Genomic DNA, 57,671 nt, shown 5'->3' with positions numbered 1-57,671 from the left:
TGGGGGGCGGGGTGTTGGTTTTGTACCGGTCACATCCGTAGCGGCACAGTTCCGTCCAACCGTGGAGCAACGTGCCTCCGGATGGACTACTTGGTCTATGCTGACAGATCATGAGCATGGATATACTTTATCCGGGATGATGTTCGAGGCAAACGAGGAGAACGCCTCTATCCATGTGAAGACGACTAAGCGTTATCCGGAGCTCCAGACGTTCTCTTCTTTGAAACTGATTTATGAGCAGAATAAGAATACGGAGATGCGCTTGGTTTGCAACGCTTCCGCCGATACCCTACAAGAGATGCTTCCCGCCACATCGATCGTAACCCAATACGAGTTGGAAGGGATGTTCACCGAAGCGGATTTCACTTTTAAGAATACTCCGGAGTTCCGGGCATTAGGGGTCGCTATGGAGGATCATTCAGGTGTCGTGGTCGATAATTTCTCTCTTCGGGGAAACTCGGGTATGATATTGGAGCGATTGGATGTCTCCCGTTGCCAAGCATTGAATAAGATCCGTCCGTATGACTTGATTGTCTTGCAGTATGGGTTGAATGTCGTGAGCGATAGCGTGATGAATTATGGATGGTATAGTAGCCGGATGGTAAAGGTCATTAACCATATACAACTTTGTTTTCCGGAAGCTGATATATTGATGTTGGGGGTGTCGGACAGAAGCCGTCAAGACGATGGCGAATTCGAGACGATGCCAGCCGTGTTAGCCTTGCTGCATGCGCAAAGGCAAGCTGCTAAAAAGGCAGGGGTTCCTTTCTGGAATGTATTCGGTGCCATGGGAGGAGAGAATAGTATGGTCCGTTTCGTAGAATTAAACTGGGCTAGTAAGGATTATACGCATTTAAGCTTCAGGGGTGGACGGGAGATTGCCGATGCCTTGCTGAAAGCGTTATTATCAGAAAAAGATTTTTATGATGAAGCGGAGAAAGTGGTTAATTAGTCTGGTTGTTTTAGGAGTGATCATGGGCTTCTCTGTTCCGAAACCTAAAGCCGGAATAAACGGGGATGTATCTCTTGATAGTTTGGCGGTTCGGGATACTGTAGCGTTGCCTCCTTTATCTTATTCTATGAAAGTGGGAAAAGATACGTTGATCTTACCGGATTCTAGTAAGGCGTGGAATAATTTTTTCAATGAACTGGATTCGTTGCGTGCAGGGAAAGATACGGCTATCACGATCGTCCAGTTGGGGGATTCGCATATCCAAGCCGGACATTTAAGCGGTCGTGTCATGCGCCTTTTCCAACAGGCGTTCGGGAATGCCGGACGAGGCTGGATCGCTCCTTTTAAGTTGAGCAAGACCAACGAGCCGGATGATTATTTTATCAAATCCGTCGCTAAGGATTGGATTGCCGGACGTTGTATTCAGCATGTCCGGAAAACCCCGATAGGGATCGGTGGGATCGGGATTAAGTCTGTTTCCCCCTCGATTAATCTGGATGTCGTGATAACCCCGAATAATGGTGCCGGATACGAGTTTAATGAGGCGATCTTATATAGAGGGGAGAAGTCGATGCCCATGCTTCCTGCCGGGGCTTTGAAAGACTCGGTCCAAACATTCCGTGCGGATACCGTATGTGTTCCCGGTGTATTAGCCGACACTTTCCGGATCTCCTGCTTGACCGATACTCTACAATTGCAGAGTACGAGACGGAAAGAGGGCACGAATACATTGCGTCCGGCCTCATCCTTTACGAATTTATATTATGGCCTGACACTGAAGAATGGAGGCAGGGGTATCTTATACCATTCCATCGGAGTGAATGGGGCAATGTATGTGAATTATACGGACGAGGCTTATGTACGTCAGTTGGCTTTATTAAAACCGTCCTTATTAATCATCTCTATGGGAACCAACGAGACGTTTGGCAGACGTTTTAATACCGATGAGTTTTCCGGTCAGATAGAGGCTTTCTTGGCGTTAGTCAAGAAGGAGTTACCTAATACGGCAATCTTACTGACGACTCCTCCGGAATGTTATAGGAGAGTCCGGTCGGGTAAACAGCGAACGTATGTGCGTAATGATAATACCGAGCGGGCTGCCCGTGCTATCCGGAATGTAGCGAAGAAAGAAGAGGTCGCTTGCTGGGATTTATTCACTACGACAGGAGGGAAAAACTCGTGCCGCAAATGGCATAGTTCTCGTTTGATGGGACGGGATCGGATTCACTTTACGAAAGAAGGGTATCAAGAACAAGGAACGCTTTTGTTTAGGGCGTTCATGGAATCATATAATAACCGATAAGAATTTTATATGGAATATAATATACTTAGAGATTGGCTTAGTAATCATCAATTCACGTGGGAGAAACTGGGAGATATCCTGACGTATCATCATAATGCCCCGATCTTGTTTAGTAGCGGGTTGTTCTTCTTCTTGTTTATCGGTTTCCTGATGATTTATATGTCGCTAAGGAAACATACGTTGGCTCGTATTATTTATGTGACATTGTTTTCCCTTTATTTCTATTATAAAAGTAGTGGACTTTGGTTCGGGCTGCTGGTATTTACGGCTACTTCCGATTTCTTGATAGCGCAATGTATCTCGCATACGACATCGGTATTAAAACGTAAATTATTCGTTACGCTTAGTCTCTGCATAAACCTAGGTATGCTGGGGTATTTCAAGTATTTCAATTTCCTAGGCGAACTGTTTACTATGGCCGCCGGGGGAGAATGGCTTAAGATGAACATCTTCCTTCCGGTAGGAATCTCTTTCTTTACCTTCCAGAGTATAAGCTATGTGATAGATGTTTATCGGGGACGAATCCAACCTCTCGGCCGTTGGATCGATTATGTTTTCTATGTATCGTTCTTTCCTCAACTGGTTGCCGGGCCAATCGTTCGTGCCCGGGATTTTATCCCTCAAATGTATAAGAATCCTACGGTGACGCGATCTGAGTTTGGTGAGGGATTGTTCCTTATCTTATGTGGTCTTTTCAAGAAAACGGTTATCTCGGATTATATCAGTATGAATTTCGTGGATCGTATTTTTGACGCTCCGTTGCTTTATACGGGTGTGGAGAATTTATTGGGTGTCTATGGGTATGCGCTACAGATTTATTGTGACTTCTCGGGTTATTCGGATATGGCGATCGGTATCGCTCTGTTGTTGGGATTCCGCTTTAATATAAACTTCGACTCTCCCTATCAATCGGCTACGATTACCGAGTTTTGGCGTCGTTGGCATATCTCCCTTTCCTCTTGGTTAAAAGATTATCTGTATATATCCTTAGGGGGGAACCGGAAGGGGAAGATTCGTACCTATATGAATCTGATGATAACGATGTTGCTAGGCGGGTTATGGCATGGGGCTTCCATTAGTTTCATCTTATGGGGAGCCTTACATGGTATAGCTTTGGCTGCGCATAAGTTCATTATGGGGCATTTCAGTAGCTTTAAGGCCTTAGGATGCGAGATGAAACCTTGGCGACGGGTATTAGGTGTCCTGATTACTTTCCATGTGGTTTGTTTCGGATGGATCTTGTTCCGAGCTACCTCGATGAAAGCCGTGGGAGAGATGCTGAGCCAGATCTTCACGAATTTTCATCCGGAGGTGTTCATGCAATTCGTCTCAGGATATAAAGGGGTGTTCGCGTTGATGGTGATCGGTTATGTGCTGCATTTTATGCCTAAACGCTCTGAGGATGTCTTGAGGGAAATCGTGACTCGTTCCCCTTTATTGATACAGGCCGCTATATTGGCGATAGCGATTTTCATTGTTGTTCAGTTTAAGAGCGCGGGAGTGCAGCCGTTTATTTATTTCCAATTTTAAGAGTGACAAACACGTATATCGGCATAGCCTCACGCCAGTATAGGCACAACCCTACACCACTAGTGCCGTAAGGCTACACCGATACTGATTTCATAGGCAAAGTATCTTAGGTTCACTGGCGAAGTATCTTAGGATCGTCGGCCGATGCACCTAAGATATTTTTTTGACATCTTAGAGTGTTCCTATCATTTCCGGAAAAACATGTACATGAGTTTCTAGAAACACTCTGAGGGTTGTGAGCCGACGGGAAGTTTGATGATGATATTCTTCAAATCCGCCCCGGATACATTTTGGAATACGCTTAGCCCAAACTCCGGTATTACCGCAAGTACATGGTCGAATATATCCGCTTGAATTCCTTCATATTCGACCCATACCTTATTGGATGAGAAGCAATAAAGTTCGATGGGAATACCTGTATCAGTCGGTTGTAGATGCCTTACCATGCAGACTAATTCCTTACTTACTTCCGGGAGGCTTCTTAGGTAACGTACGAGATAAGCACGGAAGACTCCCAGATTTGTCTGTCTACGTCCGTTCACCCAAATGGAACTATCGATATGATGTTCTTCATTGTATTCATCTAATTCCTGTTCTTTTCCATCGATGTAATCCGTGATAAGAGAGATCTTACGAAATTTCTCTAGCATTTCCGGGGTACAAAAATGTACGCTGTTCATATCGATATTGATAGAGCGCTTGATACGGCGGCCCGGGGATTCGCTCATACCTCTCCAGTTTTGGAAAGCGTCGCTTACTAAGGCGTAAGGAGGGATGGTCGTGATGGTATTGTCAAAGTTTCTTACTTTCACGGCGTTCAATGTCACCTCGATAACCGTGCCGTCCGCACCATATTTGCTCATCGTGATCCAGTCTCCGGCCCGGAGCATATCATTGGCGGATAATTGGATGCCGGCAACGAAACCTAAGATCGTATCCTTAAAGACCAACATCAAGATAGCCGCAGACGCACCCAATCCGGCCAGTAAAGAAACCGGGGATTTATTGATAAGAATACTGATAATCAATATCACTCCAATAAAGAAAACCGTAACCTGCAAGATCTGTATGAAGCCTTTTAACGGCTTGTTCTTAAAGGAATCTTTTTTATTATAGATCTCGTGGATCAGATTTAAGGAAGCGTTTATAAACCTTAAAGAAACCGCTATGATATAAATCTGACAAAGTTTTTGGAGTACTATTAAAATCTTCGGTGTCTCTTCGGCTGAGAAGGCGAATGGTAACAATATATAAATCAATATGGCCGGGATCATATGCATCATCTTATTAATGATCTTACGATCCACGATTAAATCGTCCAGTTGATTTTTCGTCTTCCTCGCTAATCGTTTGAACATACCTAGGAAAATATACCGGCAACTATAATCGATCCCAACGGTGACGGCTATAATAAGTAATAAGATCACTATATTGTCTAGGTAACTGGAATTTTCGCTTATCAACCCCATTTGAACTAATAAATTATATACCCATTCTTGTATCTTGCTCATAAATACGATTTTAAACTTTAAGTAGACAATCCGGAGACGAAGATAGGAAAAATAATCCGAACACGTACTTTAGTCTGAATATTGATATACTTTCAATTCAAATTTAGGAATCATAGCGAAGAAATGGTCGAATATATCCGACTGGATCCGTTCATATTCTTTCCATATTTTATTCCGGGAGAAGAAATAAATCTGGACGGGAACACCATATTCCGTGGATTGAAGTTGGCTGATAATTAAATCCAAATCTTGATTTACGACAGGAAGACTTGTCAGATAACGCTCTACATATACACGGAATACTTGGGAGTTTGTAGGTACTACATCCTTATCCGGTTGGTAATCCGCTAATAAAGGAATTTCCTTGCGGAAGGTATCTAGCATCTCCGGCGTACAGAACTTGATCGTATTCAAATCGAGATAAATGGACTTCATAACCCTGCGTCCTCCAGACTCAACCATCCCGCGCCAGTTTTGGAAAGAACTATTCACTAGATTATAAGGCGGGATTGTCGAGATCGTATTATCGAAGTTCTGAACTTTCACGGTGTTTAGGGTTATTTCTTGAACAATACCGTTCGCATTGGCAGAAGGCATCGTGATCCAGTCGCCGGGGCGCAACATATCATTTGCCGAAAGCTGTATACCTGCCACGAAACCTAATATGCTATCTTTAAAGACCAACATAAGAATAGCTGCCGATGCACCTAATCCGGCGAAAAGGGTAGCCGGGGATTTATTGACGAGAATCGCTATAATGACAATGCCGCCAACGAAGAAAACAAGCACTTGTAATACTTGTATAAAACCTTTCATCGGCCTGTTTTTCATTTTCTCCTGTTGGTTAAACAAATCCAACATCATTAAGAGAAGACCGTTGAGCGCTAACAGCAGGGAAAATATGATATAGACTGCGCAAATCTTCTGGGAAATGAATAATAATTCCTTTCCTCGGATAAAAGCCATCGGGAGCAAAGCATATACTAAAATGCCGGGAATCGTATGTACGAGATAATGTACGACCTTACGTTTAATTAATAACGTATCCCATTTATAATGCGTATGCTTAACGATACTACGTACCCCTCCGACAAAAACAGCTTGGCATAAATAATCTAATCCGATAGCGACCGCCACTAGTAAGATGGCGATGATCGCCTCGTCAAATGTGTTCGCTATTTTCTCGTCTACACCCCATCCGGTGAGGACTTTGTTCATCCAACTACCTAAATTTATCATAATAATCGTTTTTTGATATAACACTACTCTTAAAAATAGGTTCAATCCTACGTTAAATTTGCCCTTTTGTTAAGATTGCTTGTAAATGTAAGCGTATTAATCCAATTGAAAAATGTATCTTTGTGAAATAATATAAACTTAAATGGATTCCATGAGATCTCTGTTGTCAATCTCAGATTTTCTACAGGTACGAGAGCATAAATTAAGTAATGATTTGACGGTATGGTTGAATGAGGACCATAGCCAACCTAAGATATTCGGAGCCGTAGTTGTAAAAGCCGGAGCTAAAGATTCCCCTAACACAGGTATCGCGCATTATTTCGAGCATATGATGTTTAAAGGAACGGATAAGATCGGGACAATCGATTATGAGTCCGAGAAAGTCTTGCTGGACATTATCGCCGAGAAATATGACGCTTTGGCGGATACCGAGGATCCCAAGATGCGTGCCCATTTGCAGCAAATCATTAACGACCTGAGCGTACGTGCCGCTGAGTATGTAATACCGAATGAGTTCGACCGGTTGATCTCTCGTTTCGGTGGTACGAAGTTGAATGCCGGGACTTCTTACGACTATACATTATATTTCAATACATTCTCTCCGCAATATATCTCCCAATGGGCCGAGATCAATAGTGAGCGTTTGGTAAATCCCGTATTTCGTCTTTTCCAGAGTGAGCTGGAGACGGTCTATGAGGAAAAGAACATGTATGGAGATACGATGGCTAGTGTCGCCATCGAGAAATTGACAGAGCGTTATTTCTATCCGCATCCGTATGCTTATCCGATTATCGGAAGTGCGGAGAACTTGAAGAATCCCCGTCTTTCGGAGATGCGCCGGTTCTTCGAGAAATACTATGTCGCTTCCAATATGGGATTGATCTTAAGCGGGGATTTCGATACGGAGGAGGTCTTGCCAATCTTGGAATCTACTTTTTCACGGATACGAAAAGGGAAGCCGCCTCACCGGGATATTGTTACATTACCGCCATTCAAGGGACGGGAGAAGGTGAGCGTACGTATTCCTATGCCTTTCGTGAAAATTATGGCATTGGGATTCCGGGGAGTTCCCGCGAATCATCCGGATCAAGTTGCGCTCAATATCGCCGTATCTTTATTGAATAACTCCAATGGTACGGGATTTTTGGATAAGCTGACGGTAGATCATAAGGTGATGGGTGCGATGGCGGTTAACCAAAGTATGAATGAGGCTGGAATATTAGGCTTGTTGGTATTTCCGAAGTTCTTTTTCCAGACCTATGCGGCAGCCGAGAAATTAGTATGGAAACAAATCAACCGCATTAAGGAGGGGGATTTTAGCGATGAGATGTTTCAAAGCTTGAAATTGGAGCAGAAACGTGAATATGCCTCCAAATTGGAAGACATAAACTCAAGGGCCGAGGTGATGATGCGTATTTTCTCTCAAGGGAAAAGCTGGCAGGATTATTTGGATGAGGTTACCCGTATCGATGCCTTGTCGAGAGAAGACGTGATTGAGGTCGCCAAGAAATATTTTACGGAGAATTATATGTACGTCACGAAGAAGACCGGACGCTATCCGAAAACGATCTTACCCAAGCCGGATTATTCACCGATTATACCGAAGAACTCCGATGCTTCCTCCGCTTATGTGGAACGTCTGGAAAAGATACCCGTACAAGAATTGAAACCGCATTTTCTCGATTTTGAGAAAGACGCCGAGGTCGTATCCTTGCGTCCGCTTGTCACGTTGTATAAGACTCATAATTCCGTAAATGATATATTCTCGCTGACACTATCTTATGGAGTGGGGCAGTTGGAGCTTCGTGATCTTGATAAATTGTCCGCTTATCTACCTTTCGTAGCGACGGAATCGATGTCTTTTGAGGTCTTTCGGGGTAAATTGCAGGAACTTGGTAGTACATTGACTTTTGATTCCACGGATTCTGAGTTTCTGGTGGTGGTGAATGGTTTTGATGGGCATTTTACCCAAACAATGGCTTTGGTCGGCGATTTCTTGCGGCACGCCAAGCCAGATGACAAGAAGTTACGGCAGATTGTGGACGAGGCGAAGGTAACGGAGAAATCGTTGTTCAATTCCAGCGAGAACGTAGCCGATATGCTGTTAGAGAAAGTCAAATTTGGGGAGCAATCCCGTTATTTGACTAAATTATCGTTCGCTGAAATCAAGAAACTAAAAGGAAAGATGTTGCTGGACACTTTCAGTAAGGTACGTTCGGTCGCTTGTAACCTGCATTATTGTGGTACATTGTCTATGGAGGAGGCCGCCCGGCAGATCAAGCAGCATTTACCCTTGGAGGAGGTAAGTATTCCATCGAACTCTCCCTATATCCGTGATCTTATGACGTATGATAAGCCGACTGTCTTTTTCATGGACATGGAGGATGTCACGCAAAGCATAATCTATGCCTATATGTATATCGATCCGTTGAAGGCTAAGGAAGATCGTCCTATTTCCCGGTTGTTTAGTGCTTATTTCGGAGGGGATATGTCATCCTTGATGTTTCAGGAGATCCGTGAGTTTCGTTCGTTCGCTTATCAAGTAAATGCCCGTTTGAAACATCCTCCTTTGAATCGATCGGAGAAGCCCGCTAGTTTCGTGATGAAATTGGCTACACAGACGGATAAGATGATCGATGCGATGGAAGTGTTGGAGAATTTGGTGCATGATATGCCGGAACGTCCGGAACGGGTGGAGTCGGTGAAGCAGACGATTCGTAATTGGGTGAATAATGAATATCCTACTAGTCGCTCCCTTTCCTTGAAGATCGCCGGTTTCCGGCGTGAAGGGTACGAGAGCGATCCGAACAAGGATTATCTGGAGGTTATCGATCGGATGACTATGGAGGATATCCTTCGTTTTTATAGGGAGAATATACAAGATCATTTAATGATATATGCGATAGTCGGTAATTCAAAGAGTATGGATATGGAGAAACTCTCTAAATTCGGACAGATCGTTAAGGTAACAAAGAAAGACATTTATAGGTAATGTATAGTAAGGAGGAACTGAAGAATCTCAAATTGGAGTTTTGGGAAAGCTTCGCCGCTTTTTGTGAGGTGCAACCCTATTTGCGGGGGCGTAAGAAAATTTGGACATTATATGATACGAAGGTAAAGGGCGTTGAGTTGAAATTCGACGCGAACCGCCAAGGGGCTTACGTTATTCTTGAGGTAAACCACCGTAGCGAGGATTTACGTCTGGAAATGTTTGAGCGCCTGACTTGGTATAAAGAGACGTTGGAACAGGATTTTCCCGAAGGCTTGATCTGGGATATTTGTTTTGTCCGTGAGAATGGCCGACAAGTGGCCCGTATCTATGTAGCAAAAGAAGGATTGGATTTGCATCGGAGAGCGCATTGGGGAGATTTTTTCACTTTTATGGCTAGCCAGATGTATTTGTTGGAACGAAATTTTATGGGTATAGCAGAATACTTAAGAGAATAATTACGAGATATGAATCTAAAGGTATTTATCGGAGCTTGCGTACTGTCCGGTCTGGTTGCTTGTAGCTCTGTTAAACAAGATGAGGCCGGTTTGTCCCGGCCCGGTGTGAGCCTTGAGCTAGCTCAATTCCGGAAGGAGCATTTCTCAAATGTCCGTTATAATCTTTTCTTCTCGATCCCGGAATCTCGTGACGAGGCGATCCGGGGAAAAGTGGAGCTATCCTTGCGATTAGACGAGAAACAGCCGCTTATTATTGATTTCCGCGGAGAACCGGAGCAAGTGACCTCCGTAACCTTGAACGGAGGAGATATTCCCTATGAAGTGAAAGATGAGCATATCGTGATTGCCTCAGATTGGGTAGCGGTGGGAGAGAACCGGGTAGCGATCACTTTTACTCCGGCGGATCAATCCTTGAATCGACGGGATGAGTTCCTGTATACGTTATTGGTTCCGGACCGGGCACGTACGGTATTCCCTTGTTTTGACCAGCCGGATATGAAGTCGTTTTTTACCTTGACCTTGGAAGTTCCTTCCACTTGGCAGGCTGTGGCGAATGGCGCTATCACACAAACGGATAGTACGAGCGTCTCCGGTCGGAATCGTATTTCTTTCAAGGAGACGGAACCGCTTAGTACCTACCTGTTCTCATTCGTGGCCGGTAAACTGACTCGGGAGGTTTATTCCCGGAACGGGCGGGATATCTCTATTTATCATCGGGAGACGGATCCGAAAAAGATCGCTCAATGCCCAGCCATCGCCGACGAGGTGTTCGATGCGTTGGAATGGCAGGAAGACTTTACTGGTATTCCTTATCCTTTCGCTAAATATGACGTGATTATCTTACCCGGTTTCCAATATGGGGGTATGGAACATACGGGTGCTACTTTATATACGGATCGCCGGATGTTTCTGGATGAGCATCCTACCTTAAATGAGCGATTGAGTCGGAGTTCCTTGATCGCACATGAAACCTCTCATATGTGGTTTGGCGATTATGTAACGATGAAATGGTTTGATGATGTATGGACAAAAGAGGTTTTCGCTAATTATTTTGCTTCCCGTATCGTAGAACCTTTATATCCGGACGTGAATCACCGGTTGAATTTTATTCGGGATTATATTCCCGCGTCTTATTCGGAAGACCGTACGTCAGGTGCGAATCCGATCAAGCAAGATTTGGATAATTTGCGGAACGCCGGTTTGGTATATGGTAATATCATCTATGATAAATCTCCCGTGGTTATGGAAATGTTGGTACGTGTTCTGGGAGAAGAGGCTTTCCAGCAGGGAATCCGTGAGTACTTGACTACTTATGCGTATGGGAACGCTACGTGGGAGGGCTTGATCCGTATCTTGAATAAATATACGGAAGAGGATCTGGCCGCTTGGAGTGAGGTGTGGGTGAATCAGAAGGGTATGCCGGAGATTACGGCTTCGGTTAAGGACGGCGAGTTGGTCGTAGAGCAGCGTGATCCGTTGGGCCGGGGTTTAAAATGGCCGCAAGAATTAACCTATCGGGTGATCTGTGGAACGGATTCGGAAGAAATCCCGGTTTCTCTCGAAGGAAACTCTGATTCCTTCCGAATGAAATTAAGTTTTCTTCCGAATGGAAATTGTGTCATTCTTCCGAATACAAATGGGCGTGGCTATGGCTTCTTTAAAATAACAGAGGGGGAGTCTTCCGGTCTATGGTCTGTGCTTCGCTTATCGGAAGATGAGGTGTTGAAGGGATCTTTGCTGATTACCCTTTATGAGAATCTTCGTTGGAAAACGATTTCTCCACAAGGGTTCCGTGATGAAATGTTAGCGTATTTACCGAATGAGTCTAATTCTTTATTGTTCTCGATGGCTTTAAGCTATTTAGGAGATTGCCAGCGGATATTCCCGTCGGATTCTCGTCCGTTGGAACAGGTCTTGTGGAAGATCGTGACAACGAATCCCGTATCCCAACATCGTTTGCAGGCGTTTCGTTTGTATCGTTCGATAGCGGATTCGGAGGAGGCGGTACAACGTCTGTATACGTTATGGCAGGAACGGAAAGCTCCGAAAGATTGCGCATTGAGCGAGAGTGATTATATTGGCTTGTCCTATATATTGGCGATACATTTGCCGGAAAAAGCGGATAAGATTATCGCTACGCAATTATCCCGCATACAGAATCCGGACCGGAAGAAGGAGTATCAATTTATCTCCCCATCCGTATCGCCCCGCAAGGCGGAACGTGACAGTGTCTTCGCGTCCTTGTTGATCGCCGGGAATCGTAGGGTGGAGCCATGGGCCTCTTCCGCTCTCGCTAATTTGAACCATCGCCTACGAGAACAAGAGTCGGTCGCTTATATCCGTCCGGCCTTGGAAGCGATGCCGGAAGTACAGCGGACTGGCGATATCTTTTTCCCCACCGCTTGGGTTCGCTCCTTGCTTTCCGCCCATACATCGAAGGAAGCTCGGGAAGAAGTTGATGCGTTTTTTACCGCGCATCCGGACTTCCCCTTGATGCTTTCCAATAAGATTAAGCAGCAAGCGAGTCATTTGTATTAAAGTAAATCATTATATTTGTCCTTGAGAACGAATTAATAAGAAAGGAGCATTTGTATGACGGCAATGGAACTAAAATGCCTAAAGATGGATTTGGTCGAAGAATTGTTAAGCATCGATGAGACAGAGATCAACTTGCTCTAACATCTACGACAAAGCAGAACGTGAATCTATAAGCTTGAAAGAGATAGAAGAGTTGCTTCGTAAGAACGGATTGAAGTAATATCGATATTGTGATAATATTTTGTCAGAAATATTTGTTCTTTCAATTATTATTGTAACTTTGCGACGTAAATAACAAAAGAAATGAAAATAACGACTACATTATATCACCATCATCATTACAGCGGGCAATAGTTCGGTGGGCTGAATGGTATGTATGTACTCATGATAAAAAGATAAAGGCTTGCCGTTTTGCGGTAAGCCTTTTTTTGTTGATATTTATAATATAAAAATAAGATATAGTTATGTTGAGAATTGCGGTACAATCGAAAGGCCGTCTGTACGACGAGACCATGATGTTGCTTGAAGAAGCAGGTATTAAACTAAACAGGGGCAAACGCATCCTGTTATTATCGGCAAAAGGTTTTCCGGTAGAGGTATTATTCCTTCGTGATGATGATATTCCTCAGTCTGTAGCTAACGGTGTGGCGGATATTGGTATTGTCGGAGAGAACGAGTACGTAGAGAAAGGGCAAGAGGCGAAATTGATCAAGCGTCTGGGCTTTAGTAAGTGCCGTCTATCCTTAGCGATCCCCAAAGATGAGGAATATAAGGGGGCTGAGTGGTTTGAGGGAAAAACGATCGCTACTTCCTATCCTGCGATCCTACGGTCTTTCTTGGAGGAGAGAGGCGTGAAGGCGGATATTCATGTAATCAGCGGCTCTGTGGAAATCGCCCCGGGCATTGGTTTGGCGGACGCTATCTTTGATATCGTAAGCTCCGGTAGTACTTTGGTAAGCAATCAATTGAGAGAAGTGGAGGTAGTCCTTCCTTGTGAGGCTTTATTGATCGCCAACAATAATCTGTCCAAAGAGAAACTGGAGATCTTGGATGAGCTTCTATTCCGCTTTGAAGCGATTCAAGTCGCCGAGGGCAAGAAGTACGTGTTGCTGAACGCTCCGAAAGAAAAGCTGGATGAGATTATCGAGGTGCTTCCCGGTATGAAGAGCCCGACCATAACGCCTTTGGCAAACGATGAATGGGTCTCTGTTCAATCCGTGATCGCCGAGAAGCATTTCTGGGAAATTATTGGTAAACTAAAATCATTGGGGGCTGAAGGTATCTTAGTGCTTCCGATCGAGAAAATGATTGTATAATATGGAGATTATAAAATATCCCGGACGTGAGGAATGGAGCTCACTAATCAAACGTCCCGCATTGGATGTAACCACCTTGTTCGATACGGTCCGTACGGTATTGGACGAGGTACGTGAGCAGGGTGACATCGCCGTAAAAGCGTATGAGGAAAAGTTTGATAAGGTGCTCCTTTCTTCCCTTCAAGTCTCGGAAGAGGAGATGCGGGAAGCGGATGCCTTGGTCGCTGAGGACTTGAAACAGGCGATCCGTACGGCAAAGGCGAATATCGAGAAGTTCCATGCCTCGCAGCGTTTCGAGGGAAAGAAAGTGGAGACTACCCCGGGAGTCACTTGTTGGCAGAAAGCGGTAGCGATTGAGAAAGTCGGTTTATATATTCCGGGCGGAACGGCGCCTTTGTTTTCCACGGTATTGATGTTGGCAGTGCCCGCACGTATCGCCGGCTGCAAGGAGATCGTATTATGTACGCCACCGAACCGGGAAGGGAAAGTACATCCCGCTATCCTGTTCGCCGCAGAGGTCGCAGGTGTAAGTAAGATATTCAAGGCTGGAGGAATCCAAGCGATAGCGGCGATGGCCTATGGGACGGAATCGGTCCCCAAGGTGTATAAGATCTTTGGCCCCGGTAATCAATACGTGACGGCGGCAAAGCAATTAGTAAGCCTGAAAGAGGTCGCCATTGATATGCCCGCCGGACCATCCGAGGTAGAGGTGATCGCGGACGAGACGGCGAATCCCGATTTTATCGCCGCCGATTTCCTCTCGCAGGCCGAGCATGGAGTGGATAGCCAAGCGATCCTCGTAACCGCTTCGGAAACGATCGTGGAACCCGTGGCCCGTGCCATCCAAGAGCAACTCGATCGTTTGCCTCGAAAGGAAATTACCGAGAAATCATTAGCGCACAGCCGTATCATCGTATTGAAAGATTCGCAGGAAGTCGTAGACTTCACGAACCAATACGCTCCCGAACACTTGATTATCCAGACGGCGGATTACACCGCTATCGCGGAGCGAATCGAGAACGCCGGCAGTGTCTTTATGGGTCCATATACTCCGGAAAGCGCAGGCGATTATGCTTCCGGCACGAATCATACCTTGCCGACCAACGGCTATGCCAAGGCATATAGCGGCGTGAACTTGGATAGTTTCATCAAGAAGATCACTTTCCAAGAGATCACTTCCGATGGTATCCGTGCCTTGGGTAGTACGATCCAAACCATGGCGGCCAACGAGCAGCTGGATGCTCACCGCAACGCAGTAACAATTAGATTGAACACGATATGAAAGACCTGAAAGATTTAGTAAGACCGAATGTCTGGAATTTGAAACCGTATTCATCCGCACGTGATGAGTTTCATGGGGATGCCTCCGTTTTTCTGGATGCGAATGAGAATCCGTGGAATATGCCGTATAACCGTTATCCCGATCCCTTGCAGTGGAAATTGAAGGATCGTCTGGCCGTGTTGAAAGGTGTGGACCGTAGCTCGATCTTCTTGGGCAATGGCAGTGACGAGGCCATCGATCTGGTGATCCGTGCTTTTTGCGAGCCGGGGTTGGATAGTGTAGTGACGATCTCGCCGTCGTATGGCATGTATGAGGTGGCAGCGAATGTAAATAACGTGGAATGCCGTAAGGTTTCTTTGGACGAAAACTTTGATTTGGATGCGGAAGCCGTATTGGAATCGGCGGACGAGTGGACAAAAGTGATCTTCCTATGTTCTCCGAATAACCCTAGTGGCAACAGTCTGGATCGTGGCTCGATCTATAAGATCTTGAAGAATTATGAAGGAATCGTGGTGATCGATGAGGCTTATATCGACTTCTCCGCTTATCCCTCTTTCTTGAAGGAATTATCCGGGTTCCCGAATCTGATCGTTCTTCAAACCTTGTCGAAAGCGTGGGGAGCGGCGGGTATTCGTTTGGGTATGGCATTCGCCTCTCCGGAGATTATCGGTGTCTTGAATAAGATCAAATATCCGTATAACGTCAACCAGCTTACACAGGAGAAAGCTTTGGAGCTCTTGAACGACGAGGCGACCATGAAGCACCAAGTGAACGAGATCCTCACGGAGCGTAACCGGCTGGAGAAGATCCTGTCCGAGCCTCCTTTCTCCTATCAAGTATATCCCTCAGACGCTAATTTCTTGTTGGTGAATGTCGGCAAGGCGGATGCCATGTATAATGGGCTCGTGAAGAAAGGGATCGTAGTGCGTAACCGTAGCAACGTGCAGAAATGCCGGGGTTGCCTTCGTATTACGATCGGTACGCCGAAAGAGAATGATAGCTTATTGAACGCGATGAAAAACATGAAATTATGAGCACGAGGAAAAGAGCGTTGTTTATCGACCGGGACGGCACGCTTGTAAAAGAGCCGCCCGTAGATTATCAATTGGATAGCTTGGAGAAACTAGAGTTTGTCCCGAAGGTGATGCGTAACCTCTATTTCATTCGCGAGCGGTTGGATTTCGAGTTCGTGATGGTCTCCAACCAAGACGGGCTGGGAACGCCCTCTTTCCCGGAGGAGACTTTCTGGCCTGCCCATAACTTGATGCTAAAGACGCTGGAAGGAGAGGGGATCGTATTCGACGATATCTTGATCGATCCTTCCTTTCCCGAGGATAATTCCCCGAATCGTAAGCCTCGTACGGGAATGCTCACGAAATATATGACCGGTGAATACGATCTGGAGAATAGTTTCGTGATCGGGGACCGCCTTACGGATATGGAGTTGGCCCATAATCTGGGCGCTAAAGGTATCTGGTTGCGCCCGGAGGAGGGAGCGGAGAGTGAGTTGGCGGCTTACGCTACCTCATTGTCTCCCGCCTATATCACGGATGATTGGGATAAGATCACCGAGTATCTGTTTGCCGGCGAGCGTCGTGCGGTCGTACGGCGTGCCACGAAGGAGACGGACATCTATGTGGACTGGAATCTGGATGGAACCGGAAAGACATCGATCTCTACCGGGCTTGGTTTCTTCGATCATATGTTGGATCAGATCGGTAAGCATTCCGGTACGGATCTGACGGTACGGGTAAAAGGCGACCTGGAGGTCGACGAGCATCATACGATAGAGGATACGGCGATTGCCCTTGGCGAGGCGATGCTGAAAGCGCTGGGTGATAAGCGAGGGATCGAGCGTTATGGCTATTGCCTTCCGATGGACGATTGCTTGTGTAGTGTGGCGCTGGATTTCGGTGGCCGTCCTTGGTTGGTTTGGGACGCTGAGTTCCACCGTGAGAAAGTAGGGGATATGCCTACGGAGATGTTCCTCCATTTCTTCAAGAGCTTGAGCGACGCTGCCCGCATGAATTTGAATATCCGTGCCGAGGGTACGAACGAGCATCATAAGATAGAAGGTATCTTCAAGGCTTTGGCCCGCTCGATCAAGATGGCGATCCGACGAGATATTTATCGGTTTGAGCTACCGAGTACGAAAGGGCTCTTGTAATCTGTAAAAAACACTACTGTATTTGTGCACGAATACAGTAGTGTTTTAGTCTGAATACTATTGTGTTTATTCACAAACACTATAGTGTTTTCGACTCAGATTCTATGACATCAGATAAACCGATAAAAGCCTATAGAGGATATTCCTCGAAAGCATATAGAACCGTGGAGAGATACCTTTCTCCTGTGTCCGGAAGCAACGCCACGATCGTTTTTCCCTCATTCTCCGGAAGTTTAGCTAGTTCCACGGCGGCGTATACAGCGGCGCCGGAAGATATTCCTACCAGCAACCCTTCTTTCCCTGCCAGTTCCCGGCTGGTACGGATAGCGTCATCGTTCGTTACTTGCAGGATCTTGTCAACTACCTCCCCGTTGTAGGTCTTGGGGATAAAGCCGGCTCCGATGCCCTGTATCTTGTGCGGGCCGGGCTTGCCTCCGGAAAGTACCGGTGAATCGCTAGGCTCTACCGCTACGATTTGTACGTTCGGGTTGTGAGCTTTCAATCCGGCACCGACACCGCTGACCGTGCCTCCGGTTCCTACGCCGGCTACAAACAGATCGACTTTACCATCCGTATCACGCCAGATCTCTTCGGCGGTCGTACGGATATGTACGGCCGGGTTAGCGGGATTCTCGAATTGTTGTAGGATGATGGAACCGGGAGTCGCGTCACGCAGTTCCTCCGCTTTGGCGATGGCTCCTTTCATGCCTTCCGCCCCGGGGGTGAGGACGAGTCGGGCACCTAACGCTTTCAATAAATTACGACGCTCTGCACTCATGGTATCCGGCATGGTCAGGATTAATTTGTAGCCTTTCGAGGCGGAGACAAAAGCAAGTCCGACTCCGGTATTACCGCTGGTCGGTTCGATAATGGTAGCGCCGGGTTTCAATAAGCCTTTAGCCTCGGCGTTCTCGATCATCGCCAAGGCGATGCGGTCTTTTACGCTACCAGCCGGGTTGAAATATTCCAGCTTGCCGATTACTTGGGCTTTAAGGCCCTTGCTCGCGTTGAAATTAGAGAACTCCAACAGGGGAGTGTTGCCGACAAGGTCGGTCAGTTGTCTTGCTATTCTTGCCATATACAAATGAATTTTGTTGTTTCTGGATTCTTTTATTTATATGACAAAGATAGTGGATGGATTGTTTACGGCATATACCATAAACCGGGTATTTTTTTACCTCCTTCTATGCGTCACGCACAAAAGGAGGTTACAATCATAATTATATACAAGTCTGAAAGGACTATCTTTAATGTCTGCCTCCTCCTAAGGCTTGGTAGAGGTTTACGGTGGCTTGAAGCTCGTCAAAACGATCCGTTACTTGGGAGAGCTGGGCGCTGAGCAGGGTTTGCTGTGCCGTGAGCACTTCCAGATAAGTGGTGTTTCCATGCGTCATCAGCAATTGGGTGCTACGGACGGCATCTTCAAGCGATTCGATTTGGTGTGTACGCAAGTCGATCTTTCCCTTTGCGGTCTGGGCTTGGGTAAGTGCGTCGTTCACCTCTTTTCCGGCGTTGAGCACGGTTTGTTGGAAAGTGAGCTTGGCCTCTTCTTGCTGCGCTTTCGCTATTTTCAATTGGGCGATATTCGCTCCTTTGTTAAATAGCGGTTGCGTGAGGGAGCCGACCGCCGATAGTAATAGTTTACCCGGATTTACGATGTAACTACCTGCGCTGTTTGTCCACCCCGCGCTGCCGCTAAGACGTAGCGAGGGATAAAAATTGGAGCGTGCGGAGGCTGTCCCGTAGAACGCTTGCGCCAATGCGTACTCGGCGCTACGTACATCCGGACGGTTCGAGAGCATCTGTACCGGGATACCGATAGCCAGATCCGGGGTTAAGGATTGGTCTTCCAACCTTCCTCGCTCAATATCCTGAGGTATCTCTCCCAATAAGACGGCAAGCGTATTCTCGGTCTCCCGGATGGTCTGTCCCAGATCTTTAACAGAGGTCTCGATGGAGTAGCAAGTAGCCTCGGTTTGCGATACGGCCGCCTCGGTAGTCATGCCGGCTGCCATTAATGCTTGGGTGGTACGAAGGCTTTCTAGCCATTTCACGGCGGTTTCTGTCGTGATCTCGTATTGCCGGTCCAGCATCAATAAGGTGTAATACAGGTTGGCGATATTGGCGATCAGTTGTGTTTGTACGGCTTGGCTATACGCTTGGCTTTGCGACAAGGCGGCTTTCGCTTGTCGTTTGGCGTTTGTCAGCCGGCCGAAGATATCGATCTCCCAACTGGCCGATACCGGGACGTTGTATGTCCACGACGCTTTCGCCTTATCAAAGCTACTTGTCGTGCCCTGTGGATCTAGGGAGAGCGACGGGAGGTAGGAGAGGCGGGAGGTCATTAACGCCGCCTCAGCTTCTTGTACCTTTAGATGGGCGATCCGCAGATCTGTATTATTGGCTAATCCCCGTTCGATCAAGGATTGCAAGGCCGGATCGGTGAACAGGTCCCGCCAACTGATATTCCCGATGGAGAAGGTATCTGCCGGGGCTATCTCCTCCCGATATAGATTCTCTGGGAGGGTGGCGACAGGCTCGTATTTCTTGTAAATGCCGCAGCTATTCAACGCTAGCGTCGCTACGGCAAAGAGTATGATGTTATTCTTCATATACATTATATATATATACAACTGGATAGATTATTTCTTGCTATCTAAATATTCTTTTCTTTCTTCGGCGGCCTCTTTTACCTCTTCTTGCACCTGCCAATCAAGGGAACGCTCGAATTGGATCGGGCGTAGTTTCTCTTGCAGGTATTGGAACGTGATGAATAAGCAAGGCACGATAAATAACAAAGCCAATGTACCGATCAACATACCGCCAACGGCACCGGTTCCCAACGAGCGGTTTCCATTAGCGCCTACGCCGTTGGAGACGATCAATGGCAGCAAACCGAATATCATCGTAAGAGCGGTCATCAAGATCGGGCGCAGACGAACCTTTGCCGCGCTAAGAGCGGCTGAAGTCAGGCTCATACCGGACAAGCGGCGCTGGGTAGCGTACTCCGTCAATAAGATGGCGGTCTTCGCCAACAATCCGATCAACATGATCAAACCGGTTTGCAGATAAATGTTATTCTCCAATCCCATGAACTTAGCGAACAAGAAACTACCCATCAAACCCATCGGTACGGAAAGAATCACGGCGAAAGGAACAAGGAAACTCTCGTACAAGGCACTTAGGATCAAATAAATCATCAAGATACAGATACCGAAGATGATAATGGTCGTATTACTCTGCTGGTTCTCCTCACGGGTGATACTACCGAAGTCGTAGCCATACCCTTTTGGGAGCGAAGTGGCCGCTGTCTCTTTTACCGCCTTGATAGCATCCCCGGAGCTATATCCATTGGCCGGTACGGCATTGACGGCGATCGAATTATACATGTTGAAACGGGCTAAAGATTCGGCACCGTATACCTTGGTCAAGGTGATAAACTGACTAAGCGGTGCCATCTCGCCGTTCGACATGCGTACGAACGTATTATTCAAGGAGGCCTCATCCAGACGATATTTAGGATCGGACTGTATCATCACCTTATACACCTTCGAGAAACGGTTGATATTCGACACATATTGCCCTCCGTAATAACCGGAAAGGGTTGATAGAACAGCATCCGGAGTGATTCCGGCCCGTTTGCATTTCGCTGCGTCCACATCCACGCGCCATTGCGGGTACTTGATATCGAAGGTAGAGTAAGCCGTAGCGATCTCGGGCCGTTCACGCAAGGCGGCGAGATATTGCTGGGTCGTGTTAAAGAAGGTCGTTAAGTCTCCACCGGCCTTGTCTTGCGTATGCATTTCCAATGCGTTACCCATACCATATCCGGGGATCATGGCCGGGGCGATGGCGAAAATCGTAGCGTCCTTGATATCTGCCGTACGGCCATATACCTGTCCGATCACGGCTTGTACGTTATCTTCCTTGTCCGGGCGCTCATCCCAATGTTTTAGTTTCAAGATGAACATACCGAAAGAGCTACCTTGTCCGGCCAGCAAACCATAACCGGAAACCTTGGAATAAGATTGAAGCTGTGGAATCTGGTTGATCCGTTGCTCGATATTCGTCATGATCTTGTTAGTCGTAGCCAAGGAGCTTCCGGAGGCCGTACTTACGTTGACAAAGACCGTACCTTGATCCTCATCGGGCACCAAGCTGGATTTTGTCGTGTTCATCAAGACGATAAGTAATACGATGGAGCATGCCAACAGCGACCAAGCCAGCCATCTCCGTTTGATAAAGAACAATACCCCATGCTTATATTTTGCGATCATCGAATCGAACGCGGCGTTGAACGCCTTACGGAAGCGGGCGGCGAAGTTATTCTTTTGGGTGCCGTCCTCGTTGATGTAAGGCTTCAATAAGATAGCGCAAAGCGCCGGGCTTAACGTTAATGCGTTAATGGTAGAGATACCTACGGCCTCTGCCATCGTCAAGCCGAACTGCGTATAAAACGTACCGGACGTACCGCTCATAAACGATACCGGGATAAACACGCCCATAAATACCAATGAAGTAGAGACGATGGCGGATGTCAATCCTTTCATCGCGTCCATACTAGCCATATAAGAGGACTTATATCCAACGTCGAACCGAGCTTGGACTGCCTCGACGACAACGATCGCGTCGTCCACCACCGTACCGATCACCAATACCAAAGCGAATAAAGTGATCAAGTTGATACTAAATCCGGCGACCGTCATAAAGGCGAACGTACCGATCAAGGAAACTACGATCGCTACCAACGGAATCAGCGTAGAACGGATATCCTGCAAGAAGACATATACCACAAGGATAACGAGGATAATGGCCTCTATCAAGGTTTTTACAACCTCATGGATCGAGGCGTACAAGAAATCATTCGTACTCATCAATTTTACGACCTCGATACCTTTCGGGAAGTCTTTCGAGGCTTCCTCAAGAAAAGCGTCGATCTTATTATTCACCTCCGTGGCATTCGATCCGGCTGTCTGGAAAACCATACAGGAGATACCCGGCTTACCGTTTGTTTGTCCGATATAGGCATAACTCTCCTTTCCTAACTCAATGTCCGCTATCTCTTTTAGCTTCAATACCTCTCCATCCTCGGTGGAGCGGATCACGATATCGCCGAATTCCTCCGGAGTAAGCAGGCGTCCGCTATATTTCATGGTGTACTGATACGTCTCGTCCGAGTTCTCGCCTAAAGAACCCGTGGCGGACTCAATATTTTGCTCGGCCAACACGGAGGTCACGTCCGAGGGGATCAATTTGTATTGGGCCATAACGTCGGGCTTCATCCAGATACGCATACTGTAATCGCCACCCATAACCATCAACTCGCCGACTCCGGAGATACGGAGTATCTCTGGTTTTAGGTTGATGCTGATGTAATTACTGAGGAAGTTCTCGTCATAAGAACCGTCCGGGCTATAGAGCGAGAAGATCTGTAACATACTGGTCTGGCGCTTGGAAGTCGTGACACCCACTTGGGTAACCTCGGCCGGCAATTGCCCGGTCGCTTTCGATACACGGTTCTGTACGTTTACGGCGGCCATGTCCGGATCGGTTCCTTGTTGGAAATAGATCGTGATCGTGGCGGTACCGGAGTTGGTAGCCGTGGAGGTCATGTAGGTCATATCTTCCACGCCGTTGATCGCCTCTTCCAAAGGGGCTACGACACTCTTCTGCATGGTCTCGGCATTCGCCCCGAAGTAAGTCGTACTGACCATAACGGTAGGAGGGGCGATATCCGGATATTGTTCTACGGGCAAGGTGAAAAGCCCGATGATACCCGCAACCATAATCGTGATGGAAATTACGGCGGACAGTACGGGGCGTTCTATAAATGTGCTAACTTTCATTGTTCTTAATTTTGTTTTACTTCAATCGGTGTTCCTTCACGCAATAAACCTACGCCTTCGGCTACGATCACGTCGCCGCTATTCAATCCGGCGTTTACGATATACTCTTGTCCTCCGTTCACACGGGTCACTTCTACGGGGGCGGATTGCGTCTTGCCGTCCACTACCTTGAAGACAAATACCCGGTCTTGGATCTCGAACGTGGCGGCTTGGGGAATTACGACGCAGTTATCGTATGTAACCGGAATGATCACATTCCCGGAGCCCCCGCTATTCAATAATTGCTCCTCGTTCGGGAATGCGGCACGCAAGCTGACTGTTCCGGTGTTTTGATCGATAATGCCGCTGATCGTCTCGATCTTTCCCGTTTGGGGATAAAGCGATTTATCGTTCAGTTGAAGCTCTATCTCGGGCATATTCTCCAAGGCTTTGTCTTTCGAGCCGTATTGACGGGTCAAGGCCAATAGCTGATTCTCGGTCATGGAGAAATACACATACATCTCGGAATTGTCCGATACCGTGGTGAGCGATTTGGGCAGGTTTGCGCTTACTAATGCGCCTACACGATAAGGCAGGGTTCCGATGACGCCGTTCGAGGGGCTTTTCACTTCCGTGTAAGAAAGGTTGTTACGGGCGTTTATCTCTTGTGCCTCCGCTTGGGCTAATTGGGCTTTTGCCGAGAGTAGAGTGTTGTAGGCGGTCTTTAGGTCGAACTCGGAAACTACTTTGTTTTTATACAATTCTTGTTTACTGTCGTAGGTCAGTTGCGCTGTCGCTACAGATGCCTTAGCGGCCTCTACGTTCGCAATGGCGGTGTTTAAGGCCGCTTGATAAGGGACTTGATCAATAATAAATAAGACTTGTCCTTTTTTTACGCTCTCGCCTTCCGTTACGCAGAGCTTTGTAATAAAGCCGGATACTTGCGGATAAATATCGATATCCTGTTTTCCTCGTATACTCGCCGAGTAATTATTGGATAAAGTTTTCTCCGAAGTGAATACGGTCATTGTCGCATACCCTGAACTTTGTTGGATTACAGGGCTTTGTTTACACCCAACAGCTACGATACACCATAAGGCGATCGCAGTCTTCATCAATCGATTTTGCTTTTTCATCTTAACTAATACCTATATTTTCGGATGCAAAGCTACTCGCTTATCGGCGAACCATTGTTTCCACAATGAGGCGATGATTGTTCATTTTGAGATGGAATGATCCGTTATATGCTAATGATCTCTTATATTCGCGGGCAAAATAGTAGACATATGAATCCATTTGAGATAGAGAGAGGAGAGTCGTTCATAATAGGCGATTCCGATTTGAGGGAGTTATTGGATCGTCCTTACAAGAGCGGATATGGCATGATCTTATTTTGCTATAAAGGAACGGCGAATATATCCGTCGATTTGAGCCGATGGGATATCCGGCGCAACACGGTGATCGTATTGATACCGGATACGATCCTGACGTTGAACGCGAGTAGCGAGGATTTCAAGGTACAATATATATCCTTTTCGAAGGTCTTGTTCGACGAGGCCGTATTCCGGCTGGATCCGCCCTTTTTCCGCTTCATAAAGGATAGCCCTTGCTATACGCATCCCGCCGATCAGGAGGAGACCATAAATGTGATCATCCGGCTGTTTTGGCTGATTTACATGGATCGGAATAACGTGTACCGTGATATGATCGTGAAAAACCAGTTGCAATGCTTCTTCCTTAATATGTATGATAAGACAAGGTACTCCTTCTCGAGCCGCCAGCAAAATGGGTGCAACCGTGGGGAGGAGTTGTTCCATAAGTTCATCAATTGCATCCATGCCCATTATCTCGACCAGAAAGAGGTCTCTTTCTATGCGAACGAGCTTTGTATCTCTCCCCGTTATCTCTCCACTATCACCCGGCAAGTGGCGGGCGAGTCGGCGAAGACCATTATAGACCGGCATATCATATTGGAGACAAAGGTGTTGTTGCGTACCACGGAAATGACCGTGCAGGAGATAACGAACCACTTGAACTTTCCCAGCCAATCCTATCTGGGACGGTATTTCAAGAAGCATACGGGGGAGTCACCCATAGAGTATCGAATGAAAAGGAAGTGATACCACTTACTGCAAGGCGGGTTGCAGTAAAATAGCCATGAGGTTTTGTCCTTATAAAGCTGTGGAAGCTTTTCCCGTTTGCCCTTGATCGAACGTATCCGTGATTAAGGTAAGAGCACCATCTCCCGTCACGTTGCAAGCCGTACCGAAGCTATCTTGCAAAGCGAATATCGTAAGCAATAATGCCGTTCCCGCCTCGTCGAAACCTAGGATAGCGATGATCAGGCCCAATGAGGCGAGCACCGTACCGCCCGGTACGCCGGGAGCGCCGATCGCGAAGAAACCAAGCAAGATGATAAATACGAACATCGTCGTGAAGTCCGGCATGCTGCCATATAATATTTGCGAGACGGTCAATACGAAAAACACTTCCGTCAAGATAGAGCCGCATAGATGGATGTTCGCAAACAGGGGGACAGTCACGTCAATTACTTCCTCTCGCAAGATCTTGCTTTTCTTGGCGCAGGTCAAGGCCGTGCCCAAGGTGGCGGCGGATGACATGGTGCCTAAGGCTGTCAAATAAGCGGGTCCGTAGTATTTCAATACGCCCCAGCTATTTTTCCGGGAGTAGATCGATGCGACTACATACAGTAAGGTCAACCAGATGTAATGGCAAATGATGACAATCAACAGGACGGATAAAAAGATAGGCAACTGCTTTGTAATCGCCCCCTCATAACTAAGGACACAGAAATTTGCGGCGATGAAAAGCGGCAGGACCGGCATCAAGACCCGTTCTACCAATTTAAGTACCATGTTCTGGAATACTTCCAGCAACCTCTCCATCTCCTCGGATTTAACCCATGCGGTAGAAAGTCCCAGCATCACGGCCAATACCAATGCCGACATAACGCTCATCACTGGCGGAATCTCTAGATTAAACAACATGGGAGGGATGTCTTTTAGACCTTCCGAGGCGGTTTGAATATGCAAATGCGGTATTAATTCATAACCCACAACGGCGCCAAAGGTAGCGGCGCCAACCGATGACAGGTATGCGATACTAAAAGCGAATAATAAGACTTTGGATGCGTTGCTTTTCAAGCGGGCGATAGAAGGCGCCACGAATCCTAGAATGATCAACGGAACCAAGAAGAAAATAATCTGTCCCGTAATTTGTTTTACGATCATGACCGCTTTTAACACAGACTCGTTTACGGCAAGCCCAACCAGAAGTCCGATCAAGACGGCCAGTATCAACCGTACGATCGTGTTGGAAAGAATCTTTTTCAGCATATTCGGATGTTTTTATTTTTCAATGACAGCAAATATAAGATATTTTCTTGTGTGAATGGGTGAGTGGACAATTTTGATTACTTTTGTTTGATGAAAACAAGATCGTTGGTTTGTATTTTATAATCAAGTAATATGAAAAACATGAAACAAGCTTTACTGGTAGCGGGTTGTTTATTGGCTACCACTACGTTATTTGCCCAGACTGAGAAAGGGGACTGGGCTCAGTTTGGTCGTTATGCGGAGGCTAACAAGACCGTGAAAGTTCCTTCGAACGTGGTATTTATGGGGAACTCCATTACAGACGGATGGTGGCCGGCGGATTCGACTTTCTTTATCCGGAATAACTTCGTAGACCGTGGGATCAGCGGACAGACAACCTCGGAGATGCTAGTTCGTTTTCGCCAAGACGTTATTAACTTGAAACCGAAAGCCGTGGTGATCTTGGCGGGAATCAATGATATCGCTCACAATAACGGTGTGATCGCCTTGGAAAACGTGTTTGGGAACTTGGTCTCTATGGCAGAATTGGCGAAGGCAAATCATATCAAGGTGATTTTCTGCTCCGTATTGCCGGCTTATGATTTTCCTTGGAGACCGGGTATGCAACCGGCCGATAAGGTTATCCAGCTCAATAAATGGATCAAGGAGTATGCGGATAAGAATGGTTTGACATACGTGGATTATCATTCCGCCATGAAAGATGAGCGAAACGGATTGCCCGCTAACCTGTCGAAAGATGGTGTGCATCCTACCTTGGAAGGCTATAAGATCATGGAGAAGATCGTGCTGGAGGCCATTCATAAAACCGTGAAGTAAGCAGATGAGAAACTATTTATTGGCTTTATCTTGTTGTACGGCTTTATCTTGTTGTACGCAAGTGAAAGTTTCCGAGGTATATACGGCGGCGGCAGAGAACTCTTTACGTGCTCCGGCCGTTCCTTTGGTCACGATCGACCCCTATACAAGCGCATGGTCGTTTGCCGATCAATTGAATGATGAGTCGGTACGGCATTGGACCGGCCGTGATTATCCGCTTCTAGGCGGTATACGAGTAGATGGTAAGTCATACCGTTTCATGGGAATGGACGATATACAGGTGACCTCGGTGATCGGTATGGCCTCGGATGGCTTATGGGAGGCCGATTATACGATGTCTCAGCCTGCCGGCGATTGGTTCGCCGAGGCTTATGATCCGAAAAGTTGGAAGCGGGGAAAAGCCGCTTTCGGAACGGAAGATAATCCGAATCGTTCCACGCCTTGGTCTACAGGAGATATCTGGGTACGTCGTACGTTTGACTGGCCTTCGGATGAGCAAAAGGATGCCCTCTACCTCCAATATTCGCATGATGATAATATCGAGGTGTATCTAAATGGAAAGCAAATCGCCGTGGCAGGGAACGGTCTGGACTATGATTTGCTGAAAGAGATACCGGAAGCGGTGGCGGAGAGCTTGAAGCCTACGGGTAACGTGTTGGCCGCTCATTGCCGGAACAATGGGGGAGGCGCTTATGTGGATATGGGAATCATGCGGAAGGTGAAACGAGGAGATACGTTCGATGAGAAAGCGATCCAGAAATCCATGAACGTGATGCCTACGCAAACATTCTATACCTTTGAGTGCGGTGGCGTGAGTCTGGACTTGATTTTCACGGCTCCTTTCTTGCTGAATGATCTGGAGGCTATGACTTCTCCGTTTAATTATATAACCTATCAAGTCCGTTCCATCGACGGTAAAGATCACGACGTGCAACTATACCTGGAAGCCACGCCGCAATGGGCCGTGAATACGATCGATCAAGAGGTGACTTTCGAGAAAACGGAAACCCCTGATTTAATTTACCTGAAGACAGGAACAATCGATCAAGAGGTTCTGGCGAAAACCGGGGATGATGTACGGATTGACTGGGGATATTTCTATTTGGCTATCCCCAAGAAACCGGGAGTCTCCGCAACGATCGACGAGTATTATGCTACGAAGAAAGCTTTCATGACTACTGGTAATTTACCGGCTGGATCGCAAAGTCTCTCTTCGGATATGCGTGAGCAAATGACAGTCCTCGCTTATACGGACCCGATCGGCAAGGTCTCCAAGGAAACCGTCTCCGGACATTTGATGATCGGTTACGATGATTTATATTCGATCCAGTATTTCCAAGACAACCGGATGCCTTATTGGAAGCACGACGGAAAGGTGGATATTCATCAGGCGTTCGAAAAAGGGGAGGCTTCTTACGAGGATCTGATGCGGCGTTGCGGTTCCTTCGATTCTTCTTTGATGAGCGAGACGAGTGCCGTAGGAGGGAAGAAATACGCCGAGCTATGCGCTATCGCATATCGGCAGGCGATCGCCGCCCATAAGTTGGTGACTGATAAGGAAGGGACTCTCTTATTCCTTTCGAAAGAAAATTTCAGTAACGGTTCTATCGGAACAGTGGATATTACGTATCCTTCCGCCCCCTTATTCTTAGTATACAACACGGATTTATTGAAGGGAATGATGAATCCCATTTTCTATTATAGCGAGAGCGGACAATGGAAGAAACCTTTTCCGGCTCACGATGTGGGTACCTATCCGGTTGCGAACGGTCAAACCTATGGTGGCGATATGCCCGTGGAAGAAAGTGGTAATATGCTTGTGCTAGCGACCGCTATAGCAATAGTGGATGGCAATGCTGATTATGCCGCCCAACATTGGGAGGTCTTGACTACATGGGCGAATTACTTGTTGAAGGAAGGCCTTGATCCGAAGAACCAACTTTGTACGGATGATTTTGCCGGACATTTCGCCCATAACACGAACTTGTCCATCAAGGCAATTATGGGAGTTGCCGGCTACGGAAAATTGGCGGAGATGTTAGGTAAGGCCGATATCGCTAGACAATATACGGAAGTCGCCCGTGAGATGGCCGCTAAGTGGGTGAAGATGGCGAACGATGGTGATCATTACCGCCTGACTTTCGATAAGCCGGGCACTTGGAGCCAAAAATATAATCTGGTCTGGGATCGCTTGCTGGGCTTGAATATCTTCCCAAAAGAGGTTGCCGCTACGGAAATGGCTTATTACAAGACAAAACAAAATAAATATGGTTTGCCGTTGGATAACCGGGAGGATTATACGAAGTCCGACTGGATTTTATGGTCCGCTTGTTTGACCGGATCGATGGAGGATTTCAATGCGCTGATGGTTCCGGTCTGGAACTACGCCAACGAGACGACTTCACGTGTTCCTCTAAGCGATTGGCATTTTACTTCCGATGGTACGCAACGAGGTTTTCAAGCCCGTTCGGTTGTCGGGGGATATTTTATGAAGATGCTGGAAAAGAAGCTAGGAAAATAATGTCATTCTAAGAAACGGAAGGAGGTCATTCCTTCCGTTTCTTAGTTTTGCGCATATGGATATTCACAGGGAGCGATGCCTGTGATCTTCTTAAATATAAGGCTGAAATACTGTACGTTCGGATAACCTAATTGTCGTGCTACCAAAGCGGGAGTATTACCGTTTTTCAGTAGCATTGTCTTAGCCACGCTCAATCGTTTGAACTGAAAATATTCCTCCAGTGTTTTGCCGGTCTCGAATCTTAACAGGTCGTTGAAGTAAGCGACAGAAAGGTCCAGTTCTGCCGTACAATATTCGGCGGTGGGTAGCTGGCCGTTCTCTAATTTACCGGAAATGATATACTCGTCGAGGAGCCTTTCCAATTTCTCCAAGATAGCCTTGTTCTTATTTTCCCGGGTAATGAACTGTCGCTCATAATAGCGTGTACAATAATCCAATAATAATTCAATGTGGCGGGATAGAATGGTACCACTGTGCGTATCGATGGCATGGTGAAGCTCGTCCTCGATGTTTTCCAGACAACACGTAACTTTGGCTGTCTCACGTTGAGAGAGATGCAGAGCCTCTTCTTTGTGATAAGCGAAGAAGGTATAGTTCTTAATAGGGTTGTCCAATGACGTGTGGAACAATAGGTCGGGATGGAACGCTAAAAGGTACCCTTTGTTGGGTAGCGTATTATTCTCGCTCATGCGGAAAATCTCACCGGGTGTAAGAAACACCATCGTAGCGTTGGAATAATCGTAATACTTACGTCCGCAACAATAGCAACCGTCCGGGCAGTCTTCTATCAAGAGGATCGCGTAGAACTCGAACTTTACGGCCTCTTGCTCTAGGTTCGGGCTCTCTAGATTGATGAGGCTTACTTGTGGGTGCAGCGTCTTGCATCCCAAGCACCGGTTACATTCATATACAGTCTTAATATCTAACATCTTCTTGAACGCCTTCTATAGATTCGTTGATAGACCGATCTGCGCACGGTATTCACTTGGCGTGTACCCTACCCGTTTCTTGAATAGCCGACAGAAGTGCTGCGGATATTGGAAACCGAGGGAATATGCGATTTGGCTGACTGTGTCCGCCGTGCCGGAGATACGTTCTTTGGCTAGCTCGATTACTTTCTCTTGGATGTATTCCTGCGGTGATTTGCCGGTTTCCTTCTTGAACATGTCACCGAAATAGTTCGATGAGAGGCAAAGCTTGTCGGCAAAGTATTTCACCGTAGGCAATCCGTCCTGTTCGGCGAGTGTACTTTCGAAATACTCATCCAACAGGTTTTCGAAACGTGTCAGCACATCCCGGTTTGTCTTGCCTCGGGTGATGAACTGCCTTTCATAAAAACGCATACAATAATTAAGCAGCAGTTCGATATGGTTTACAAGTAAGGTTTTACTATGTTTATCCACGCCATGTTCCAGTTCCATACGGATGATCTTCAGGCAATCCATCACGATAGATCTTTCTTCTTCCGAGAGATGCAACGCCTCGTTTACCTCGTAAGAAAAGAACGTATATTTCTTTATATTCTTTCCGAGTGACGTTCCACGCAGTAAATCGGGATGGAAAAGAATACCATGTGCGTTTACTTGGACTTTATCGGTTGTCGGATTTGTTTCCGCAGTTTGTCCGGGGGCGAAGCAAACGATCGTGCCTTCTTGGTAATCGTATGTCTGGCGTCCGTATTTGATATCGCAGGCTTTCTCTAGTTTTAGATACAGTGCGTAGATGCCGTAATTGAAGCGGATGAGATCTACACTACTCGTCGCTTTATTCAAATCTATGACACTGACAAGCGGATTTAGGGTTTCGAGGCCGTATAGTTTGTTATATAGGTCTACACTATCTAAGTTAAGTATCTTATCCATAAGCCGTACGTATTTAATCAATAATTCTGTACGCAAAAATAGAGGATAATTCATATATAGTTATAACCCTAATTACGGATTATATAACCATTGTTACGGATTATGTGTATTTACAGGCTTTCTGGCTGATTCCACAAAACCTGTAATTGAGGTCATGACATCCGTAATTTGTCTACAAAGGGATGCTATTTGAGCCTCTATCTTTGCCTTCGTAAAAATAAACAAGGAACGACATGAAGAAGTCATTAAGAGAATTATGTACGGCAATAGCCATATGCTTTTGCGCTACGGGAAATCTGTTCGCTACAGACAATCAAATTAATACCGATCATACAATGGACAAGAATTTGAATCTAATTAAGGAGTGGGATAAAGTATTCCCACAGAGTGACAAGGTGAGCCATAGTAAAGTTACTTTTCGTAATCGCTATGGCATTACGCTTGCCGCCGATATGTACAAACCCAAGCATGCGGATGGAAAATTGCCTGCTATCGCTATTAGCGGTCCGTTCGGTGCCGTGAAGGAACAATCCTCGGGTTTATATGCGCAGGAATTGGCAGAACGTGGATTTCTGACGATCGCTTTCGATCCGTCATATACAGGCGAGAGTGGCGGAGAGCCTCGTTATGTAGCTTCTCCCGACATCAATACGGAAGATTTCTGTGCGGCCGTCGATTTCCTTTCGACACGTGATGATGTGGATGCGGAACATATCGGTATCCTCGGTATCTGCGGATGGGGAGGCATGGCTCTTAATGCGGCGGCTATCGATACTCGTATCAAAGCGACCGTAACCTCTACGATGTACGATATGAGCCGTGTGAACGCTAATGGTTACTTCGATGCGATGGATGCCGACGCACGTTATGAATTGCGCAAGCAACTCAATGAACAGCGTACCGCTGACACAAAGAACGGCTCATACGCCCTTGCGGGAGGTTTGCCCGATACGTTACCCGACGATGCGCCCCAATTCTTGAAAGACTACTACGCTTATTACAAGACGAAGCGTGGTTACCACAAGCGTTCGCTCAACTCGAATGGCGGATGGAACAAGACCTCGGCTTTATCGTTCATCAATATGCCTATACTCTCGTATAGTGACGAGATTCGTAGCGCCGTATTGATTATTCATGGAGAGAAAGCGCATTCACGTTACTTCAGCGAGGATGCTTTCAAGAAACTGAAAGGTGACAATAAGGAATTGCTAATTATACCCGGAGCGAATCATGTCGATTTATACGATCAGATGAGTGTCATTCCCTTCGATAAGATTGAACGGTTCTTTGTAGAAAACTTTAAATAAGATTCATTATGCAACAGATAAAGGATATGGAATTTAGTGGTGAGCGTCCTTTGTTCGCCTCTCACGATTTACAATTAGACAATGTCGTTATTCATGCCGGGGAGTCGGCATTGAAAGAGTGTAGCAATATCATAGCCATAGGCTGTCGTTTTGAGGGTAAATATCCGTTCTGGCACGTGGATGGCTTCACCATCAAGAATAGCCTGTTTACCGAAGGTGGACGTGCTGCGTTATGGTACTCCCAAAATCTAGTGATGACGGATACACGGGTGGAAGCCCCAAAGATGTTTCGGGAGATGGACGGTATCAGACTGGAAAACGTACAACTACCCAATGCTCAAGAAACCCTTTGGCATTGCCGGAACGTGGAATTGATAAATGTGCAAATAGATCATGCTGATTATTTATTTATGCACGGCGAGAACATTAAAATCCGGAACTACGCTCAAAATGGAAACTACTCGTTCCAGTATTGTAAGAACGTGGAAATCCGTAATGCGGTCATCAACTCGAAAGACGCTTTCTGGAATACGGAGAATGTTACCGTATACGATTCCGAGATTAACGGCGAGTACTTGGGATGGCACTCGAAGAACCTGCGTTTGGTAAATTGCAAAATCTCGGGTACACAGCCGCTTTGTTACGCCCACGATCTTATGATGGAGAACTGTACGATGGCAGATGATTGCGATCTAGCCTTTGAATACAGTTCCGTGCAGGCGACTATCAATAGCCCGATCCGTAGCGTGAAGAATCCCCGTACGGGAAGCATCACCGCCGGAAGCTATGGTGAGGTAATCCTCGACGAGAACATTAAGGCTCCGGGTAATTGCCAACTGAGGCTATGGAATGAACGTACTTGCTTTTCCGCATAAAGAATATGAGATATAACTTCGATGAAATAGTGCCTCGTACCGGTACGAACTCCTATAAATGGGATAGCGCTGTGGATACGGATGTTCTACCGATGTGGGTGGCCGATATGGATTTCCGTACGGCACCCGTTATTATCGAAACCTTACGGCAACGTGTAGAACATGGTATTTTCGGTTATACTCGAGTACCGGATGCATATTACGAAGCGGTGACAGGCTGGTTTGAACGTCGGCATGGATGGCAAATACGAAAAGAATGGATGATTTGTACCTCCGGAGTTGTTCCGGCAATTTCTGCCGTTATCAAGGCGCTAACCGAGCCGGGTGATAAAGTACTGGTGCAGACTCCGGTTTATAACTGTTTTTTCTCGTCCATCCGCAATAACGGATGTGAGATTATCCGCACCCCTTTGTCTTATGCCCATGATACATTCACGATTGATTATGAGGATTTGGAGAAAAAAGCCGCTGATCCGAAGGTAAAGGTCATGCTGTTGTGTAATCCTCATAATCCCGCTGGAAGGGTATGGACACGTGAGGAACTAAGTCGTATCGGCAAGATCTGTATCCGTAATGGCCTAATAGTCGTATCAGATGAGATACATTGCGAACTCGTATTTCCGGGATATACTTTTACACCGTTCGCATCTATCTCAGAAGAATTCCTACGGCATTCCGTGACATGCCTGTCGCCTAGCAAGGCTTTCAATATCGCTGGATTACAAATCGCCAATATCGTGTGTTACGATGAGAACCTACGTCGGAAGATAGACCGGGCAATCAATATCAACGAGGTATGCGATGTGAATCCTTTTGGTGTAATAGCTACCATAGCGGCCTATAATGAGGGAGAGGAATGGCTGTCGCAACTGATCGATTATTTATGGCAGAATTACTTATACATGAAAGATTTTTGCGGGAAATATCTGCCGGACTTTCCGATAACCTTGTTGGAAGGCACTTATCTTGTATGGATGGATTGCCGTAAGTTAGGTAAATCATCGGAAGAATTGGAGCACTTGCTGATCGAGAAAGCGAAGCTATGGCTCAATGCCGGAACGATGTATGGAGCAGAAGGCGAAGGCTTCATGCGTTGGAATATCGCTTGTCCACGTTCCTCGCTGATAAAGGGGGTGGAGCTGTTCAGGGATTTTGTAGGCTGTGCCTGTTAAAGAATAGTGATGATAGAAAACGTGAGAAGGGGAAAACATCTATTGCTTTCCCCTTCTTTCATATATCTCTCACTAGATAAAAGATTCGTTTTACTCGATCTCGATGCTATGTTTTACCGGAGTAAGAATGAACGTGAACTCATAGTCGCCGTAAGGAATCTGGTATTCCGGGAGTGCGATAGTTCCCCAGCTATTTACACAGCCTAATCCCATCTGTACCTTATCGAGACAAAGGTTTGTCAAGTCGGCTTCCTCTACTTCTGGAGAGTGTCTTTGATCCTTTCGGGCACCGTCGTCCAAAGACTCTATCGTATAATGCAAAGCGGAAGCGGAGAATGGGGCAGAGGCTACGACCTCGATACCGTTGCCAGCCTCGTTCAGCATTTTCCACCAGCGGATATCCGATTTCGTTCCATTCTCTTGCGGACGGATATACGAATAGAATTGCTCGTCTACGGTCTGGCGGTAAATAGCCAAGTCCGCGTTACCCTTGCGGTCGATATAATTCTCCACGGGACCACGGCCGTAGTATTCGATATTCTCGAAATATCTCGGCATCGGCATTTGCATACCGAAGCGGAACATGGGGGATACCTTGGCATTCTTGTCTGCTGTCATTTTCTGGGTAACCTTGATCGCACCCTTGTTATTGATCACGTACGTCAAGTTCAACTTGGCGGATACGGTCGGCATATCGTAAACGGCCTCTACGATCACTTGCTTGTTCTCCATCCGTTGGTTAAGAGAAGTCAGCTTCATTTCCGGATTCTTCCATGCGGCGTACTTCTTCTGTAGGCCAGCTCCGAAATCATTGTCTGTCGGCGCACGCCAGAAGTTAGGAGTCAAAGCCTCTCCTTCCTTGATCATGTCTTGGCCGTTTACCTCGTATTTGATCAGGTAACCATTCTCACGGTTGAATTCGGTACGGAAACCACAACCTTCCACGATCAGGTAATTGGCGTCGTTATCTTGTACGGCTGGAGCCTTGGTTTCGATATTGGTTGTTTCCACGTTTTTCAAATCCATAGATGGAGCCTTGTACGGGTTCAACGTCAGCTGATCCTTGGCCACGGTATGTCCGGCGGGTAATAAGCCCTCACGGTTCTTCAGTTTATAAGATACATTCAGCAACCATTCCGTGCATTGGCAAGTCTCGCCTAGATCCAATCGGATCGTTGATGTTTGTTGGGGAGCTACTTTCAGGTCATCGACACGTCCGCTACGAACAACCTTGCCGCCTTTCAGCATTTCCCATTCCAGATAATAAGCGGAAAGGTCACGGAAGAAATTCTCGTTGTACACCTTGATCTCACCTTTCGACAGATCGCCGGGGGTTGTCCAGATATCTTGGTAATAATACCCCACCTCGTACATATGCGGGTTCGGAACACGATCCGGGCTGATCAAGCCGTTATCGCAGAAGTTATTATCGCTAGCGTCGAACTTATTGAAATCGCCGCCATAAGCATAGATCATTTTCCCGTTCTTGCCGGTCCAGCGCACGGATTGATCCACGAAGTCCCAGATGAAGCCCCCTTGATATTTCGGGTATTTACGGATCAAATCCCAATATTCCTTGAAACCTCCTTGAGAGTTACCCATGGCATGAGCGTATTCACATTGTATCAAAGGCTTTTGCATGGAGTTATCCTCGCTGTATTTAGCGCAATCCTCGTAGTTGTAATACATCGGGCAGAAGATATCGGTCTTTCCGTTCTTTCCGGCCTGTTCGTATTGTACGGCACGGCTGGGGTCTTCGTTCTTGATCCAGTCGTAAGCGGCCTCGAAGTTAGGACCGTATCCAGCCTCGTTACCCAAGGACCAGAAGATGATACTCGGATGGTTGAAGCCACGTTGGACGTTACGTTGGTTACGTTCCAGATGCGCTTTCTTATAAGATGGGTTCTTGGCTAACGTCTCCTCGCCGTATCCCATTCCGTGAGACTCTATATTGGCTTCGGCTACGACATAGATACCGTATTTATCGCAAAGATCGTACCAGAAGTTGTCATCGGGATAGTGGCAGGTACGAACGGCGTTCAAATTGAATTTCTTCATGATCTGTATGTCCTGTATCATGCGTTCGCGTGAAACGACATAACCGCCATCGGGATCCATCTCGTGACGGTCGGCACCCTTGAAAAGAACCGGTTGCCCGTTCACGAGTATCTGGGCGTTCTTTAATTCGATCTTACGGAAACCTACTTTTACGGGGATTACCTCGATTGTTTTGCCTCCCTCTTTTAAAGTAGCCCGTAAAGTATATAGATAGGGAGTCTCCGCAGTCCATTTGTGGGGAGAGGAGACTTCTATCGTCGTGCTGACCTTTCCGGAAGCGTTCAAGGATTGGGTAGTGACAGCTTTATTCTGGGCATCCAATAGTTCAAGCTCTACTGTACCTTTACCCTTCATGGTCAGGTTGACTGCCAACGAGCCATTTTGGTATTGAGCGTCCAGATCCGGAGTCACACGTATATCGGCGATCTGTTGCTTTGGGTTACGGGCGTATAAATAACAATCACGTCCGACACCGCTGTAACGGAAGAAATCTTGGTCTTCCAGATAAGTGCCATCACACCAGCGGAATACTTGGAAAGCAATCAGGTTTTTTTGTCCGGGTTTCAAGTAAGGAGTTAAGTTAAACTCCGCTTCCAGCTTGCTGTCTTCGCTATAGCCTACGTACTTCCCGTTTACCCACAAATACATATTGGAGGTAACGGAACCGAAATGGGCGATGATCTCTTTTCCGTTCCAGCTGGCAGGAACCATGATCTCACGACGGTAGGAACCCACATGGTTATTAACGGTAGGGACCTCGGGCGGGTTGTTCTTGAATTGCTCACGCCAAGCGTAACCAACGTTTACGTAGAGAGGATCTCCATATCCGTTCAGTTCCCATACACCGGGCACAGGCATATTGTTCCATCCTTTGTCGTTGTAATCGGTCCGCCAGAAATCGGTAGGACGAGCGTCAGCGTTCTTTACCCAAAAGAATTTCCAAGGACCGTTCAAGGTCATGAAGTTCTGGGATTGTTCCTTGGCGTCCTTCGCTGCCACCTCGGCGGTCTCGTAGGCGAAGAAATTGGCGTGCATCGGGGCACGGTTTACGGCGTTGACCTCGGGGTCTCGCCACTCATTCGACTGGGCTACCGCTGTGAAAGCCAAAGCGGCAAACAGTCCGGTCATAAGTTGTCTTTTCATGCTATTATATTTTTAATCTGCTTTACGGAATTGCAAAACTAAGAATAAAATTCCGGGTATGGCAATAATTCCGGCGGAAACTAACAGGGCGACACGTAAAGAATAGAAATCATTTAGCCAACCTATAAATGGGGCGATGGCAGCGAATATCAAGCGGATCACAAAGTTACGGATCGACAAGACCGTAGCCCGCATCTCCGAGAAGGTCATTTGATTAATGTAACCTTTCAAAATCGGTGTGGCGAAGCCCCGGACTATATAGAAAATGAACAAGATCGCTAATCCCCAATAAGTAAGGTTATAAGCGAGCGATATATATCCACCTACGATTATAAGTAGTATAAACGTGTTTGATTTACGCATCCCGAAATACCGCTCTACCTGATCAGAATAGAGGGCGGACAATCCCACAGTCAGATTGAGCACGGTCCAAATGACACCGTAATAGGAGGCCGGGGTTTCCAACTTCATCAATACGGGCTGCACGAACCATGCCATCGTTAATGTAGCGGCTCCGATGATACCGGAGAACATGATGTTATAGCATAGCTTACGGTTCGTGACCAAGGAATATTTCAAGATGCGGAGAATCTCGGAAACCGGGTTCTGCACCTTGCTCTTAGTATTGAATTCCTGCAAGGCGAACGCCGCTGGAATGCCGATAAAGGCGACAAACGCTTGGGCGTAAAACGGCAATCGCAAGGAATAGGCGGCCAGCAATCCACCGAATATCCCGGCGATGGCCTCGGCGAAATTACCGATCATCGTGATACGTCCCTCATACCGCAAATAAAGTTCTTCTTTTTTATATCGTACGGTTGTATCGTAGAGCAGCGCCGAATCCGCTCCGTTTACCAAGGTTTGCCCGGTTCCCAACAAAATCTCGGCGAAGAGAAATGCCGTGAAAGTGGAGGTGAAAGAATAACATAGGTACCCTCCAAAGAAAAGTATACAACCTAGAATCAAGCATTTCTTACGCCCCCATACGTCCGCCAGATAGCCCGAGGGAATCTCCAAAGTGACAGCGGCGACCGAGTAGACACTCTTCAAAATAAACACGTCTTGTAGTCCTAAACCATGATCCTCGTAGAATAGGACAATGATAGGCATTACGAGCGAGAACCATTTGGATAACTTGATCAGATAGAGAGCGAGTATATTTTGTTTCATATTTTTCAACGGGATTGCCCTGTCGTTTTTATTTAGACACGCGAATGTATGAATTCTTTGCCAATAGCCTGAACTTTTTTAGGAAGCTTCTGTTCTTTTTGAAAAAGGAAAAATATGGTATTCAATCAACTTGATATTCATTTACTGATTACGGCCATTTGTGTCATATCATCCGCCTTGATATGCTATACGATCGGGGTCTGGGGCGAGCGTTTCCAAGGACAGTTAAAAGCGTGGCATCTTTGGTTTTTTGTATTAGGACTTTATGCGGACGCTATTGGAACGGGCTTGATGGAGCATATCGCCCAACTGACCCATTTACATGATACGGTACATACCGTAACGGGAATTATCGCTATTTGCTTGATGCTGATCCATGCGATCTGGGCGATTTGGACTTACTTTAAAGGTTCGTTAAAAGCCAAACAGCATTTCAACAGATTTAGCATTGTTGTGTGGTTCATCTGGTTAATTCCTTATTGCATCGGTATCTACATGGGGATGTCTCTCCATAAATAGAGGCCATCGCTCATATATCTTGAGAAATAAATCGTACATTTGGTGATATGTTTACTATATAAACGAGGTGATCGCCCTCTACGAGCGTTCCGCCGAGATGAATCCATTCTCCTCGAAGTTCGATGCTTGGCAAGCCGGCAAATGTCAATTAACAGAAGAGGAGAAACTAGGCTATGAGCTTTTCAAGGAAAAAGGGCTATGTGCCGAGTGCCATATCTTGGATCCCGACGAACGGGCCGGGAAGGTGCTATTCACCGATCATACCTATGATAATCTGGGGATTCCCTCAAATCCGGGCAATCCATTCTTTAAGGTTTCGGCTCCCTATAATACGTGTGGTAAGGATACGATGGATCTTGGCTTGGGCTCACGACTGCGTGATCCGGAAGAATACGGGAAGTTCCGTGTGCCTACGCTCCGCAATATCGCTCTGACAGCTCCATATGGCCATAATGGATATTTCAAGACCTTGGAGGAGATCGTACATTTTTATAACGTAAGGGATGTAGAGGATTTCCCCCCGGCGGAATATCCCGAGACCGTAAATAAGGATGAACTGGGGAACTTAGGTTTATCTCAGGAAGAGGAGACTGCGATTGTCGCTTTTTTACGAACATTGACGGATTGCATCAAATAAAAATCAGTCTTTCCAAAAACTTTCTCCAGCCCTTGATAGTTTTCTTATAAAATAAAAAGAAGAGTTTAAACTATGGCGAAGAAAGTTGCGGACCAGTTAGTGGATACGCTGGAAAAAGCAGGCGTACGACGTATATACGCCGTGACAGGCGATAGCCTGAATGAGGTGAACGAGGCTGTTCGGAAAAACGGCAGATTGCGGTGGATTCATGTCCGTCATGAGGAAACGGGGGCTTATGCCGCTGCGGCGGAGGCCCAGTTGACAGGCGAGTTGGCTTGTTGCGCAGGTAGTAGTGGCCCCGGGCATGTACATTTAATTAATGGGCTGTATGATGCCCAACGATCCGGAGCACGGGTCTTGGCGATCGCTTCCACGATCCCTTCCCGGGAGTTTGGTACGGAATATTTCCAAGAGACAAATACGATCAAATTATTCGATGATTGTAGCTATTATAACCAAGTAGCCACTACGCCGGAACAATTTCCCCGGATGCTTCAAGGCGCTATGCAAGCGGCGATTTCATCATGTGGGGTCGGGGTGATCGGACTTCCCGGTGACTTGGCGGCAGAGAATGCTACAGCGGGTTTGTCCTCTACCTTTTCTTTTCCTACGCGACAACGGGTTTGTCCCGCCGAACAGGAAATCCGGGAATTAGCGGATTTGTTGAATAATGCGAAGAAAGTGACACTTTATTGTGGAATAGGGGCGAAAGATGCCCTTCCGGAATTGGTGCAGTTGGCTAAATTACTGAATGCTCCGGTAGCCTATTCTTTCAAGGGTAAGATGGAGATCCAATACGATAATCCGAACGAGGTGGGGATGACCGGTCTATTGGGCATGCCTTCCGGCTATTATAGTATGCATGAGGCAGAGGTGTTGGTGTTGTTGGGAACCGATTTTCCATACGAGGCATTCATGCCAGAGAGCAACACGATCGTACAGGTGGATATCAATCCGAATCGTCTGGGGCGTCGTGCCAAGATACAATTGGGGCTTTGTGGCGATGTGAAGGATACTTTGGATGAGTTGATTCCGTTGATTCACCAGAAAGAAGATGATAGTTTCTTGCGGGAACAGTTGGCTAAATATGAGAAAGTTCGGGAAAATCTCCGTTCTGCCGCCGCTGTCCGGGGGAAAGAAGAGAAGATACAGCCAGAGTACGTGATCTCGGTCGTAGACGAGCTTAGCTCGGACGACGCCATATTTACCGTGGATACGGGTATGACTTGTGTATGGGGTGCCCGCTATTTGCAAGCTACGGGTATGCGGAAGATGTTGGGATCATTCAATCATGGCTCGATGGCGAACGCCATGCCGCAAGCGATAGGGGCGGCATTGGCTTATCCCGGCAGGCAAGTCGTTGCGTTGTGTGGTGATGGAGGTATCTCAATGTTGTTGGGCGACCTTGCTACGATCGTGCAATACCATTTGCCGATTAAATTAATCGTATTTAATAACCGTTCCCTAGGAATGGTAAAACTTGAGATGGAGGTGGCCGGACTGCCGGATTGGCAGACCACGATGCTGAACCCGGATTTCGCCCGGGTCGCCCTTTCAATGGGAATGGCGGGCTACAACGTGATCAACCCCGACGATGTATTCCCCACTTTGCAGAAAGTGTTTAACGCTGACGGACCGGCCTTGGTTAACATCATGACCGATCCGAACGCATTAGCGATGCCTCCCAAGATTGAGTTCTCCCAAATGCTTGGTTTTGCCCAGACCATGTATAAGTTAATGATGGAGGGGCGAAGCAAGGAGGTCTTGGATACCATCGATACGAATCTAAAACATTGGAAAGATGTGTTTTAAACTCTCAAAAGAGCTGGATAACCGCTTTAGATTTCGCGCTTTGAATGGCAGCGTCCAATATCCGCACTACCATTAGGTTATTCTCCAACGAGGAAAGGTCCGTGGGAGGTACGTCAATCTCTTTACGGACAGCGGCTTTCAAGAAATAAAAGGAATCATTATAAGGAGCGTTCAAGGAAGGTGCTATTTCTTGGCGCTCCTTTCCGTTGGTATAAATTCGCATTTCCTTAGGCGTATCTTGGTAAATATATCCTTTGTCGCCATAGATATGCATATCTTTTCTACCCATCGGCCAACACCATGATCCCATGATCTGGACGGTTGCGGAAGGATATTCCACGATAATAGTTGCGTCATCGTCTACCTTGGGATAAAGATTCGGTTTATTCTGCCGTAGTACGGCGTATACGCTAAGAGGCTTTTCATCTTTCATGAGACGGGTGGCTAAGTTGGCTCCGTAACATCCAAAATCGATAACTGCCCCGCCGCCATTCAGCATGGGGTCGGTTAACCAGTCCGTGAACTCTTTTCCGCAGTTGATCTCGAAGGGACCTTGATGCCCGTCGTATACGTTGATACGATCGATCTTCCCGATAGCACCGCTGTCGATAAGGCGGAATGCCTCATGGTTGGTATTATACCACGTAGTCTCGTAGTTGGTAAGCAACAAGATATTTTTCTCACGGGCGAGCGATGCCATTCGGGTAGCATGTTCGTTATTGACGGCTAATGGCTTTTCTACCATAACATGTATGCCTCTCGGTGCGCAAGCCTCTACCACACGAAGATGGTCGTGGATCGGCTCGTATACGATGACCGCCTCCGGATGGGTCTTATCCAGCATCTCGCCAAGGTCCGCATAGAATAGGTTAGGATCCAGCTTATCCCGCAGACCGTTATGTTCCCGTAAGTAATCATCTTTCTCGGCGACTCCTACAATCTTGAAATCGCCTCTATCCAAACGGCTTATCACCTCCCATAGATGTCCGTGGGATACTCCTGCCACGGCCAGTCGCAAAGGCTCTCCATCTTGCCCTTTCGCCGTGAGAGTTAAGAACGTAAATGCACATAACATAAGTAAGTAACGTGTGATCTTGTGTATATTCATGATATTATCTATATATAGTTTTTACAAAGATATACGATTATTTCTTACCTTTGCAACCCATTACTTATTCAGATTAAGGAAAACAGTATAATTTAGAAATATAAAGAAATGGCAAAAGAGCTGAAAGAACTTACACCGAGAAGTGTAAACTATTCGCAGTGGTACCAAGATTTGGTAATTAAGGCAGATTTGGCGGAGAATTCCGCCGTGCGTGGTTGTATGGTGATCAAGCCTTACGGATACGCTATCTGGGAGAAGATGCAACGTATCCTAGACGATATGTTCAAGGAAACCGGTCATGTGAACGCTTATTTCCCCTTGCTGATCCCGAAGTCTTTCTTAAGCAAAGAAGCTGAGCACGTAGAAGGGTTCGCCAAGGAGTGCGCCGTGGTTACTCACTATCGTTTGAAGACAAATCATGACGGTACGGGGGTTGTCGTAGATCCGGCAGCTAAACTGGAAGAGGAATTGATCATTCGCCCGACTTCGGAGACCATTATATGGAATACATACCGTAACTGGATTCAGTCTTACCGCGACCTGCCTATCTTGTGCAACCAATGGGCGAACGTGATGCGCTGGGAGATGCGTACTCGCTTGTTCCTTCGTACGGCTGAGTTCTTGTGGCAGGAAGGCCATACCGCTCACGCTACTCGTGAAGAAGCGGAGATAGAAGCTAAGAAGATGCAAGAGGTTTACGCGAACTTCGCTGAGAATTATATGGCAATGCCAGTAATAAAGGGCGTGAAGTCTGAGAGCGAGCGTTTCGCTGGTGCTTTGGATACCTATACGATCGAGGCGATGATGCAGGATGGAAAAGCTTTGCAGGCGGGAACTTCCCATTTTTTGGGACAGAACTTCGGTAAGGCTTTCGACGTTACTTTCATCGACAAGAACGGCAAGAGCGACTATGCTTGGGCTACTTCTTGGGGAGTTTCCACACGTTTGATCGGTGCGTTGATTATGTCTCATTCCGATGATAACGGTTTGGTATTGCCTCCTCATTTGGCTCCGATTCAGGTTGTGATCGTCCCGATTTATCGTAGCGCTGAGCAATTAGCGCAGATCAGCGAGAAGGTCGCTGGTATCGTGGCTAAGTTGAAGGCGTTGGGTATCTCCGTGAAATATGACGACGCTGATAATAAGAAGCCGGGCTGGAAGTTCGCTGAGTACGAGTTGAAAGGTGTTCCCGTGCGTTTGGCTATGGGTGGTCGTGATTTGGAAAATAATACAATCGAGGTGATGCGCCGTGATACTTTGGAGAAGGAAACGATCACTTGTGATGGCATTGAGGAATACGTGAAGAATCTGTTGGAGGAAATCCAAGCGAATATCTTCAAGAAAGCGTACGATCACCGTGAGGCTAACATCATAAACGTAGATACGTATGAGGAATTTAAGGAGAAGATCGAGGATGGCGTCTTCATCATGGCTCACTGGGATGGAACCCCAGAGACAGAGGAATTGATCAAGAACGAGACAAAAGCTACGATCCGCTGTATTCCTTTAGCTGGAGATAAGACTCCGGGTAAGTGTATGGTGACAGGTAAACCGTCGGCTTGTCGGGTACTGTTCGCCAGAGCTTATTGATTGTTATGCTAAAAGATGAAATAAAATGAGGGATGCTTTAACCGAAGGGCATCCCTCTCTAAGAAAATGAGCTACCACGAATTTATACTTGTCGTTAACTTTAGTAGCATCATTATCTTGGTGTTATTGGCGATGTTGTTATTGATTGCCACTCGGTTTCGTGGCGAGAGTGGTTATGCCGCAGCGATTATCGTTCTTCCTAACATCCCTGTTTATATTTACAACATGAGCCGCATGCTTGGTTGGCATGATATAACGTTGTTCTTTTTCCCTATCAGTTATTCGGTCAATACGCTGTTGATGCCGTTGCTGTGGTTATTTACCCGCCGCAACTTTGATCTTGATCCTCGTTTCAAGCCTGTCCAATTGTTGCATTTTTTACCGGCGATTGTCTGTGTCGTTATCGTGTTATCCATTCCTATGCGGAAGCGTATGGAGAGTATACTTCATGAGGTCACCGGTGATGATACTTGGATCGGTGATTTTAACGCTGCCGTGATTACCTCGCAGATGATCGGTTATTTTGTCGCTATCTTTATTTATCTTTACCGGAAGAAGCAGTATATAAAGGATAATTGGTCTGATGCCGAATACATGCAAAAGGAATGGATTCCGAAACTTATGATCCTGTTCGCTGCCTTGTTTGTCACCGTGATGACCTGCTATGCGATTTGGCCTCGGACTGATGCTTGGTTGATACAGATATTGAATGTGATGGCGATGAGCTTCCTCGTCTATAATTTTATTGCTCATCCAACTGTTCCTTATATCCAAGGAACGTCACGGATGCTCGTTAAGGATGAGACGGTAGGGTTTCAGTCTATACCAGACGAGGAACAAATGAGAGATATATGTTCCCAAGTGAAAGAGTATCTGGAGACAACAAATGCTTTCCTGCGAAAGGACCTTTCCTTATCCATCTTATCGAGAGAGACTGGTATTTACCAAAAATTACTTTCTCGGTCGATCAACGAATACTTAAAACAGAACTTCTTCGAGCTTATCAACGAGATGCGAGTGGGGGAAGCCAAGCGAAGGTTGCTCCTGCCGGAGAATGCTGGTCATACGGTAGATAGCCTTTATGAGGAATGTGGTTTTCGGACTCGTTCCACGTTCTTCTTGGCATTTAAGAAGGTAGAGGGTTTGTCTCCCGCCCAGTGGCTTAATTCGGTAAAAAAACATACGGATCAATAAACGCAACAGCTAAAAAGAGTACATAAACTCTTTCCGGGTCTGATTTTATTACTATATTTGTGTCGCTATCGTCAGATAGCGGACATATTTAGACACTAGGAAAGTGTTTAGCTTCGTTCTCAGAGATAAAATCTGGTAAATTTTTCACGGGAGAATAAGTTGTACTCTTCACGTCATTGTTATATGCTATACGTATATGGACAAAGGGCGTGGGCTGTTGCTTATTTACCGTACGGGTTTACCAGAGCCTATCTCTTAAATAAGTTAATAGTCCCACGCTTTCCTCATATTAATACTATCCGGATCGGGGCTTACCGGATGTACATCTTCGAGGCATTATGAAAAAATATCTACCACGTTTCTCTTTCTTTTTAATGATTTTACTCCATTTCATCATGAAATCAGTCTGAATATACAGCTTTCGGACTTCTCTAAACATCTTGTTTTAGGTGATTCGGGAAATAAACACTCTCTTTGCGGTATCGATTGAATCTGTTTGTTTACTTCTGAAAGTATTTTTGTATATAAAGCATTTTTGTTTTATATGCATTTTATTGATGTGGATACTCTCGCTGATACCTTCTTGTCATCGAGAGGGAGAGGTTGGTCTTTCCCAAAATGATCAGGTGGGTATAGATAGTGTGGTCTCGGCCTGTCCGGACATCGATTCTCTACAATCATGTCTAAGGTATTTCGAGAGAACTGCAAATGAGCTGGGAGTGATACTCGCCTATAAGGAATTAGAGGTACGTTACCGGGAAGCGGCCCGTTTTAATGAGGCGATAGGATGCCACCGGGAAGGCTTGCGATTGGCTATGCAAAGGAAAGATACCTCGGAGGTCATACAGGCCTTGAATAATATCGGTACGAACTTCCGGCGGTTAGGTATCATGGACGAGGCCTCCAATTATCATTATAGGGCATTGTCGTTGTGCGAGAGACTGGGTGATAAGGAAAGCTATAAAGCAAGAAAAAACCGGACCATTTCCTTGAGTGGTATCGGAAACGTGTATCTAACATTGGAAAATTGCGAGATGGCCGACAGTATTTTCCGAATAGCGCTGGAAGAGGAACGTACCTTGGATAGTGATCTCGGCTTGGCCATGAACTATGCGAACCTTGGCTCTATCTTCGAGATGCGTGGCATGATGGATTCCGCTTTTGTTTATTACAATTATTCTATGGAGCATAATCGTGCGGCCGGGTCTGTTGTCGGCATTTCGCTTTGCCATAACCATATAGGACGCTTGTTCGAGAAAAAGGGACAATGGGATCAGGCGATACGCGAATATCGTAACGCATACGACCTTATGGTGGCGGACAACGATCTGTATCATTGGCTGGAATCGTGCCTGGCCTTGGCACGGGTGAATATCTACAAGGGAGATCTGCGAATGGCGGAGGCTTTCTTGGAGCATGCGGAGGGTGCCGCTAAGGTGCCGCGGGCGTGGAAGCATTTGTCGAGCGTGTATCATCTGGATTACTTGCGTTATAAGAAGCTGGGTGATTATAAGAATGCCCTCAACGCTTATACATCAAGTCTCGCTTATGCTGATAGCATGCGAAATACTGAGAATATGAACCATATACAGAACCTCCGTGTGGACTACGAGAAAGAGAGGAGCAACCGGAAGCTTTCATTGATACAGAAGAATTATGAGATGGGGCAGCGTACCAAGAATATTTTCCTGATCGCTTGCTTGATCGTACTCTTCCTTACGGTGGTAGCGATGGGCTTTTTATGGTATGCCTTGCGGATGAAGTCCCGCAATCAGCAGGTGATGCGGCGCATGGAGGAGGTGAGGGCCAATTTCTTCACGAATGTCACGCATGAGTTTCGTACGCCGCTGACGGTTATCTTGGGTGTGTCGGAAGAGTTGCGGAAAGGGGGAATAGGCGAGGAGGAACTCAAGACCGGGCTGAATATGATTGGACGGCAGGGAAAGAACCTGCTGGAATTGGTGAACCAATTATTGGAAGTGGCGAAAGTGAGATCTGAGATTGGCGATCCGGAATGGAGGACTGGAGATATCGTAGCTTATACGAGCATGATCGTGGAAGATAACCGGGCGTATGCCCGCCAAGGGCAGGTAGACCTTTGTTTTACTCCTTCGGAGACGATTATCAGCATGGATTTCGTGCCCGAGTATTTCCGGAGGATCATGGATAACTTACTCCGTAACGCTATCAAGTTCACGCCGAGAGGTGGGAGGGTTGTCGTGACGATGGAGTGTGTGGGGAGTATGCTTGTCACGCATGTGGCGGATACGGGCTGCGGTATAGCCGAGGAGGACTTGCCGCATATCTTCAAGGCTTTTTACCTAGGTGAGACCGGAGGGGCAGGCACGATGGGCACGGGGATCGGCCTTTCTTTGGTACGGCAGATGGTGAGGAGCATGGAGGGCCGGGTGAGCGTGAAGAGTACGGCCGGGGTTGGTTCTGAGTTTGTCGTGATGTTGCCATTGAGACATGGCGACTCCTTCTGGGAACGTTGGGTACCCGGCGAGGAATCTAACGATAACGCCTCTCATCCGGAACCGGACAAGACCGTGATACTGCCGGATGCGACGATGGAGCCGGATAGCACGTCTATGCGCCCGTCTATATTGATCGTGGAAGATAATGCGGACATTTCTTATTATATCGGCCGGCTGCTTAATGGTGCGTATCAAATAATATATGCGCAAAACGGAGCGGAGGGGCTGGAGATAGCGGCGGAGCAAATGCCGGACTTGATCCTCACCGACTTGATGATGCCCGAGATGGATGGCTATGAGTTATGTAGGCGGGTACGTGAATCCGAGGTGTTGAACCATATTCCGATCATTATCATTACCGCAAAATCAGGAGGAAAGGAACGTGTCTGTGGCTTAGAAGTCGGGGCGGACGCTTATCTGGAGAAGCCTTTCAATGCGGAAGAGCTGAATATCCGGATAACAAAGTTGCTGGAACAGCGTCGTTTGCTGCGTGAGAAGTATTCCAAGGCTATGCGTGAGGGGACAGAACTGAATGTAAAACTAAACCCTGCCGACCAAGACTTCTTGGCTCGCCTGAATGATTATATATATGCGTTGATATCCAACCATGGCTTGAACTCGGACATGGTAGACGATAAGATGTGCATGAGCCGATCCCAGTTGAATCGCAAGGTCCGTGCCATCACGGGCTACAACACTTCCGCCTATATCCTGCAGATGCGCATGGAGAGGAGCAAACGCCTCTTGGCCTCTACCGAGGAACTGATCGGCGACATCGCCCTTAAATGCGGCTTCGAGGATGCCAATTATTTCGCCCGCCTTTTCAAGCAGATCTTCAATGTAACGCCTTCGCAATACAGGAAAAGCCTCATTCAATGATTCCGTGTAGCGGGTACTTCCGTGTAGAAAGGGGCTATGAAATTGAGAAATCCATATTTAACCTCATCATTGGGAAATCCGAGGGTATAGATATTGAATTCCGGATTGAAATCCTTGATGGTCAGATAGCCACTTTGGTAAATCACCGGGATAGGTCGGGTGGCGTCGGCTGTACATGGAAATATATTATAAACCAATCCGGGTACAATCCATCCTCAAGAATAACTCTTGTTTATAGAGCGTCTGTTACGATGGGCAACGTGACGTGCTTACAATGGGCATTATAAGGAGCTAATAATGCCCATTGTTATTCTTCCATAGATTCTATCGGAGGCGATTCGGCCGGCTAGCATTTCTAATCGACTGCTCTTTAATTAGTTAATTATTTTCAATGCGCAGATTCTCTTGGTTTGTCCTAGTGAAATGCGTCGATTATCCTATAAGAATGCGTCATTTCTCCTCACGGGCGATCGCTCTCGGGGCTAATTTTGCGAATAAAGAAATCGGACGTTTCACCAAATCTGGTTCGAGTATGGAAGAAGAAAAACACAAGAAGCCTTTGCTTTCTTATGAGGAGGTGATCGAGGTCATCGATGAGCGCATCTCGCGTGACGAGCCTGCCACTGCCGACGAGCGGATCAAACGTGTCGAGGAAGTGGCCGAGCAAATGGAAGAAGAACGTAAAAAAGGGATATCGTGCCGTAAGAAGGTTTCTCGCTTTTTTCGGAGATCCTTGATAAATCTGGACCGATCCATCAGAAGGTGTTTCGGTAAATAAATAGGAATGAATTATTAATCTAATGAATTAAAGGAAATGAAAAAGCTAGTATTTATTTTATCTGCCATGTTGCTCCTAATCGGGACAATGGACGTGCAAGCCCAATGGGGAAAGAAACTCCTCAAGAAAGCGGGTGAGAGTGCCAAACGGGCAACGGAGAGGAACGTGGAACGGAAAGTGGAACAGACCGTAGACAAGGCTTTCGAGGGAGCGGAGGATGTGGTGACGGGGAAAGGGAATAATAATAATGAAAAGGAGGAGCCACCAACAAGTACAAATTCACAAGGGAATTTTGAAACTATGGATGATGGGGAAGATCTGGCACAGCAGGAACAGCAACAACCACAGCAATCACTCGAAATGACGTATGCCAAGAGTGACTTCGTGCCGGGGGATGAGATTATTTTTGAGGATGATGTGACCCGGGAACAGATAGGAGAATTCCTCAGCCAGTGGGATTTATTAAAAGGTACTGTTGAGATCGCTCAAATCAATGGCGATAAGGTGATACTTTGCGTGAGTCAGGATGATCCGGTCATTGCACCGCTATTCGATAATATGAAAAGTTATTTGCCGGAAAAGTTCACGCTGGAATTTGACTTTTGGGTAGGGCCTTTTACAAAAAAGGGAGATGATGAGCCGGAAAATTGCTATATCGTACGTTTTTACAAACCCGAATCGGGAAGTCGTGTTCAAACTATCAATCTTGACGACTGGTATTATAGTGCTTCAGACCATCGTACACGCCTAAGATGGGACTTTATTCCTTCCTCTGGGGAGAACAGCCGTAGCGGAAGCGATGACTCTTTTCGGACTATCCCGAACTCATGGAACCACTTCTCACTGTCCTTCAATCAACGGGCAATGAAAGTTTACATAAATGGTATCCGCTATGCCAATATTCCGAATACGGTAGCACCCGGACATTTTGACATACAGTTTTATAGAGGCGGTGGATATTTTACGAATAACACTTCCATCCGCAACATACGTGTCGCCAAAGGCGCAGTGCCATTGTACGACCGCATGATGAGCGACGGTAAGTTCATCACGTATGGCATCACCTTCGATGTCGGCAAGTCCACCATCAAACCAGAGAGTATGGGTGAGATCAATCGTATCGTCAAATTAATGACCGATAACCCCGACCTGAGATTCTCCGTAGAAGGCCATACCGATAGCACCGGCAACGAGGCTTCCAACCAGACGTTAAGCGAGGCCCGCAGCAACGCCATCGTAGGTAAACTGGTTGAACTGGGCATCAGTGCCGATCGCCTCTCCGCTTCCGGCAAAGGACAATCATCTCCCATCGCCGATAACGGAACGGACGAGGGTCGTGCCAAGAACCGGCGGGTGGAGTTTGTCAAGATGTAACGAATAAGTGAGCGATATGAAAAAGAAATTCTACATACTGATGTGCTTGGCGAGCCTCGTCTTGATGGTGACGGCTTGCGGCGGCAAGGAGAAGATCAAGGAGAAGCTCCGTGCGGCTACCGAGGCCGTAAAGGAGCGGAAGGAAGCGGCCGCCTCCGAAAAGGGGAGCGATCTGGAAATGGATAAACAAGGCGACAGGCCGGATAACGGTGCCTTTGTCGATCCGTCGCTCACGCCGGCCCAGCGTAAGGCGATCGACAAGGAGAATCCGTGGTTCGCTCGCAACTTCCGTATGGAACTGACAGCTAAGTCAATGGGGAACAAGGTGAACGTGGAAATACAAAAGTCGGGCAAAATCCTTTATTACCATTTCTGGAACAACTCTGGCAATGTCGAGACGCTTATCCTGCTTGACGAAGGCGATTATAAGATTTACCAGATTTCGTCTAAAAACAAGGTGGCGCAGCTAAAGGCGACTTCCGACTCGGACTATTATGCGTTCTTTTGCGACAAGATAGGGAATGTGTATGGCATTGTCCATACTGCTCAGAAAGAGAAGAAGGTGGAACAGGACGATAGCTTTGTCCAGTCCAGCACGCAAGAATCTGTCGGGGTAGAGGACGTGCGTTGGGGCGGCTTCGATTGTGAGAAGATCACCCGTGTCACTGGTACCGAGAACGACCTGAGTGCCGGGATGAAAGCCATAGGAGACCTCTTTGGCACTAAATCCAGCATGGACAACTCGATTAAAGACTTGAAACATATCGAGACGACCGACATCGTCTGGATTGAAAAGAATAGCGGAGCTGTGGTACACCGCAAGTTCTCCGTGAAAGGAGGAGCCGGAATGGGTAACTATGCGGAACGGATGAAACCGCAACCCTCCGTCACGTTGCTCACCTTCTCGCCCGATCCGTCGTTGATACCGACCTCTCAGGAGGGCTATAAACTGGTGAAATAGGTATTCATATAATATAGAATGTATAACACGCTCAAATAAGAAAGCCATGAAGAAGCTATCGATTCTACTACTCAGTCTTGCCGCTATGGGAGCATTCGCTTTCGTCTTGCCTTCCTTGCCCACCGGGCAAAGTGGCGCTTATCCTACGGAAACGGCTTTTATGGCCGAGGCCGAAGAGATGTTCCAAAAAGGGAACAAGCTTTACGAGCAAGGCTATATGCTACAGGCGAACTACTATTACGGGCAAGCCGTGGTAGCCGTGGCCAGCCTTCGCTACGGGTTGAGCGAGCTGATCTACGTAAAACAGCGCGACGAGAGGGCCGCCGCCAAGAAAGCCGCCGAAGAGAAACAGCGCAAGGAGGACGAGGAAGATATGGAAGATTGGGGATGGGAAGATGAGGGAGGACTCCTTACTGCGCTTACCAACCTAACCGGGAAGCTGGATACGATGACCGAAAAACTGAGCCAGGAGCTTGTCAATATGGAATTGGATGAGGACAGCGAGCGGAGCGAGGCTTGGGACTTGTTGGCTACCCAAAGCATAGCGTCGCCTTACCCTTACTTCTTCGAGGCCATCTCGTGGGATTACAAGGGAAAGGAAGATAAGGCGAGAGAATGCTACGCCAACGCGATGTGCAACCCCGCTTTCCCGTCCACCGTATGGGATTTCTCCTATTGGCAGGACCTTACGAGCGGCGAGCTCAGGGCCATTGCCCGCAGGCTGCTCCCCAAGGAGGAGGAATACCGCAAGTATTTTCACCTGAGCACCTATAGCTGCCCGCACCATTACCTTAATTTCGACGATGACTACCTGACGGCGAAAGCCGCCGACACCTTGGTCGTATTACCCACGGCCGTGGGAGCGGCGCTCATGCTGTATGAGACGGCCGTACAGGCGAACCCCTTCAACGCACGCAATTTCGCCGGTGCCTCGTTGCTGAGCGTACAGAACGGCGATAGCGTAAAGGCCGCCTACTACCTGAACGAGGGGCTGCTGATAGATCCGGAGAATAAAGGATTGCAAGCATTACTGAACGTATGGAAAGGAGGACACAAATGAAACGCATAGGATTCATATTTACCGTGATAACGCTATTCTGCTTGTCCGCTGTTTCCCGGGTGATAGCGCAATCGGATTGGAGCTTGATAAACTTCGACTTGATCAACCTGCCTTGCGAGCCGGGAAGCCATTCGTTGACCTATACCATGTATTACGGAGTCAACCCGTTTAAGGTTAAGTCGTTTAACGATATAGAGTGCCCCATCATCTTCGGGGGAGAGTTGGTCTGCACCAGATCCATCGACCTGAAAGAAAAGAAGGAGGCGGTAAACCGGGCCCTAAGCGACCTGGGCTGGAATTTCGCCACGCTGCGGCAAGTGATCGAAAGGGCGGCGCAAGCCAAGCCGAACGATATAACGAACGAGCAATTCTGGGACGACCTCGTGAGCATGAGCGGGTTGAACGGCCTGGCGGGAGACGCGTTGGCGCTGATCAGCGGCGTGAAGGATCGCGACAAGTATTACGAGGCGGAGAGGATACAGGGACGGCTCAAGAGCGAGGCGTACAAATACTTGGTGAATAAGACACTCAGCACGGTGGGTAAGATCTTCAGCCTGAAAGGGCGTGTCGAGATCTTCTTGAACGCGCGAGAACGGGATAAGCAGAAATGGATCAACTGCGTGGCCGAGGACAATCTGGTCTCGCTCGCCCGTTTCTATCGCATCGCCAACAACCGCTTGTGGCAGATCGCGCAAACGAAAGGACAGACGTGGGTGCTGCGCGTGAACGGTTCGGCCAACGCTCCTTTCTTTTATGAGGGAGAGATGTGCGTACAGCAATGGAAGATCAAGATGGAGCTGGAGAAGAGTTATCACGGGGCCAACGAGAAACTGACGGAGCAGCAGTTCTACAGGACTTTCGCTGGTGAGTACATCGGGTGGCTGGACGCCGAGGTGTTGTATGCAGAATTGGGATGCGCACTATTTTGTGGATAAGGAACTGCTACGTTTCGGACAAACAACGATCGTTGGAGACGCCCCGATGTTCGCCTCCGATATAAGGATAAACCAGTCGTATATGAAACTATGGGCGGAGAGCTGGGGCCTTGGCTTCAAGCACAGCACGAAACCCACGCAGGCCCACAACATATACCGCCTGCCGGTGAAGGTGGTGGTGAATATGCCTAAGAAACCGACCAAATCTGTTTACGCCAGCACGGAAGTATTCATGGGAGACAGGGAATGGATGCCGGGCGACAAGCCCCAGCCAGAGATCGAGACCTATTTCCAGTTGCAGCATAACGTGGCGGTATCCGGTACGGTCAGCGATGAGGGAATATCGTTCAAAGCCGATCACTACCTGAATTATTACGCCACGCGAGATTTCATCGTCATCGATGGGAACATAAACGACGGGCTTAGCATCAGCGGATTGGGAACGATCCCTTTCCGCAGCCAGGGTAGCGTGAACGACCCGATCCCCAAGGAGGGATTCGGAGGCAAGCCCGACGGGAGCATCCAGATACATATAGATCAAAGCTTGGATGACGTGGAGAAATGGGAGCGTATCCGATACGAATAGACGACAGAATATTCACCTTATAAACAAATACAACGATGAGAAAGATCTTGAACATCATGGCAATCGCCCTTGCGATATTCTGCAGGATACCGGTGGAGGTGCACGGCCAGAGTTTCTTGAAGAAACTGAAACAGAAAGTGGGCAACGTAGTAGGTACCAAGGATGATACCGCCGAGATAGGAGAGGAGCCTTTCGTCGGTGGAGATGGCGATCAGCCGACACGATCTGTCACCCCCACGGATAAGCTACAAAAACGTCGCACGGCTACCGCCACGTGGGACGAGATGATCGCTCCCAGCAGAGCCAACTCGCCGGAGGCCTTGCTGAACGAGCTTCCCCCGTTGCCTTCCGTCGAGAGCATCGTCTACCCGGAGGAAACCGCCCGTGCGACCTACTACCGCAAGATCGTAGCCGTGGATATGCGTATAACGGAACTGGATTCGATACATACCTGCTCGGACGAGGAGATGATCGCCCTCCGGGATAAGTTCTATGTAGAGTTGGCCGATATCAACGGGATTACGGTGGAGGAAATGAAAAGCTTGGAAGACCCGAACCTCCCCGAAGCGGAAAAGGAACGCTTGATCGAGAAGATGAAGAACGCCTTGGTAGGCGATACCCGGGGGCTTGAGGCCATGGGCGCCAATCTGGAGAAACGTGAGGCAGCCAAAGGAGGCAAGTTGACCAACGAGGAGAAGATGGCCTTCTTAGCGGAGAACCAAGGCAACCTGAGCGACCTAGGTTCCATGATGGAAAAAATGCAGGCGACGAACGAGAAAACGACAGCCTTCAACGCCAAGTTCGTCAAGCTGGAACAAATGACCGTGCAGCAAACCGAGAAGATGAAAAAGATACTACAGGCGAGCGATGGCGCAATCACGAGTTGCGAGAAGATCGCCGGGGAATACGAATCGGAATTAAAGACCCTCTATGCCCAAATCTATGAGACCGACGACAGCCAGAAGGTTGAGGAACTTTATGCCCGTGCCGACGAGCGGATGAAAAACTATCGCCTCCGTGCCGCCAAGCTCTGGCGCAACAGCCTGCAAACCCAATTGGATGGGGTAAAGGCCATGTATCCGGACATCGTGAAGTTGCAGAAAGAGATGATGCAGGAGGGAATCATCCCGGCCTGCGCCGAGAAACGTGCCTCGTTCAACGCCGTGACCAATTACACCAATATCTTGCACAAGGCGTATCGCGACTTCCCGCAACCGCGGGTGTTGCCGGTCTACATGGAGACGATCATTGAGATTCCCGAGGGTGAGCACCTGTTTTACGCGGAGAGTGGTTTCGCCACGTCGGTCGACGGCTTCTTGAACAACAGCCGCGTCTACACCGCCGACAATGCGGGCAAGAGATACCTTTACGAAAACGGCAAGAAGCGGGAACTGGGGCCGAACGATCCCGGCGATTTCCAAGCGAAAGGGGCACGGACGGAACCCACCTACGGAGCTTGGACCTCGGCTAGCGGCACACGCAAGGTGACCTACACGCGCGACGGATCGCTTACCCTGCATGACGGCACCTCCTTCTATCCGCTGGCTTTCAAGAAGGAGAGCGACAGGCTGGTGTGGATCATCGCCTCGTCTGCAGGTGTTGAAAAATGCACGTACAAACTATAGCGGTATTCCTCGTTGCGTTGTTGGCGCGAGCTCTCAGCGGATCGACCGCCTTGGCGCAGGATTACCAAAAGATCTTTGAAAAGGAATGGATAGAAGCTGATAAGTACGTGGCGGGATAACGGGAGGTCTGGAACTTGATCTTCCCGGAGTTCGGTATCCGGACGGAGTTGGCCGTGGCGGTTGTCTTCCCCGAATTGGTTCGTTACTCGGCCTTGATGGACTTTATGGAGACAACAGCCGTCAAGGCGCTTTACCAGCAAAAGGGGGTAAAGGGAGCCGATTTCTCCATTGGCCGCTTCCAGATGAAGCCTTCCTTCGTGGAGGATCTGGAACGACAGTGGATGCGAACGGAATGGCGACACGAGTACGGGATCTATTTCGATCTCTCCGAGACGTTGGAGGCCCACCGCATATGCGTACTCCGGCTGGACGACCGGAACTGGCAATGTATTTATCTGGCCATGTTCTTGAAACTGTTATACCGCCGTTTCCCGGAACTGGCCGAGGAGGAGGATATCGAGCAAGTCCGCTTTTGCTCCACCGCCTACAACGCCTCGTTTTACGGCACCTACGAGTGCATCCGTAGCAAAAGCGCCCGCCGCTTCTACCATACTGATTTCATACGTAAGTATTCGATAAACTCCCTCGTATATTGGGTAACGTATGTTCATAATGTCGTTTATTCATTTTATCGTTCTATGATTTATTGTTACATCAATTCAACCCAAAGATGTGCGGGTTCTATA

The 57,671-nt window shown here is 47.3% G+C and carries 42 protein-coding genes and 1 pseudogene (1 of these 43 running past the window's edge); 31 read left to right on the top strand and 12 right to left on the bottom strand.

Annotation, left to right across the window (positions count from 1 at the left end; translation table 11 throughout):
* The 3 genes in view from NBH07_RS16185 to NBH07_RS16175 are tightly spaced (at most 9 nt apart) and all read left to right on the top strand, a layout consistent with a single transcriptional unit that may run on beyond the window.
* Positions 1 to 952 carry the 3' portion of an SGNH/GDSL hydrolase family protein gene (locus tag NBH07_RS16185; protein ID WP_005857217.1) on the top strand. Its footprint begins 497 nt before the window's first position, so 952 of the gene's 1,449 nt are visible here — the last part of the coding sequence; its start codon lies beyond the left edge, outside the window; the stop codon is at positions 950 to 952.
* Positions 924 to 2,255, top strand: coding sequence for a GDSL-type esterase/lipase family protein (locus tag NBH07_RS16180; protein ID WP_005857215.1), 1,332 nt, complete (start codon positions 924 to 926; stop codon positions 2,253 to 2,255). Before NBH07_RS16185 ends, NBH07_RS16180 begins: the two co-directional genes overlap by 29 nt.
* A 9-nt stretch (positions 2,256 to 2,264) precedes the next feature.
* Positions 2,265 to 3,785, top strand: coding sequence for an MBOAT family O-acyltransferase (locus tag NBH07_RS16175; RefSeq protein ID WP_005857213.1), 1,521 nt, complete (start codon positions 2,265 to 2,267; stop codon positions 3,783 to 3,785).
* A gap of 215 nt (positions 3,786 to 4,000) precedes the next feature.
* Here the strand turns inward: NBH07_RS16175 and NBH07_RS16170 are convergent, their stop codons facing one another.
* Together NBH07_RS16170 and NBH07_RS16165 are read right to left on the bottom strand one after the other, a co-directional pair.
* Complete coding sequence (locus tag NBH07_RS16170; protein ID WP_005857211.1) at positions 4,001 to 5,296, bottom strand: mechanosensitive ion channel family protein; 1,296 nt, start codon at positions 5,294 to 5,296, stop codon at positions 4,001 to 4,003.
* 69 nt (positions 5,297 to 5,365) lie between these two features.
* Entirely contained in the window at positions 5,366 to 6,535 is a 1,170-nt protein-coding gene (locus tag NBH07_RS16165) for a mechanosensitive ion channel family protein (protein WP_156682367.1), read from the bottom strand.
* Positions 6,536 to 6,677: 142 nt separating this feature from the next.
* On the opposite strand from NBH07_RS16165, the gene NBH07_RS16160 reads away from it, so the two are divergent.
* From NBH07_RS16160 to hisB, 7 genes are all read left to right on the top strand, one after another.
* Positions 6,678 to 9,527, top strand: a complete 2,850-nt coding sequence (locus tag NBH07_RS16160) for a M16 family metallopeptidase (protein WP_036631571.1) — start codon at positions 6,678 to 6,680, stop codon at positions 9,525 to 9,527.
* Positions 9,527 to 9,982 (top strand): DUF4268 domain-containing protein, encoded by a 456-nt coding sequence (locus tag NBH07_RS16155; RefSeq protein ID WP_005857205.1) that lies wholly within the window; start codon positions 9,527 to 9,529, stop codon positions 9,980 to 9,982. The genes NBH07_RS16160 and NBH07_RS16155 overlap by 1 nt, the downstream gene beginning before the upstream one ends.
* A 9-nt stretch (positions 9,983 to 9,991) precedes the next feature.
* A complete protein-coding gene (locus NBH07_RS16150; RefSeq protein ID WP_036643792.1) occupies positions 9,992 to 12,520 on the top strand; it encodes a M1 family aminopeptidase in 2,529 nt (842 codons plus the stop codon).
* A 464-nt stretch (positions 12,521 to 12,984) separates the two neighbouring features.
* Positions 12,985 to 13,836, top strand: a complete 852-nt coding sequence (gene hisG, locus NBH07_RS16140; RefSeq protein ID WP_008779818.1) for an ATP phosphoribosyltransferase — start codon at positions 12,985 to 12,987, stop codon at positions 13,834 to 13,836.
* Position 13,837: 1 nt separating this feature from the next.
* Positions 13,838 to 15,118 carry a histidinol dehydrogenase gene (gene hisD, locus NBH07_RS16135; RefSeq protein ID WP_036631574.1) on the top strand — a complete coding sequence of 427 codons (1,281 nt, stop codon included), beginning with the start codon at positions 13,838 to 13,840 and terminating at the stop codon, positions 15,116 to 15,118.
* Entirely contained in the window at positions 15,115 to 16,152 is a 1,038-nt protein-coding gene (gene hisC / locus NBH07_RS16130; protein ID WP_036631575.1) for a histidinol-phosphate transaminase, read from the top strand. Before hisD ends, hisC begins: the two co-directional genes overlap by 4 nt.
* Complete coding sequence (gene hisB, locus NBH07_RS16125; RefSeq protein WP_011966260.1) at positions 16,149 to 17,285, top strand: bifunctional histidinol-phosphatase/imidazoleglycerol-phosphate dehydratase HisB; 1,137 nt, start codon at positions 16,149 to 16,151, stop codon at positions 17,283 to 17,285. The genes hisC and hisB overlap by 4 nt, the downstream gene beginning before the upstream one ends.
* 130 nt (positions 17,286 to 17,415) lie before the next feature.
* On the opposite strand, the gene cysK is transcribed toward hisB, so the two are convergent.
* The 4 genes from cysK to NBH07_RS16105 form a co-directional block, all read right to left on the bottom strand.
* A complete protein-coding gene (cysK, locus tag NBH07_RS16120) occupies positions 17,416 to 18,363 on the bottom strand; it encodes a cysteine synthase A (RefSeq protein ID WP_156682366.1) in 948 nt (315 codons plus the stop codon).
* Between the two features lie 169 nt (positions 18,364 to 18,532).
* Positions 18,533 to 19,897, bottom strand: coding sequence for an efflux transporter outer membrane subunit (locus tag NBH07_RS16115; RefSeq protein WP_039848644.1), 1,365 nt, complete (start codon positions 19,895 to 19,897; stop codon positions 18,533 to 18,535).
* Positions 19,898 to 19,927: 30 nt separating this feature from the next.
* Complete coding sequence (locus NBH07_RS16110) at positions 19,928 to 23,131, bottom strand: efflux RND transporter permease subunit (protein WP_009017332.1); 3,204 nt, start codon at positions 23,129 to 23,131, stop codon at positions 19,928 to 19,930.
* Between the two features lie 5 nt (positions 23,132 to 23,136).
* On the bottom strand, positions 23,137 to 24,246 hold the full coding sequence (locus NBH07_RS16105; RefSeq protein WP_008779825.1) for an efflux RND transporter periplasmic adaptor subunit: 1,110 nt from the start codon (positions 24,244 to 24,246) through the stop codon (positions 23,137 to 23,139).
* Positions 24,247 to 24,396: 150 nt separating this feature from the next.
* On the opposite strand from NBH07_RS16105, the gene NBH07_RS16100 reads away from it, so the two are divergent.
* Positions 24,397 to 25,230 carry a helix-turn-helix domain-containing protein gene (locus NBH07_RS16100; protein ID WP_005857181.1) on the top strand — a complete coding sequence of 278 codons (834 nt, stop codon included), beginning with the start codon at positions 24,397 to 24,399 and terminating at the stop codon, positions 25,228 to 25,230.
* A 51-nt stretch (positions 25,231 to 25,281) separates the two neighbouring features.
* On the opposite strand, the gene NBH07_RS16095 is transcribed toward NBH07_RS16100, so the two are convergent.
* Positions 25,282 to 26,466: a dicarboxylate/amino acid:cation symporter gene (locus tag NBH07_RS16095; RefSeq protein ID WP_005857177.1), complete on the bottom strand. Its 1,185-nt coding sequence runs from the start codon at positions 26,464 to 26,466 to the stop codon at positions 25,282 to 25,284.
* 132 nt (positions 26,467 to 26,598) lie between these two features.
* Here NBH07_RS16095 and NBH07_RS16090 point away from each other — a divergent pair, with 132 nt between their 5' ends.
* Entirely contained in the window at positions 26,599 to 27,282 is a 684-nt protein-coding gene (locus NBH07_RS16090) for an SGNH/GDSL hydrolase family protein (RefSeq protein ID WP_005857175.1), read from the top strand.
* A gap of 4 nt (positions 27,283 to 27,286) precedes the next feature.
* The gene (locus NBH07_RS16085; protein ID WP_009017333.1) at positions 27,287 to 29,803 is read left to right on the top strand and encodes a glutaminase domain-containing protein; all 2,517 of its coding nucleotides are present in this window, start codon (positions 27,287 to 27,289) and stop codon (positions 29,801 to 29,803) included.
* Between the two features lie 41 nt (positions 29,804 to 29,844).
* Here the strand turns inward: NBH07_RS16085 and NBH07_RS16080 are convergent, their stop codons facing one another.
* Complete coding sequence (locus NBH07_RS16080; RefSeq protein WP_005857170.1) at positions 29,845 to 30,732, bottom strand: helix-turn-helix domain-containing protein; 888 nt, start codon at positions 30,730 to 30,732, stop codon at positions 29,845 to 29,847.
* Positions 30,733 to 30,747: 15 nt separating this feature from the next.
* Positions 30,748 to 31,665: a helix-turn-helix domain-containing protein gene (locus NBH07_RS16075; protein WP_005857168.1), complete on the bottom strand. Its 918-nt coding sequence runs from the start codon at positions 31,663 to 31,665 to the stop codon at positions 30,748 to 30,750.
* A gap of 233 nt (positions 31,666 to 31,898) precedes the next feature.
* Here NBH07_RS16075 and NBH07_RS16070 point away from each other — a divergent pair, with 233 nt between their 5' ends.
* Genes NBH07_RS16070 through NBH07_RS16060 form a run of 3 tightly spaced genes read left to right on the top strand, consistent with a single transcriptional unit; the run spans position 31,899 to position 35,019 of the window.
* Positions 31,899 to 32,972: an alpha/beta hydrolase gene (locus tag NBH07_RS16070; protein WP_005857166.1), complete on the top strand. Its 1,074-nt coding sequence runs from the start codon at positions 31,899 to 31,901 to the stop codon at positions 32,970 to 32,972.
* Between the two features lie 8 nt (positions 32,973 to 32,980).
* Positions 32,981 to 33,847, top strand: a complete 867-nt coding sequence (locus NBH07_RS16065; RefSeq protein ID WP_005857164.1) for a DUF3737 family protein — start codon at positions 32,981 to 32,983, stop codon at positions 33,845 to 33,847.
* Positions 33,848 to 33,852: 5 nt separating this feature from the next.
* On the top strand, positions 33,853 to 35,019 hold the full coding sequence (locus NBH07_RS16060) for a MalY/PatB family protein (protein WP_005857162.1): 1,167 nt from the start codon (positions 33,853 to 33,855) through the stop codon (positions 35,017 to 35,019).
* Positions 35,020 to 35,109: 90 nt separating this feature from the next.
* Here NBH07_RS16060 and lacZ read toward each other — a convergent pair whose 3' ends face one another.
* Together lacZ and NBH07_RS16050 are read right to left on the bottom strand one after the other, a co-directional pair.
* Positions 35,110 to 38,220: a beta-galactosidase, LacZ type gene (lacZ, locus tag NBH07_RS16055; protein WP_005857161.1), complete on the bottom strand. Its 3,111-nt coding sequence runs from the start codon at positions 38,218 to 38,220 to the stop codon at positions 35,110 to 35,112.
* A gap of 12 nt (positions 38,221 to 38,232) precedes the next feature.
* Entirely contained in the window at positions 38,233 to 39,390 is a 1,158-nt protein-coding gene (locus NBH07_RS16050) for an MFS transporter (protein WP_039848608.1), read from the bottom strand.
* 114 nt (positions 39,391 to 39,504) lie between these two features.
* Between NBH07_RS16050 and NBH07_RS16045 the strand changes: the two genes are divergently transcribed.
* The 3 genes and pseudogenes from NBH07_RS16045 to NBH07_RS16035 all read left to right on the top strand — a co-directional run bounded on the left by NBH07_RS16045 (position 39,505) and on the right by NBH07_RS16035 (position 42,358).
* A complete protein-coding gene (locus tag NBH07_RS16045; protein WP_005857157.1) occupies positions 39,505 to 39,909 on the top strand; it encodes an HsmA family protein in 405 nt (134 codons plus the stop codon).
* A 79-nt stretch (positions 39,910 to 39,988) separates the two neighbouring features.
* A pseudogene (locus tag NBH07_RS16040) lies at positions 39,989 to 40,546 on the top strand (cytochrome-c peroxidase); the annotation flags it as partial.
* 72 nt (positions 40,547 to 40,618) lie between these two features.
* On the top strand, positions 40,619 to 42,358 hold the full coding sequence (locus NBH07_RS16035) for a ubiquinone-dependent pyruvate dehydrogenase (protein WP_005857153.1): 1,740 nt from the start codon (positions 40,619 to 40,621) through the stop codon (positions 42,356 to 42,358).
* A 4-nt stretch (positions 42,359 to 42,362) separates the two neighbouring features.
* Here the strand turns inward: NBH07_RS16035 and NBH07_RS16030 are convergent, their stop codons facing one another.
* On the bottom strand, positions 42,363 to 43,466 hold the full coding sequence (locus tag NBH07_RS16030) for a Gfo/Idh/MocA family protein (protein WP_005857151.1): 1,104 nt from the start codon (positions 43,464 to 43,466) through the stop codon (positions 42,363 to 42,365).
* A 108-nt stretch (positions 43,467 to 43,574) separates the two neighbouring features.
* On the opposite strand from NBH07_RS16030, the gene proS reads away from it, so the two are divergent.
* The 12 genes from proS to NBH07_RS15970 all read left to right on the top strand — a co-directional run.
* Complete coding sequence (gene proS, locus NBH07_RS16025) at positions 43,575 to 45,056, top strand: proline--tRNA ligase (protein WP_005857149.1); 1,482 nt, start codon at positions 43,575 to 43,577, stop codon at positions 45,054 to 45,056.
* Positions 45,057 to 45,122: 66 nt separating this feature from the next.
* Positions 45,123 to 46,250: an AraC family transcriptional regulator gene (locus tag NBH07_RS16020; protein ID WP_005857147.1), complete on the top strand. Its 1,128-nt coding sequence runs from the start codon at positions 45,123 to 45,125 to the stop codon at positions 46,248 to 46,250.
* 557 nt (positions 46,251 to 46,807) lie between these two features.
* Positions 46,808 to 49,606: a hybrid sensor histidine kinase/response regulator transcription factor gene (locus NBH07_RS16015; protein WP_005857145.1), complete on the top strand. Its 2,799-nt coding sequence runs from the start codon at positions 46,808 to 46,810 to the stop codon at positions 49,604 to 49,606.
* 391 nt (positions 49,607 to 49,997) lie between these two features.
* Positions 49,998 to 50,384: a hypothetical protein gene (locus NBH07_RS16010; protein WP_005857143.1), complete on the top strand. Its 387-nt coding sequence runs from the start codon at positions 49,998 to 50,000 to the stop codon at positions 50,382 to 50,384.
* A gap of 36 nt (positions 50,385 to 50,420) precedes the next feature.
* On the top strand, positions 50,421 to 51,758 hold the full coding sequence (locus tag NBH07_RS16005; protein WP_009275135.1) for an OmpA family protein: 1,338 nt from the start codon (positions 50,421 to 50,423) through the stop codon (positions 51,756 to 51,758).
* 16 nt (positions 51,759 to 51,774) lie between these two features.
* On the top strand, positions 51,775 to 52,719 hold the full coding sequence (locus tag NBH07_RS16000; RefSeq protein ID WP_009275136.1) for a hypothetical protein: 945 nt from the start codon (positions 51,775 to 51,777) through the stop codon (positions 52,717 to 52,719).
* Between the two features lie 46 nt (positions 52,720 to 52,765).
* Positions 52,766 to 53,779 (top strand): hypothetical protein, encoded by a 1,014-nt coding sequence (locus NBH07_RS15995; protein ID WP_009017339.1) that lies wholly within the window; start codon positions 52,766 to 52,768, stop codon positions 53,777 to 53,779.
* A complete protein-coding gene (locus NBH07_RS15990) occupies positions 53,776 to 54,714 on the top strand; it encodes a hypothetical protein (RefSeq protein WP_226766733.1) in 939 nt (312 codons plus the stop codon). Before NBH07_RS15995 ends, NBH07_RS15990 begins: the two co-directional genes overlap by 4 nt.
* On the top strand, positions 54,680 to 55,300 hold the full coding sequence (locus NBH07_RS15985) for a hypothetical protein (protein WP_005857133.1): 621 nt from the start codon (positions 54,680 to 54,682) through the stop codon (positions 55,298 to 55,300). The genes NBH07_RS15990 and NBH07_RS15985 overlap by 35 nt, the downstream gene beginning before the upstream one ends.
* Positions 55,301 to 55,335: 35 nt before the next feature.
* Positions 55,336 to 56,925 (top strand): hypothetical protein, encoded by a 1,590-nt coding sequence (locus tag NBH07_RS15980; protein ID WP_009017340.1) that lies wholly within the window; start codon positions 55,336 to 55,338, stop codon positions 56,923 to 56,925.
* Positions 56,907 to 57,044: a hypothetical protein gene (locus NBH07_RS15975; protein ID WP_154394869.1), complete on the top strand. Its 138-nt coding sequence runs from the start codon at positions 56,907 to 56,909 to the stop codon at positions 57,042 to 57,044. The genes NBH07_RS15980 and NBH07_RS15975 overlap by 19 nt, the downstream gene beginning before the upstream one ends.
* A 15-nt stretch (positions 57,045 to 57,059) precedes the next feature.
* The coding region (locus NBH07_RS15970) for a hypothetical protein (protein ID WP_250833558.1) at positions 57,060 to 57,671 on the top strand (612 nt) is incomplete at its 3' end.

The sequence above is a fragment of the Parabacteroides sp. B2-S-102 genome, assembly GCF_023656665.1.
In the GTDB taxonomy this organism is placed as follows: Bacteria; Bacteroidota; Bacteroidia; order Bacteroidales; family Tannerellaceae; genus Parabacteroides; species Parabacteroides distasonis.
The sequence above is the reverse complement of the archived record's forward strand: the minus strand, read 5'-3'. Positions and strand labels throughout refer to the sequence as shown.

What these genes read in the sequence shown, in the direction of transcription:
- NBH07_RS16175 (WP_005857213.1), top strand. Translation starts at nt 2,265, where the DNA reads ATGGAATATAATATACTTAGAGATTGGCTTAGTAATCATCAATTCACG.
- NBH07_RS16075 (WP_005857168.1), bottom strand. Translation starts at nt 31,665, where the DNA reads ATGGATAAGATACTTAACTTAGATAGTGTAGACCTATATAACAAACTA.
- NBH07_RS16085 (WP_009017333.1), top strand. Translation starts at nt 27,287, where the DNA reads ATGAGAAACTATTTATTGGCTTTATCTTGTTGTACGGCTTTATCTTGT.
- NBH07_RS16020 (WP_005857147.1), top strand. Translation starts at nt 45,123, where the DNA reads ATGAGCTACCACGAATTTATACTTGTCGTTAACTTTAGTAGCATCATT.
- NBH07_RS16050 (WP_039848608.1), bottom strand. Translation starts at nt 39,390, where the DNA reads ATGAAACAAAATATACTCGCTCTCTATCTGATCAAGTTATCCAAATGG.
- cysK (WP_156682366.1), bottom strand. Translation starts at nt 18,363, where the DNA reads ATGGCAAGAATAGCAAGACAACTGACCGACCTTGTCGGCAACACTCCC.
- NBH07_RS16065 (WP_005857164.1), top strand. Translation starts at nt 32,981, where the DNA reads ATGCAACAGATAAAGGATATGGAATTTAGTGGTGAGCGTCCTTTGTTC.
- NBH07_RS15975 (WP_154394869.1), top strand. Translation starts at nt 56,907, where the DNA reads ATGCACGTACAAACTATAGCGGTATTCCTCGTTGCGTTGTTGGCGCGA.
- hisD (WP_036631574.1), top strand. Translation starts at nt 13,838, where the DNA reads ATGGAGATTATAAAATATCCCGGACGTGAGGAATGGAGCTCACTAATC.
- NBH07_RS16030 (WP_005857151.1), bottom strand. Translation starts at nt 43,466, where the DNA reads ATGAATATACACAAGATCACACGTTACTTACTTATGTTATGTGCATTT.
- lacZ (WP_005857161.1), bottom strand. Translation starts at nt 38,220, where the DNA reads ATGAAAAGACAACTTATGACCGGACTGTTTGCCGCTTTGGCTTTCACA.
- NBH07_RS16035 (WP_005857153.1), top strand. Translation starts at nt 40,619, where the DNA reads ATGGCGAAGAAAGTTGCGGACCAGTTAGTGGATACGCTGGAAAAAGCA.
- NBH07_RS16090 (WP_005857175.1), top strand. Translation starts at nt 26,599, where the DNA reads ATGAAAAACATGAAACAAGCTTTACTGGTAGCGGGTTGTTTATTGGCT.
- NBH07_RS16015 (WP_005857145.1), top strand. Translation starts at nt 46,808, where the DNA reads ATGTGGATACTCTCGCTGATACCTTCTTGTCATCGAGAGGGAGAGGTT.
- proS (WP_005857149.1), top strand. Translation starts at nt 43,575, where the DNA reads ATGGCAAAAGAGCTGAAAGAACTTACACCGAGAAGTGTAAACTATTCG.
- hisG (WP_008779818.1), top strand. Translation starts at nt 12,985, where the DNA reads ATGTTGAGAATTGCGGTACAATCGAAAGGCCGTCTGTACGACGAGACC.
- NBH07_RS16000 (WP_009275136.1), top strand. Translation starts at nt 51,775, where the DNA reads ATGAAAAAGAAATTCTACATACTGATGTGCTTGGCGAGCCTCGTCTTG.
- NBH07_RS15980 (WP_009017340.1), top strand. Translation starts at nt 55,336, where the DNA reads ATGAGAAAGATCTTGAACATCATGGCAATCGCCCTTGCGATATTCTGC.
- hisB (WP_011966260.1), top strand. Translation starts at nt 16,149, where the DNA reads ATGAGCACGAGGAAAAGAGCGTTGTTTATCGACCGGGACGGCACGCTT.
- NBH07_RS16100 (WP_005857181.1), top strand. Translation starts at nt 24,397, where the DNA reads ATGAATCCATTTGAGATAGAGAGAGGAGAGTCGTTCATAATAGGCGAT.
- NBH07_RS16150 (WP_036643792.1), top strand. Translation starts at nt 9,992, where the DNA reads ATGAATCTAAAGGTATTTATCGGAGCTTGCGTACTGTCCGGTCTGGTT.
- NBH07_RS16005 (WP_009275135.1), top strand. Translation starts at nt 50,421, where the DNA reads ATGAAAAAGCTAGTATTTATTTTATCTGCCATGTTGCTCCTAATCGGG.
- NBH07_RS16105 (WP_008779825.1), bottom strand. Translation starts at nt 24,246, where the DNA reads ATGAAAAAGCAAAATCGATTGATGAAGACTGCGATCGCCTTATGGTGT.
- NBH07_RS15985 (WP_005857133.1), top strand. Translation starts at nt 54,680, where the DNA reads ATGCAGAATTGGGATGCGCACTATTTTGTGGATAAGGAACTGCTACGT.
- NBH07_RS16180 (WP_005857215.1), top strand. Translation starts at nt 924, where the DNA reads ATGATGAAGCGGAGAAAGTGGTTAATTAGTCTGGTTGTTTTAGGAGTG.
- NBH07_RS16095 (WP_005857177.1), bottom strand. Translation starts at nt 26,466, where the DNA reads ATGCTGAAAAAGATTCTTTCCAACACGATCGTACGGTTGATACTGGCC.
- NBH07_RS15990 (WP_226766733.1), top strand. Translation starts at nt 53,776, where the DNA reads ATGAAACGCATAGGATTCATATTTACCGTGATAACGCTATTCTGCTTG.
- NBH07_RS16045 (WP_005857157.1), top strand. Translation starts at nt 39,505, where the DNA reads ATGGTATTCAATCAACTTGATATTCATTTACTGATTACGGCCATTTGT.
- NBH07_RS16060 (WP_005857162.1), top strand. Translation starts at nt 33,853, where the DNA reads ATGAGATATAACTTCGATGAAATAGTGCCTCGTACCGGTACGAACTCC.
- NBH07_RS16010 (WP_005857143.1), top strand. Translation starts at nt 49,998, where the DNA reads ATGCGCAGATTCTCTTGGTTTGTCCTAGTGAAATGCGTCGATTATCCT.
- NBH07_RS16115 (WP_039848644.1), bottom strand. Translation starts at nt 19,897, where the DNA reads ATGAAGAATAACATCATACTCTTTGCCGTAGCGACGCTAGCGTTGAAT.
- NBH07_RS16080 (WP_005857170.1), bottom strand. Translation starts at nt 30,732, where the DNA reads ATGTTAGATATTAAGACTGTATATGAATGTAACCGGTGCTTGGGATGC.
- NBH07_RS16160 (WP_036631571.1), top strand. Translation starts at nt 6,678, where the DNA reads ATGGATTCCATGAGATCTCTGTTGTCAATCTCAGATTTTCTACAGGTA.
- NBH07_RS15995 (WP_009017339.1), top strand. Translation starts at nt 52,766, where the DNA reads ATGAAGAAGCTATCGATTCTACTACTCAGTCTTGCCGCTATGGGAGCA.
- NBH07_RS16170 (WP_005857211.1), bottom strand. Translation starts at nt 5,296, where the DNA reads ATGAGCAAGATACAAGAATGGGTATATAATTTATTAGTTCAAATGGGG.
- NBH07_RS16070 (WP_005857166.1), top strand. Translation starts at nt 31,899, where the DNA reads ATGAAGAAGTCATTAAGAGAATTATGTACGGCAATAGCCATATGCTTT.
- NBH07_RS16155 (WP_005857205.1), top strand. Translation starts at nt 9,527, where the DNA reads ATGTATAGTAAGGAGGAACTGAAGAATCTCAAATTGGAGTTTTGGGAA.
- NBH07_RS16110 (WP_009017332.1), bottom strand. Translation starts at nt 23,131, where the DNA reads ATGAAAGTTAGCACATTTATAGAACGCCCCGTACTGTCCGCCGTAATT.
- hisC (WP_036631575.1), top strand. Translation starts at nt 15,115, where the DNA reads ATGAAAGACCTGAAAGATTTAGTAAGACCGAATGTCTGGAATTTGAAA.
- NBH07_RS16165 (WP_156682367.1), bottom strand. Translation starts at nt 6,535, where the DNA reads ATGATAAATTTAGGTAGTTGGATGAACAAAGTCCTCACCGGATGGGGT.